Origin of the sequence: Ideonella sp. A 288, from assembly GCF_002198735.1 — a bacterium.
Lineage (GTDB): Bacteria > Pseudomonadota > Gammaproteobacteria > Burkholderiales > Burkholderiaceae_C > Pseudaquabacterium.
The window spans coordinates 1-53,505 of record NZ_MWLO01000156.1 but is presented as its reverse complement, the minus strand read 5'-3'; the positions used below and the strand labels follow the sequence as shown (position 1 = coordinate 53,505).

At 68.1% G+C, this 53,505-nt stretch carries 64 protein-coding genes and 1 tRNA gene (1 of these 65 only partly in view); 16 read left to right on the top strand and 49 right to left on the bottom strand.

All coding sequences use genetic code 11. From position 1 onward, the window contains the following. From EOINJALH_RS28350 to EOINJALH_RS28285, 14 genes are all read right to left on the bottom strand, one after another. On the bottom strand, positions 1-314 hold the 5' portion of the coding sequence (locus tag EOINJALH_RS28350) for a hypothetical protein (RefSeq protein WP_144290208.1). The gene continues 112 nt to the left of window position 1, outside the view; 314 of the gene's 426 nt are visible here — the first part of the coding sequence; the start codon lies at positions 312-314; its stop codon lies beyond the left edge, outside the window. 17 nt (positions 315-331) lie between these two features. After that, a complete protein-coding gene (locus EOINJALH_RS28345; RefSeq protein ID WP_088286562.1) occupies positions 332-1,510 on the bottom strand; it encodes an acetyl-CoA C-acyltransferase in 1,179 nt (392 codons plus the stop codon). Between the two features lie 37 nt (positions 1,511-1,547). Next, entirely contained in the window at positions 1,548-3,347 is a 1,800-nt protein-coding gene (gene aceK, locus EOINJALH_RS28340) for a bifunctional isocitrate dehydrogenase kinase/phosphatase (protein WP_088286559.1), read from the bottom strand. A gap of 28 nt (positions 3,348-3,375) precedes the next feature. Further along, the gene (can, locus tag EOINJALH_RS28335; RefSeq protein ID WP_088286557.1) at positions 3,376-4,053 is read right to left on the bottom strand and encodes a carbonate dehydratase; all 678 of its coding nucleotides are present in this window, start codon (positions 4,051-4,053) and stop codon (positions 3,376-3,378) included. 91 nt (positions 4,054-4,144) lie between these two features. Then, positions 4,145-5,326 (bottom strand): isovaleryl-CoA dehydrogenase, encoded by a 1,182-nt coding sequence (locus tag EOINJALH_RS28330; RefSeq protein WP_088286556.1) that lies wholly within the window; start codon positions 5,324-5,326, stop codon positions 4,145-4,147. A gap of 35 nt (positions 5,327-5,361) precedes the next feature. Further along, positions 5,362-5,826: a PaaI family thioesterase gene (locus tag EOINJALH_RS28325; protein ID WP_088286554.1), complete on the bottom strand. Its 465-nt coding sequence runs from the start codon at positions 5,824-5,826 to the stop codon at positions 5,362-5,364. A gap of 174 nt (positions 5,827-6,000) precedes the next feature. Continuing rightward, positions 6,001-6,420 carry a MerR family DNA-binding transcriptional regulator gene (locus tag EOINJALH_RS28320; RefSeq protein WP_088286553.1) on the bottom strand — a complete coding sequence of 140 codons (420 nt, stop codon included), beginning with the start codon at positions 6,418-6,420 and terminating at the stop codon, positions 6,001-6,003. A gap of 211 nt (positions 6,421-6,631) precedes the next feature. Then, a complete protein-coding gene (locus EOINJALH_RS28315) occupies positions 6,632-7,606 on the bottom strand; it encodes a M48 family metallopeptidase (protein WP_088286646.1) in 975 nt (324 codons plus the stop codon). A gap of 241 nt (positions 7,607-7,847) precedes the next feature. Next, positions 7,848-8,597, bottom strand: coding sequence for a 1-acyl-sn-glycerol-3-phosphate acyltransferase (locus tag EOINJALH_RS28310; RefSeq protein ID WP_088286552.1), 750 nt, complete (start codon positions 8,595-8,597; stop codon positions 7,848-7,850). Further along, on the bottom strand, positions 8,594-9,193 hold the full coding sequence (gene gmhB / locus EOINJALH_RS28305) for a D-glycero-beta-D-manno-heptose 1,7-bisphosphate 7-phosphatase (protein ID WP_088286551.1): 600 nt from the start codon (positions 9,191-9,193) through the stop codon (positions 8,594-8,596). The genes EOINJALH_RS28310 and gmhB overlap by 4 nt, the downstream gene beginning before the upstream one ends. A 16-nt stretch (positions 9,194-9,209) precedes the next feature. Beyond that, positions 9,210-11,312 carry a glycine--tRNA ligase subunit beta gene (glyS, locus tag EOINJALH_RS28300; RefSeq protein ID WP_088286550.1) on the bottom strand — a complete coding sequence of 701 codons (2,103 nt, stop codon included), beginning with the start codon at positions 11,310-11,312 and terminating at the stop codon, positions 9,210-9,212. Next, positions 11,309-12,277 (bottom strand): glycine--tRNA ligase subunit alpha, encoded by a 969-nt coding sequence (glyQ, locus tag EOINJALH_RS28295; RefSeq protein WP_088286549.1) that lies wholly within the window; start codon positions 12,275-12,277, stop codon positions 11,309-11,311. Before glyQ ends, glyS begins: the two co-directional genes overlap by 4 nt. A 55-nt stretch (positions 12,278-12,332) precedes the next feature. After that, complete coding sequence (gene lnt / locus EOINJALH_RS28290) at positions 12,333-13,871, bottom strand: apolipoprotein N-acyltransferase (protein WP_234414089.1); 1,539 nt, start codon at positions 13,869-13,871, stop codon at positions 12,333-12,335. A 5-nt stretch (positions 13,872-13,876) separates the two neighbouring features. Further along, positions 13,877-14,728, bottom strand: a complete 852-nt coding sequence (locus EOINJALH_RS28285) for an HlyC/CorC family transporter (protein WP_088286547.1) — start codon at positions 14,726-14,728, stop codon at positions 13,877-13,879. Between the two features lie 177 nt (positions 14,729-14,905). Here EOINJALH_RS28285 and EOINJALH_RS28280 point away from each other — a divergent pair, with 177 nt between their 5' ends. From EOINJALH_RS28280 to hslU, 5 genes are all read left to right on the top strand, one after another. Further along, positions 14,906-15,967 (top strand): GTP-binding protein, encoded by a 1,062-nt coding sequence (locus EOINJALH_RS28280; RefSeq protein WP_088286546.1) that lies wholly within the window; start codon positions 14,906-14,908, stop codon positions 15,965-15,967. A 516-nt stretch (positions 15,968-16,483) separates the two neighbouring features. After that, entirely contained in the window at positions 16,484-16,954 is a 471-nt protein-coding gene (gene dksA, locus EOINJALH_RS33405; RefSeq protein WP_404872803.1) for an RNA polymerase-binding protein DksA, read from the top strand. A 40-nt stretch (positions 16,955-16,994) separates the two neighbouring features. Then, positions 16,995-18,770, top strand: coding sequence for an STAS domain-containing protein (locus EOINJALH_RS28270; RefSeq protein WP_088286542.1), 1,776 nt, complete (start codon positions 16,995-16,997; stop codon positions 18,768-18,770). A gap of 50 nt (positions 18,771-18,820) precedes the next feature. After that, positions 18,821-19,369, top strand: coding sequence for an ATP-dependent protease subunit HslV (hslV, locus tag EOINJALH_RS28265; RefSeq protein WP_088286540.1), 549 nt, complete (start codon positions 18,821-18,823; stop codon positions 19,367-19,369). Between the two features lie 49 nt (positions 19,370-19,418). After that, complete coding sequence (gene hslU / locus EOINJALH_RS28260) at positions 19,419-20,759, top strand: ATP-dependent protease ATPase subunit HslU (protein WP_199873494.1); 1,341 nt, start codon at positions 19,419-19,421, stop codon at positions 20,757-20,759. Between the two features lie 28 nt (positions 20,760-20,787). Here the strand turns inward: hslU and EOINJALH_RS28255 are convergent, their stop codons facing one another. Then, positions 20,788-21,555, bottom strand: a complete 768-nt coding sequence (locus tag EOINJALH_RS28255; protein ID WP_088286538.1) for a type III pantothenate kinase — start codon at positions 21,553-21,555, stop codon at positions 20,788-20,790. Between the two features lie 68 nt (positions 21,556-21,623). Between EOINJALH_RS28255 and EOINJALH_RS28250 the strand changes: the two genes are divergently transcribed. After that, positions 21,624-23,150, top strand: a complete 1,527-nt coding sequence (locus EOINJALH_RS28250; protein WP_088286536.1) for an AMP nucleosidase — start codon at positions 21,624-21,626, stop codon at positions 23,148-23,150. 3 nt (positions 23,151-23,153) lie between these two features. Here EOINJALH_RS28250 and EOINJALH_RS28245 read toward each other — a convergent pair whose 3' ends face one another. Next, entirely contained in the window at positions 23,154-24,353 is a 1,200-nt protein-coding gene (locus EOINJALH_RS28245; RefSeq protein ID WP_088286534.1) for a nitrate/nitrite transporter, read from the bottom strand. A gap of 204 nt (positions 24,354-24,557) precedes the next feature. On the opposite strand from EOINJALH_RS28245, the gene EOINJALH_RS28240 reads away from it, so the two are divergent. The 9 genes from EOINJALH_RS28240 (at position 24,558) to EOINJALH_RS28200 (ending at position 34,067) form a co-directional block, all read left to right on the top strand. Beyond that, positions 24,558-26,030, top strand: a complete 1,473-nt coding sequence (locus tag EOINJALH_RS28240) for an efflux transporter outer membrane subunit (RefSeq protein ID WP_088286532.1) — start codon at positions 24,558-24,560, stop codon at positions 26,028-26,030. 172 nt (positions 26,031-26,202) lie between these two features. Next, on the top strand, positions 26,203-27,402 hold the full coding sequence (locus EOINJALH_RS28235) for an efflux RND transporter periplasmic adaptor subunit (protein WP_310732358.1): 1,200 nt from the start codon (positions 26,203-26,205) through the stop codon (positions 27,400-27,402). Continuing rightward, a complete protein-coding gene (locus EOINJALH_RS28230; protein ID WP_088286528.1) occupies positions 27,399-28,166 on the top strand; it encodes an ABC transporter ATP-binding protein in 768 nt (255 codons plus the stop codon). The genes EOINJALH_RS28235 and EOINJALH_RS28230 overlap by 4 nt, the downstream gene beginning before the upstream one ends. Further along, the gene (locus tag EOINJALH_RS28225) at positions 28,166-29,377 is read left to right on the top strand and encodes an ABC transporter permease (RefSeq protein WP_088286642.1); all 1,212 of its coding nucleotides are present in this window, start codon (positions 28,166-28,168) and stop codon (positions 29,375-29,377) included. The genes EOINJALH_RS28230 and EOINJALH_RS28225 overlap by 1 nt, the downstream gene beginning before the upstream one ends. Positions 29,378-29,499: 122 nt before the next feature. Then, positions 29,500-31,560, top strand: coding sequence for an elongation factor G (gene fusA / locus EOINJALH_RS28220; protein ID WP_088286526.1), 2,061 nt, complete (start codon positions 29,500-29,502; stop codon positions 31,558-31,560). A 104-nt stretch (positions 31,561-31,664) separates the two neighbouring features. Continuing rightward, positions 31,665-32,207, top strand: a complete 543-nt coding sequence (locus EOINJALH_RS28215; protein WP_234414084.1) for a hypothetical protein — start codon at positions 31,665-31,667, stop codon at positions 32,205-32,207. A gap of 432 nt (positions 32,208-32,639) precedes the next feature. Continuing rightward, a complete protein-coding gene (locus EOINJALH_RS32435) occupies positions 32,640-32,813 on the top strand; it encodes a hypothetical protein (protein ID WP_199873493.1) in 174 nt (57 codons plus the stop codon). A 54-nt stretch (positions 32,814-32,867) separates the two neighbouring features. After that, positions 32,868-33,134, top strand: a complete 267-nt coding sequence (locus tag EOINJALH_RS28205; RefSeq protein WP_088286523.1) for a hypothetical protein — start codon at positions 32,868-32,870, stop codon at positions 33,132-33,134. A gap of 87 nt (positions 33,135-33,221) precedes the next feature. Beyond that, the gene (locus tag EOINJALH_RS28200; RefSeq protein ID WP_088286521.1) at positions 33,222-34,067 is read left to right on the top strand and encodes an HDOD domain-containing protein; all 846 of its coding nucleotides are present in this window, start codon (positions 33,222-33,224) and stop codon (positions 34,065-34,067) included. On the opposite strand, the gene EOINJALH_RS28195 is transcribed toward EOINJALH_RS28200, so the two are convergent. Then, positions 34,048-34,872 carry an alpha/beta fold hydrolase gene (locus EOINJALH_RS28195; RefSeq protein WP_234414088.1) on the bottom strand — a complete coding sequence of 275 codons (825 nt, stop codon included), beginning with the start codon at positions 34,870-34,872 and terminating at the stop codon, positions 34,048-34,050. The genes EOINJALH_RS28200 and EOINJALH_RS28195 overlap by 20 nt on opposite strands. Before the next feature lie 244 nt (positions 34,873-35,116). On the opposite strand from EOINJALH_RS28195, the gene EOINJALH_RS28190 reads away from it, so the two are divergent. Beyond that, positions 35,117-35,839 (top strand): FFLEELY motif protein, encoded by a 723-nt coding sequence (locus EOINJALH_RS28190; RefSeq protein ID WP_088286517.1) that lies wholly within the window; start codon positions 35,117-35,119, stop codon positions 35,837-35,839. Between the two features lie 130 nt (positions 35,840-35,969). Here the strand turns inward: EOINJALH_RS28190 and EOINJALH_RS28185 are convergent. The 32 genes from EOINJALH_RS28185 to rpsJ all read right to left on the bottom strand — a co-directional run bounded on the left by EOINJALH_RS28185 (position 35,970) and on the right by rpsJ (position 53,379). Next, a tRNA-Met gene (locus EOINJALH_RS28185) sits at positions 35,970-36,046 on the bottom strand. A gap of 45 nt (positions 36,047-36,091) precedes the next feature. Further along, complete coding sequence (gene dsbD, locus EOINJALH_RS28180) at positions 36,092-37,924, bottom strand: protein-disulfide reductase DsbD (protein WP_234414083.1); 1,833 nt, start codon at positions 37,922-37,924, stop codon at positions 36,092-36,094. 108 nt (positions 37,925-38,032) lie between these two features. Further along, a complete protein-coding gene (gene rplQ, locus EOINJALH_RS28175; RefSeq protein WP_088286515.1) occupies positions 38,033-38,431 on the bottom strand; it encodes a 50S ribosomal protein L17 in 399 nt (132 codons plus the stop codon). 91 nt (positions 38,432-38,522) lie between these two features. After that, a complete protein-coding gene (locus EOINJALH_RS28170; protein WP_088286513.1) occupies positions 38,523-39,518 on the bottom strand; it encodes a DNA-directed RNA polymerase subunit alpha in 996 nt (331 codons plus the stop codon). Positions 39,519-39,669: 151 nt separating this feature from the next. After that, the gene (gene rpsD / locus EOINJALH_RS28165) at positions 39,670-40,293 is read right to left on the bottom strand and encodes a 30S ribosomal protein S4 (RefSeq protein ID WP_088286511.1); all 624 of its coding nucleotides are present in this window, start codon (positions 40,291-40,293) and stop codon (positions 39,670-39,672) included. Positions 40,294-40,480: 187 nt separating this feature from the next. After that, the gene (gene rpsK / locus EOINJALH_RS28160) at positions 40,481-40,885 is read right to left on the bottom strand and encodes a 30S ribosomal protein S11 (protein ID WP_088286509.1); all 405 of its coding nucleotides are present in this window, start codon (positions 40,883-40,885) and stop codon (positions 40,481-40,483) included. A gap of 30 nt (positions 40,886-40,915) precedes the next feature. Continuing rightward, positions 40,916-41,281 (bottom strand): 30S ribosomal protein S13, encoded by a 366-nt coding sequence (rpsM, locus tag EOINJALH_RS28155; protein WP_088286507.1) that lies wholly within the window; start codon positions 41,279-41,281, stop codon positions 40,916-40,918. Between the two features lie 33 nt (positions 41,282-41,314). Next, a complete protein-coding gene (gene rpmJ / locus EOINJALH_RS28150; RefSeq protein ID WP_035036301.1) occupies positions 41,315-41,428 on the bottom strand; it encodes a 50S ribosomal protein L36 in 114 nt (37 codons plus the stop codon). A gap of 19 nt (positions 41,429-41,447) precedes the next feature. Continuing rightward, positions 41,448-41,666 carry a translation initiation factor IF-1 gene (gene infA / locus EOINJALH_RS28145; RefSeq protein WP_011830996.1) on the bottom strand — a complete coding sequence of 73 codons (219 nt, stop codon included), beginning with the start codon at positions 41,664-41,666 and terminating at the stop codon, positions 41,448-41,450. Between the two features lie 21 nt (positions 41,667-41,687). After that, positions 41,688-43,010, bottom strand: coding sequence for a preprotein translocase subunit SecY (gene secY / locus EOINJALH_RS28140; RefSeq protein WP_088286505.1), 1,323 nt, complete (start codon positions 43,008-43,010; stop codon positions 41,688-41,690). Positions 43,011-43,029: 19 nt separating this feature from the next. Further along, a complete protein-coding gene (rplO, locus tag EOINJALH_RS28135) occupies positions 43,030-43,461 on the bottom strand; it encodes a 50S ribosomal protein L15 (RefSeq protein ID WP_088286503.1) in 432 nt (143 codons plus the stop codon). Positions 43,462-43,492: 31 nt separating this feature from the next. Beyond that, positions 43,493-43,675: a 50S ribosomal protein L30 gene (rpmD, locus tag EOINJALH_RS28130; RefSeq protein ID WP_088286502.1), complete on the bottom strand. Its 183-nt coding sequence runs from the start codon at positions 43,673-43,675 to the stop codon at positions 43,493-43,495. A gap of 22 nt (positions 43,676-43,697) precedes the next feature. Continuing rightward, the gene (gene rpsE / locus EOINJALH_RS28125) at positions 43,698-44,216 is read right to left on the bottom strand and encodes a 30S ribosomal protein S5 (RefSeq protein WP_088286501.1); all 519 of its coding nucleotides are present in this window, start codon (positions 44,214-44,216) and stop codon (positions 43,698-43,700) included. A gap of 20 nt (positions 44,217-44,236) precedes the next feature. Next, the gene (gene rplR / locus EOINJALH_RS28120; protein WP_088286499.1) at positions 44,237-44,602 is read right to left on the bottom strand and encodes a 50S ribosomal protein L18; all 366 of its coding nucleotides are present in this window, start codon (positions 44,600-44,602) and stop codon (positions 44,237-44,239) included. Between the two features lie 10 nt (positions 44,603-44,612). Next, on the bottom strand, positions 44,613-45,146 hold the full coding sequence (gene rplF / locus EOINJALH_RS28115; protein WP_088286497.1) for a 50S ribosomal protein L6: 534 nt from the start codon (positions 45,144-45,146) through the stop codon (positions 44,613-44,615). A gap of 20 nt (positions 45,147-45,166) precedes the next feature. Next, positions 45,167-45,562 (bottom strand): 30S ribosomal protein S8, encoded by a 396-nt coding sequence (gene rpsH, locus EOINJALH_RS28110; RefSeq protein ID WP_088286495.1) that lies wholly within the window; start codon positions 45,560-45,562, stop codon positions 45,167-45,169. Positions 45,563-45,586: 24 nt separating this feature from the next. Continuing rightward, the gene (gene rpsN / locus EOINJALH_RS28105; protein WP_088286493.1) at positions 45,587-45,892 is read right to left on the bottom strand and encodes a 30S ribosomal protein S14; all 306 of its coding nucleotides are present in this window, start codon (positions 45,890-45,892) and stop codon (positions 45,587-45,589) included. Between the two features lie 13 nt (positions 45,893-45,905). Continuing rightward, positions 45,906-46,445, bottom strand: coding sequence for a 50S ribosomal protein L5 (gene rplE, locus EOINJALH_RS28100; RefSeq protein WP_088286491.1), 540 nt, complete (start codon positions 46,443-46,445; stop codon positions 45,906-45,908). Between the two features lie 10 nt (positions 46,446-46,455). After that, on the bottom strand, positions 46,456-46,773 hold the full coding sequence (rplX, locus tag EOINJALH_RS28095) for a 50S ribosomal protein L24 (RefSeq protein ID WP_088286489.1): 318 nt from the start codon (positions 46,771-46,773) through the stop codon (positions 46,456-46,458). 29 nt (positions 46,774-46,802) lie between these two features. After that, on the bottom strand, positions 46,803-47,171 hold the full coding sequence (gene rplN, locus EOINJALH_RS28090) for a 50S ribosomal protein L14 (RefSeq protein WP_088286487.1): 369 nt from the start codon (positions 47,169-47,171) through the stop codon (positions 46,803-46,805). Positions 47,172-47,376: 205 nt separating this feature from the next. Further along, complete coding sequence (locus EOINJALH_RS28085) at positions 47,377-47,892, bottom strand: peroxiredoxin (RefSeq protein WP_088286485.1); 516 nt, start codon at positions 47,890-47,892, stop codon at positions 47,377-47,379. A 95-nt stretch (positions 47,893-47,987) separates the two neighbouring features. Continuing rightward, positions 47,988-48,272, bottom strand: a complete 285-nt coding sequence (gene rpsQ / locus EOINJALH_RS28080) for a 30S ribosomal protein S17 (RefSeq protein WP_088286483.1) — start codon at positions 48,270-48,272, stop codon at positions 47,988-47,990. Beyond that, positions 48,269-48,472 (bottom strand): 50S ribosomal protein L29, encoded by a 204-nt coding sequence (rpmC, locus tag EOINJALH_RS28075; protein WP_088286481.1) that lies wholly within the window; start codon positions 48,470-48,472, stop codon positions 48,269-48,271. Before rpmC ends, rpsQ begins: the two co-directional genes overlap by 4 nt. A 14-nt stretch (positions 48,473-48,486) precedes the next feature. Continuing rightward, positions 48,487-48,903, bottom strand: a complete 417-nt coding sequence (gene rplP, locus EOINJALH_RS28070; RefSeq protein WP_088286479.1) for a 50S ribosomal protein L16 — start codon at positions 48,901-48,903, stop codon at positions 48,487-48,489. Positions 48,904-48,915: 12 nt separating this feature from the next. Beyond that, positions 48,916-49,785, bottom strand: coding sequence for a 30S ribosomal protein S3 (gene rpsC, locus EOINJALH_RS28065; RefSeq protein ID WP_088286477.1), 870 nt, complete (start codon positions 49,783-49,785; stop codon positions 48,916-48,918). A gap of 17 nt (positions 49,786-49,802) precedes the next feature. Next, positions 49,803-50,132 (bottom strand): 50S ribosomal protein L22, encoded by a 330-nt coding sequence (gene rplV / locus EOINJALH_RS28060; RefSeq protein ID WP_088286475.1) that lies wholly within the window; start codon positions 50,130-50,132, stop codon positions 49,803-49,805. Positions 50,133-50,142: 10 nt separating this feature from the next. Further along, positions 50,143-50,418, bottom strand: a complete 276-nt coding sequence (gene rpsS / locus EOINJALH_RS28055; RefSeq protein ID WP_088286473.1) for a 30S ribosomal protein S19 — start codon at positions 50,416-50,418, stop codon at positions 50,143-50,145. A gap of 10 nt (positions 50,419-50,428) precedes the next feature. Further along, on the bottom strand, positions 50,429-51,253 hold the full coding sequence (rplB, locus tag EOINJALH_RS28050) for a 50S ribosomal protein L2 (protein WP_088286471.1): 825 nt from the start codon (positions 51,251-51,253) through the stop codon (positions 50,429-50,431). Next, on the bottom strand, positions 51,253-51,579 hold the full coding sequence (gene rplW, locus EOINJALH_RS28045) for a 50S ribosomal protein L23 (RefSeq protein WP_088286469.1): 327 nt from the start codon (positions 51,577-51,579) through the stop codon (positions 51,253-51,255). The genes rplB and rplW overlap by 1 nt, the downstream gene beginning before the upstream one ends. Beyond that, positions 51,576-52,196, bottom strand: a complete 621-nt coding sequence (gene rplD / locus EOINJALH_RS28040; RefSeq protein WP_088286467.1) for a 50S ribosomal protein L4 — start codon at positions 52,194-52,196, stop codon at positions 51,576-51,578. The genes rplW and rplD overlap by 4 nt, the downstream gene beginning before the upstream one ends. Then, positions 52,196-52,876: a 50S ribosomal protein L3 gene (gene rplC, locus EOINJALH_RS28035; protein ID WP_088286465.1), complete on the bottom strand. Its 681-nt coding sequence runs from the start codon at positions 52,874-52,876 to the stop codon at positions 52,196-52,198. Before rplC ends, rplD begins: the two co-directional genes overlap by 1 nt. 191 nt (positions 52,877-53,067) lie before the next feature. Then, positions 53,068-53,379 carry a 30S ribosomal protein S10 gene (rpsJ, locus tag EOINJALH_RS28030; RefSeq protein WP_019561663.1) on the bottom strand — a complete coding sequence of 104 codons (312 nt, stop codon included), beginning with the start codon at positions 53,377-53,379 and terminating at the stop codon, positions 53,068-53,070. Positions 53,380-53,505: the final 126 nt, after the last annotated feature.

Genomic DNA, 53,505 nt, shown 5'->3' with positions numbered 1-53,505 from the left:
TGCAGCACGCTGCCGTCGGCGCGCGACAGCGTCCACAGCAGGTGGGCGAAGGCGTGGTGCCGACCCATCGGCACCAGGTCGGCGATCTCGAAATCGGCCCGGTCGTAGCCCTTGCTGCGGTACAGCGCGCACAGCGCGCGGTGGTTGTCGCGCATCGGGGCATCTTCGGCCCACCAGGTGAGCTGGCCACCCTGAAGGCCGTCGTGCGCGATGCCGCTGGCGTCGTGCCACAGATCGGCCACGGCGTCACCGTCGAGGCGGTTGAAGGCCTCGCGATAGCGCGCAAAGAACGCGTGGATGTCGTCCTGGTTCATGCTCGTCACGGGCCGCGTCAGCACATCTCGATCGCGAGCGCGGTGGCTTCGCCGCCACCGATGCACAGCGACGCCACACCGCGCTTCAGCCCGCGCTTGCGCAGCGCGCCCAGCAGCGTGACGACGATGCGCGCGCCCGACGCGCCGATGGGGTGGCCCAGCGCGCAGGCACCGCCGTGCACGTTGACGATCTCGTGCGGCAGCTTGAAGTCGGTCATCGCGGCCATGGTGACGGCGGCGAAGGCCTCGTTCACCTCCCAGAGGTTGACGCTCTTGGCATCCCAGCCGGCCTTCTTCAGCGCCTTCTCGATGGCGCCGGCCGGCGCGGTGGCGAACCACTCGGGCGCCTGCGCGTGCACCGCGTGCGAGACGATGCGGGCGATCGGCGTGGCGCCCAGCTGCCGGGCGGTGGATTCGCGCATCAGCACCAGCGCGGCGGCGCCGTCGGAGATGCTGCTGGCGTTGGCCGCGGTGATGGTGCCGTCCTTCTTGAAGGCCGGCTTCAGGCCCGGGATCTTGTCGAGCTTGGCCTTGAAGGGCTGCTCGTCGAACTTGACCACGGTGTCGCCGCCCTTGCCGGGCAGCGTGACGGGGGCCATCTCCCAGTCGAAGCTGCCGTCCTCGTTGGCCAGCTTGCTGCGGGTGGTGGAGGCGATGGCGAACTGGTCCTGCGCTTCGCGCGTGAACTGGTACTTCGCCACGCACTGTTCGGCGAACACGCCCATGGCCTTGCCGCGCTCGTAGGCGTCTTCCAGGCCGTCCATCGCCATGTGGTCGAACAGTTGCGCGGCACCGTACTTCACGCCCTTGCGCGCGAACATCAGGTGCGGCGCATTGGTCATGCTCTCCATGCCGCCGGCCACCATGACGCTGGCGGTGCCCGCGGCCAGCATGTCGTGGGCGAACATCATCGCGCGCATGCCCGAGCCGCACATCTTGCTCAGCGTGACGGCGCCGGCGCTGTCGGGCAGGCCGGCGCGGCGCATGGCCTGGCGGGCCGGGGCCTGGCCCTGGCCGGCCATCAGGCAGTTGCCCATCAGCACCTCGTCGACGGCATCGCCGGGCACGCCGGCGCGCTCAACGGCGGCCTTGATGGCCACGGCGCCCAGTTCCCAGGCCGCGAGGGACGAGAAATCGCCGAGCAGGCCGCCGATGGGCGTGCGGGCGGCAGAGACGATGACGATGGATTCACTCATGGGGTGCTCCTGGTGCGATGGGGTGGAGGGACGGTGTTCAGGCTGAAGCCGGCTGCCCTTGCGGGGAGGGCGCCGCGGCACGGATGGCGCGCTGGTGCGCGAAGCGCTTCTCGGGTTCGTACGGGAACACGTCGTGCACGTGTCCCGCCTTGATGCGGTCCTTGTGGCCTTGCCAGAAGGCCGCGTCCAGCAGGTCGGCATGGTGCGCCATGAACACGGCGCGCACGGCGGGGTTGCCGAGCAGGAAAGGTTCGAAGGTCTCGGGGAAGACGTCCTTCGGGCCGACCGAATACCAGATCTCGCCGGACATCTCTTCTTCCTCGTTGCGCGGCTGGGGCAAGCGGCGGAAGTTGCAGTCGGTGACGTACTCGATCTCGTCGTAGTCGTAGAACACCACCTTGCCGTGGCGGGTGACGCCGAAGTTCTTCCAGAGCATGTCGCCGGGGAAGATGTTGGCCGCCACCAGGTCCTTGATGGCATTGCCGTACTCGACCACGGCATGCTCCAGCTGCTGCGGCGACGCATCCTGCAGGTAGATGTTCAACGGCACCATGCGGCGCTCGATGTACACGTGCCGGATGACCAGCATGTCGCCGTCCTCCTCGATCTGGCTGGGGCAGAACGTCATCAGCTCGGCCACCAGCGCCTCGCTGATGCGCGCCCGCGGGAAGGCCACGCTGGTGTACTCCAGCGTGTCGGCCATGCGGCCGACGCGGTCGTGCGTCTTCACCAGCAGGTACTTGCCCTTGATCTGCTCGCGGCTGGTGTCCTTCTGCGGCGGGTAGTAGTCCTTGATGACCTTGAACACGTAGGGGAAGGACGGCAGGTCGAACACCAGCATCACCATGCCCTTGATGCCGGGCGAGATGTCGAACTTGTCGCTCGAGTGGCGCAGGTGGTACAGGAAATCGCGGTAGAAGCTGTTCTTGCCCTGCTTCTGCAGGCCCAGCGCGGCGTACAGCTCGGAGCGCGGCTTGCGCGGCATCATCGAGCGCAGGAACTGCACATAGGCGCTGGGGATCTCCATGTCCACCATGAAGTAGGCCCGCGCGAAGCTGAAGAGCATCAGCAGGTCGTCCTCGTCCAGCAGCACGGCGTCGATGACCAGCTTGCCCGAATCGCCGTGCAGGATGGGCAGCGCGAAGGGCGTGGCGGCGAAGCCGTTGACGATCTTGCCGATGAGGTACGCACCCTTGTTGCGGAAGAACAGCGAGCTGAGCACCTGGATCTGGAAGTTGGCGCGCAGCCGCACCGGTCCGGTGTGGCCCTGGAGGGCGGCCAGCACGTCGTCGATGTCGCGGCCCAGGTCCTCGAACTCGCACTGCAGCTGGAAGTTGTCGACGATGCGCAGCAGGGTCTCGCGCATGCCGTCGGCGGACGGGTAGTACGCGCGGTAGGTGGGCAGGGCCGCGGGTTCGTCGTTCTCGATGTACTCGGTGCTGACGGCCGGCCGCACGAAGATGAAGTCGTTGCGGAAGTAGCTGTGGTGCAGGATGCGCGTGGTGACCGAGTTGAAGAAGGTCTCGGCCAGTTCGGGCTGGTGGTGGTCGACCAGCAGGCCGATGTAGTGCAGCTTCGCCTGCTGCCAGGTGTCGCCCTCGAGCGAGTCGATGTCGAACTCGCGGCGCAGCCGGTCCACCGCCTCGTCGACGCGCTTGTCGTAGAACTCGATGCGCTCGCGCTGCGCCCGCTGCTGGCCGTGCCAGTCGGCCAGCTCGAAGCGCTGCTTGGCCGCGCGGCTGGTCTCGCTGAACAACCGGTAGTGGCGGTTGAAGCCGTCGAGCATGGCCTTCGCGATGTCGAAGGCGCGGCTGTCGGTGAGGCGGTGCGGGAACATCGGCTTGGTGTCGGGGCCGGTGCCCCAGTCAATCGTCGTCGGAACGGGCCACGCGCGGGTAGCGCTTGATCGCCGCGGCAAACACGCCGACCACGGTCTCGGAACTGTCCATGGTCACGTCCAGGTTCTTCAGCAGGCCGTCGCGCAGGCCGTAGACCCAACCGTGGACAGACACCTTCTGGCCGCGGGCCCAGGCGTCCTGGACCACGGTGGACAGGGCCACGTTGCCGACCTGCTCGATGACGTTCATCTCGCACAGGATGTCTTCCTGCTCGGCCTCGGGCAGGTGGTCTAGGCGGCCACGGTGGCGCAAGCGCACGTCCTGCACGTGGCGCAGCCAGTTGTCGGCCAGGCCCACGCGGGTGCCGCGCATCGCCGCGCGCACGCCGGCGCAGCCGTAGTGGCCCACCACCATGATGTGCTCGACCTTCAGGTGCTCCACCGCGAACTGGATGGTCGACAGCGCGTTCAGGTCGGAGTGCACCACCACGTTGGCGACGTTGCGGTGCACGAACACCTCGCCAGGGTCGAGACCGGTGATCTCGTTGGCCGGCACGCGACTGTCGGCGCAGCCGATCCACATGTACTTGGGACTTTGCTGCTGCGCCAGCCGCGTGAAGAAGCCCGGCTCGCGCGCCTTGGTGGCGGCGGCCCAGGCGCGGTTGCGCTGGAACAGGTCGTCGATGTTGTCGATGTCGTCGGTCATGGCGGGCCTCGGAACGGGGTTGGGGATTCGGGCGGACGCCAGTCTAGTGGCGTCACGCCATCGGGCCGGCGGGCCGCGAACCGCCCGTACGCTACATGGTTTCGGCGAAGAGCTCGCGGCCGATCAGCATGCGGCGGATCTCGGACGTGCCGGCGCCGATCTCGTACAGCTTGGCGTCGCGCCACAGGCGGCCCAGCGGGTACTCGTTGATGTAGCCGTTGCCGCCGAAGATCTGGATGCCCTCGCCGGCCATCCAGGTGGCCTTCTCGGCGCACCACAGGATGACCGAGGCGCAGTCCTTGCGCACCTGGCGCACGTGCTGGCTGCCGAGCATGTCGAGGTTCTTGCCGATGGTGTAGCAGAAGGCCCGGCCGGCCTGCAGCACGGTGTACATGTCGGCCACCTTGCCCTGGATGAGCTGGAACTCGCCGATGCTCTGGCCGAACTGCTTGCGGTCGTGGATGTAGGGCACCACGTTGTCCATCACGCTCTGCATGATGCCGATGGGGCCGGCGGCGAGCACCGCGCGCTCGTAGTCGAGGCCGCTCATCAGCACCTTGGCGCCGCCGTTCAGGCCGCCCAGGATCTGGCTGGCCGGCACCTCCACGTCGCGGAACACCAGTTCGCCGGTGTGGCTGCCGCGCATGCCCAGCTTGTCGAGCTTCTGCGCGATGGAGAAGCCCTTCATGCCCTTCTCGATGAGGAAGGCGGTGACGCCGCGCGCGCCCAGTTCGGGCTCGGTCTTGGCATAGACCACCAGGGTGTCGGCGTCGGGGCCGTTGGTGATCCACATCTTGGTGCCGTTGAGCAGGTAGAAGCCGCCCTTGTCCTCGGCCTTGAGCTTCATGCTGATGACGTCGGAGCCGGCGCCGGGCTCGCTCATCGCCAGCGCGCCGACATGCTCGCCGCTGATCAGCTTGGGCAGGTATTTGGCGCGCTGGGCGTCGGTGCCGTTGCGCTTGATCTGGTTGACGCACAGGTTGCTGTGCGCGCCGTAGGACAGGCCCACCGACGCGCTCGCGCGGCTGATCTCCTCCATCGCCACCATGTGCGCCAGGTAGCCCATGCCGGCGCCGCCGTACTCTTCGGGCACGGTGATGCCGAGCACGCCCAGGTCGCCCATCTTGCGCCACAGGTCCATCGGGAACTGGTCGCTGCGGTCGATCTCGGCGGCGCGCGGCGCGATCTCGGCGTCGGCGAAGGCACGAACGGCGTCGCGCAGGGCATCGACGTCTTCGCCGAGCTGGAAATCGAGTCCGGGCAGTTGGCTCATGGGGTGTCTCCTCGGGGGTGGCAAGGGGGTGGGGATCAGTGCCGCACGCCGTCGCGTCCGGTGATGGTCATGACGGTGGCGGTCATCGTGGCCACCAGCACGGGGGCCCCATCGGGGGCCTGCCCCCAGGCGCGGCCGTCGACCACGCTGATGGTACGGCCGGCCTTGGCGACCTGGCCTTCGCAGCGCAGGTGGGGGCCGCGGGCAGGGGCCAGCAGGTTGATCTTGAACTCGATGGTCAGCACGCCGGCATCGGCCGGCATCAGCGTGGAGGCGGCATAGCCGCAGGCGGTGTCCAGCGCCGCGGCCAGCATGCCGGCGTGCACGAAGCCGTGCTGCTGGCCGATGCGAGGCGAGTGCGGCAGGCCGACGACGACGTGGCCGGGCTCGACGAGATCGAGCGTGGCGCCGATGGTGGCCATCGCGCCCTGGCGGTCGAACGAGTCGCGGATACGGGCCTCGTAGGACGGATCGGCGGGCAGGTGGGTGCGTTCGGACATGGGCTCGGCTGAGGCGGCGTCGACAGACCACCGGATTTGATTGACGTTTACGTCAACGTCATTTTGCCCGAGAACCGATGCCCGACGGAAGCCCCGATGTGGCGGCAGGCGGTGCAGCGCATGCCCGGAGGCCCACCGGGGCGCCGCGTCCGGCGCCTGCGCGCCGCAGCGCGGTCAGGCCCGGCGCGGGCGCGCCGGCGCCTTGGCCAGCAGGCTGCGGCAGCGGGCCTCGTGCTGGGCGATCTCGGCCAGCGTGACCTCGATGTCCTCGCGCTGCTGCTCGAGCTGCTGTCGGTGCGAGGCCAGCACGCCCAGGAAGGCCTGCAACTGCGGCGCGGTGTCGGAATCGCTGTCGTACATCGTCACCAGCTGCTTGATGTCCTGCAGCGCGAAGCCCAGCCGCTTGCCGCGCAGCGTGAGCTTCAGCCGGGTGCGGTCGCGGTGCGTGTAGACCCGGTTGCGACCGGCGCGGGCGGGGGTGAGCAGGCCCACGTCCTCGTAGAAGCGGATGGCGCGCGGCGTGATGTCGAACTCATGGGCGAGTTCGGTGATCGTGTAGGTCTTGCCTTCTCGGCCAGCAGCGCTGTCGGGCATGGGCGGCTCGGTTGACGTTCGCGTCAATTTAACCACGGCCGGACGGGGCGGCGCCCGAAAGGACAACGGCGGGCTGTGGGCAGCCCGCCGTTCCTGGCCCGCGTGGTGCGTGGGTCCGATCTCCCTGCCTCGCCGGTATGACAGCAGTGCGGGCGAGTCTGTGCGAATGGCGTCGCCGGCGCATCCACTGCCGAGAGGACGGCGGCCGGCGTCAGTCGAAGCTGGGCAGCACCTCGGTGCGCAGCGCGCCGCGGCTGCGCTCGTAGTCGGGCAGCACCGAACGCACCACTTCCCAGAAGGCCGAGCTGTGGTTCATCTCGCGCAGATGGGCCAGTTCGTGGGTGACGACGTAGTCGATCACCGGCATCGCGAAGTGCACCAGGCGCCAGTTGAGCCGCACCGAGCCGTCGGCGCTGGCGCTGCCCCAGCGCGTGGCGGCGGAACTGATCGACAGCCGTCGCACGCGCACGCCCAGTTGCTGGGCGAAGTGCTCGCAGCGCGACTCGAAGATGCGCCGCGCCTGGCGCTGCAGCCAGCTCTGCACCGCCTCGCGGATCTGCGCCTGCGTGGCGGACTGGGGCAGGCCGACGTGCAGGGTCATGCGCGCCACGCCCGGCAGCCCGTCGCCGCCGGCATTGAGCACCGCGCCGGTGACGCGCGGGTCGAGCACCACGATGACGGTGTCGCCGAGGAAGGGCAGGCTGGTGCCGTCGCGCCATTCGATGCGCGCGGCCTGCAGCCGATCGGCCCGCTCGCGCTGCTCGTGCAGCTTGCGCAGGATCCAGCCGGCCTTGGCCTGCAGCGCCTGCTCGACCTCCTGCACCGCCACCCAGCGCGGGGCGCTGACGCTCAGGCCCTCGGCGCCGACGACGAAGCCGATGCTGCGCCGTTTGCCGCGGCGGAACTCGTAGCCGACGGTGTGGCCGTCGAGCGAGACGCGGCGCTGGGCGCGGGGGTGATCGAAGCGCAGCGGCGGCGCTGCAACAGCCGGGCCGGGCACCGCCGGCGGCTTGGCGCCCGCTCGCGGGCGCGCCGGCGAGGTGCCTGCGGCCGGGTCAGGTGCGGTGTCGGCTGCGGGCACGACCCCGCGGCCGGCCGGCGGCGCGGCAGGCGCGCCGGCCGGCGTCGGCGCCTCGTCGAACAGCGACAGCTGTCGTCGATCGGGGGCCAGGCTGGGTCGCGCCATGGGCGCGGATTCTACGAACACCGGGGCGGCCGTGACAGCAGTCACCGCGAAAGGCCACGGGTCGGGTGGCCGATTGGGCGCCTGGTTGGGCGGCCGGCCGGGCGATTCGCCGGGCCACGGGTCGGGCGCGCGGTCGGTCGACAGTCCGGACACCGGGCCGGACACCAGTCCACTCACCAGGCCGCGCACCCAGCGCAGCACGTCGGCGGCCGCCGTCCGCCCGCGGGCCCCCATGGGCCGCTCAGCGGTAGGCCTCGGGATCGATGCGACGCATCTCGGCCTCGATCCAGGCCTCGACCTCGCGCATCAGTTCGTCCGGCTCGCGGCCGACCGACGGGATCGGCGGGCCGATCGAGATGTCGACCACGCCCGGGCGCAGCAGGAAGCTCTTGCGCGGCCAGCAGCGCGCCGAGCTGGTGGCGATCGGCACGATCGGGTTGCCGGTGGCGATGGCCAGCCGGCTGGCGCCCGACTTGTAGACACCCTTCTGGCCCCGCGCGATGCGCGTGCCCTCGGGGAACATGATCACCCAGTGGCCCATGGCCATCAGCCGCTTGCCCTGCGCCTCGACCTTCTTCCAGGCCTCGGTGCGCTTGCTGCGGTCGATGTGGATCATGTCCATGCGGGCCATCGCCCAGCCGAAGAACGGGATGTAGAGCAGTTCGCGCTTGAAGACGTAGGCCAGCGGGTGGGTCATCAACGCCGGGTAGGCGAAGGTTTCCCAGGTGGACTGGTGCTTGGACGCCAGCAGCACCGCGGCGCGCTCGTCGGCCCGCGTGGGCAGGTGGTCCATCCCCTGGATGCGCCAGTGGATGCCGCAGATCCAGCGCGCCCCATAGACGGACAGCCGCAGCCAGCCTGCGCACATCCAGTAGATGCGGTTGCCGCGGATGAAGATCGACACCAGCACCACCGCCAGCGCCCACGGGATGACGGTGACGACCAGGAACAGCACGAACAGCAGCGAGCGCAGGGCGTGGAGCGCGGTCAACGCAGGTCTCCCAGGCTGGACACGCGAACGTGGTCGCGGCGCAGCATGTGCTCGGCGAAGGCGCCCAGGTCGGAATGCACCAGGGTGGCGGGCACCTGCTCGACGATGCGGGCGATCTGCCCGTCGTCCAGCGCGGCGGCGCGGCCGCTGCACACCAGGTGCGGCTCGCAGCCGGCAGCGTGCGCGGCCTGCAGGTCGCGCAGGGTGTCGGCCACCATCGGCACGTTGTGCAGGTCGATGCCGTAGCGGCGGCCGATCTCGACCATCAGCCCCGGCAGGGGCTTGCGGCAGTCGCAGTGGTCCTCGGGCGTGTGCGGGCAGAAGAACACCGCATCGAGTCGGCCCCCCACGGCTGCCAGGCACTGGTTCATGTGCGCATGCACGGCGTTGACCGAGGCCATGTCGATCATGCCCCGGCCGATGCCCGACTGGTTGGTGGCCACCACCGCATGCCAGCCGGCGTGGTTGAGCCGCGCCACCGCCTCCAGCGCCCCGGGCACCGGGTGCCACTCGTGCGGCGACTTGACGTGGTCGTCGCGGTAGGCGTTGAGGATGCCGTCGCGGCCCAGGATCAGGAGCTTGGGGATGGGCTGCATGGCGTGCCGCCGTCGGTCAGGCCGCAAGGCGGGAGAGGTCGGCCACGCGGTTCATCGCCGCATGCAGCGACGCCAGCAGGGCCAGGCGGTTGTGGCGCAGCGCAGCGTCGTCGGCGTTGACCATGACACCGTCGAAGAAGGCGTCGACCGGCGTCTTCAATGCCGCCAGCGCCTGCAGCGAGGCGCTGTAGTCGCCGCGGTCGAAGGCCGCATCGGCCACCGGCCGCACCGATTGCAGTGCCTGGTACAGCGCCGCCTCGGCGGCCTCCTTCAGCAGCGCCGGCCGCACGGGTTCGCCGGAACTGCCCTCGGACTTCTTCAGGATGTTGCCCACGCGCTTGTTGGCCGCGGCCAGCGAAGCGGCCTCGGGCAGTGCGGCGAAGCTGCGCACCGCCGCCAGGCGCCGGGGGATCTCGGCCCAGCGCTCGGGCCGGGCCTCGACGACGGCCTCGACCTCCTGCGACGAGTAGCCCAGTTCGCGCAGGTAGCCCGACAGGCGCTCGCGCAGGAAGAAGCCCACCTCGGCCTGCGACTGGCCATGGCCGGCCGGGAAGGCCTTGAAGGCTTCGCTGACGAGGTGGTGCACGTCCAGCGGCAGCCCGCCCTCGATGAGCATGCGGATCACGCCCAGCGCATGGCGGCGCAGCGCGAACGGGTCCTTGTCGCCGGTGGGCACCTGGCCGATGCCGAACAGGCCGGCCAGGGTCTCGAGCTTGTCGGCCAGCGCCACCACCAGCCCGACCGGGTTGCGGGGCAGCGCGTCGCCGGCAAAGCGCGGGCGGTAGTGGTCTTCCACCGCGAAGGCGATGGCCTCGGGCTCGCCATCGTGCCGGGCGTAATAGCCACCCATGATGCCCTGCAGCTCGGGGAACTCGCCCACCATGTCGGTGAGCAGGTCGGCCTTGGACAGCATCGCGGCCACGTCGGCCGACGCTGCCAGCGCCGGCCCACCGACGGCCAGGCCGATGGCATGGGCGATGGTGCGCACGCGCTCCATGCGCTCGCCCTGCGTGCCGAGCTTGTTGTGGTAGACCACCTTGTGCAGCCCGGCGACGCGGTCGACCAGGCGCTTCCTGCGGTCCTGGTCGAAGAAGAACTTGGCGTCGGCCAGGCGCGGGCGCACCACGCGCTCGTTGCCGCCGATGACCTTGGACGGGTCGGCCGGCCGGATGTTGCTGACCACCAGGAACTTGTGTGTCAGCCGACCCTGCGCGTCGAGCAGCGGGAAGTACTTCTGGTTGGCCTTCATCGTCAGGATGAGGCATTCGGGCGGCACTTCGAGGAACTGCGGCTCGAACTGGCACAGCAGCACGTTGGGCCGCTCGACCAGCGCGGTGACCTCGTCGAGCAGCGCGTCGTCGTCGATCGGCTTCAGGCCCTCGGCCGTGGCCAGCGCGGCAAGCTGGCGCACAATCTCGGCGCGGCGCTCGGCGAAGCTGGCGATCACCGAGCCTTCGTCCAGCAACTGCTGGGCGTAGCTGTCGGCGTCGCGCAGCGTCACGGTGGGCTGCGCGGCCTCGAAACGATGGCCGGTGGTGCTGCGGCCGGACGAGAGGCCCAGCACCTGCAGCGGCACCACCTCATCGCCGTGCAGCGCGACCAGGCCATGTGCCGGGCGCACGAAGTTCACGCTGGTCCAGCCGTCGGCCAGCTGGTAGCTCATGACCTTCGGGATGGGCAATTTCGCCAGCGCCTCGTCGAGGGCCTTCTTCAGGCCGTCGGCCAGCGACGCGCCAGCCACCCGGCTGTCGAGGAACAGCGCCTCGGCCTTGCCGTCGGGGGCGCGCTTGAGGGCGGGCACGACGGAGGCGTCCTGGCCCAGTGCGGCCAGCTTCTTCAGCAGTGCCGGCGTGGGCGCACCCGCGGCATCCAGCGCCACGCTCACCGGCATCAGCTTCTGCTGCACCGACTTGTCGGCGGCCTTGGCGGACACGCCGGCCACGTGGGCGGCCAGGCGGCGGGGCGACGCAAAGGCGGTGACCGCGGCACCGGCCGCGGCCAGGCCCTGCGCCTGCAGCGACGCGGACAGGGTGGCAGCGAAGGACTCGCCCAGCTTCTTCAGTGCCTTGGGCGGCAGCTCTTCGACGAAGAGCTCGACCAGCAGGTTGCGGGTGCTCATGCTCGGACCTCGCTGGGCCGCGCCGTCGGCGCATGGGGGACCGGCTCTGCCGCCTTCTTCTGTTCGAGCTGGGCCAGCACTTCGGCGGCCCAGGCCTTGGGCGCCATCGGGAAGCCGAGCCGTGCGCGACTGTCGAGGTAGCTCTGCGCCACGGCGCGGGCCAGGTTGCGGATGCGGCCGATGTAGGCCGCGCGCTCGGTGACGCTGATGGCGCCGCGGGCGTCGAGCAGGTTGAAGGTGTGCGCGGCCTTGAGCACCTGCTCGTAGGCCGGCAGCGCCAGGGCCTGCGACATCAGGTGCTGGGCCTGCTTCTCGTGCGAGCCGAAGGCGCCGAACAGGAACTCGGCGTCGCTGTGTTCGAAGTTGTAGGTGCTCTGCTCGACCTCGTTCTGGTGGAACACGTCGCCGTAGCTCAGGCCCGGGGCGTAGACCAGGTCGTAGACGTTGTCCACGCCCTGCAGGTACATGGCCAGGCGCTCCAGGCCGTAGGTGATCTCGCCGGTGAGCGGCTTGCAGTCGATGCCGCCGACCTGCTGGAAGTAGGTGAACTGCGTCACCTCCATGCCGTTGAGCCAGACCTCCCAGCCCAGGCCCCAGGCGCCGAGCGTGGGGTTCTCCCAGTCGTCCTCGACGAAGCGGATGTCGTTGCTCTTCAGGTCGAAGCCCACCGCCTCGAGCGAGCCGAGGTACAGCTCCAGGATGTCGGCCGGGGCGGGCTTGAGCACCACCTGGTACTGGTAATAGTGCTGCAGGCGGTTCGGGTTCTGGCCATAGCGGCCGTCCTTGGGCCGGCGGCTGGGCTGCACGTAGGCCGCCTTCCAGGGCTCGGGGCCGAGCGCGCGCAGGAAGGTGGCGGTGTGGCTGGTACCGGCGCCGACCTCCATGTCGTAGGGCTGCAGCAGGGCGCAACCCTGGCGGTCCCAGTAGTCTTGCAGTCGAAGGATGAGTTGCTGGAAGGTGAGCATCGGTGGCCGCGCGGCTGCCTCGAAGGAACCGGGGAGTTTAACGGCCGCCCCTGGGTCATCCCCAGGGATCGCGGGCCGGCGGTCCGGCGCGCCAGGCCGCCCACAGCAGCAGCAACCAGGCCGCGGCCAGCAGCGGCCACAGCCCGATGGCGCCCGCCCAGGCAGCGTAAGGCGTGCGCCCCGTGCGGCCCTGCACCGTGCCGGTGAGCACGGCCCGGGTGAACACCGGCAGACGCGCCTGCACCTGGCCGCGGTGGTCGATCAGCGCGGTGGTGCCGGTGTTGGTGGCGCGCAGCATCGGCCGCTGCAGTTCGAGCGTGCGCATGCGCGAGATGTGCAGGTGCTGCTCGGCCGCCCCGCTGTCGCCGAACCAGCCGATGTTGCTGATGTTGACCAGCATGGTCGGTGCATGGGCGGCCTCGCGGAAACGGGTGGCGAGTTCCTCGCCGAACAGGTCTTCGTAGCAGATGTTGGGCAGCAGGCGCTCGGCGCCGAGCGCGAAGGCCGGCGCATCGGGGTCGCCCCGGCGGAAGTCGCCGAGCGGGATGTCCATCATGTCGGTGAACCAGCGGAACATCGGCGGGATGAACTCGCCGAAGGGCACCAGGTGGCCCTTGTCGTAGCGATATCCCGCGGCGCCGGCGGCCATCCCGACCACCGAGTTGGTGTAGCCGTCGGCGGGGTCGCCGAGCGGCACGCCGATCAGCGCCGCGGGCCGGCCGGGCGCCGCGAAATGCGACTGCAGCGCGGCCCAGTAGCCCGGCGCCAGGTCCTGCAACTGGTCGGGCAGCAGCGGCACGGCGGTTTCGGGGGCCACGACCAGGTCGCCGCCCGCCTGGCGCAGCGAGGTGGCCACCCAGGCCAGGGTGGCGGGCAGGTGCTGGGGCACGAACTTCTCGTCCTGCGCCACGTTGGGCTGCAGCAAGCTCACCTTCAGCGTGCCGCTGGGCTGGGTGAACTCGGCCGGGCCCAGCAGCGCGCCGGCACCGACGGCGGCCGTGGCCAGCACCATGGCGGCCACCGCGCCCCGGGTGCGCCGTTGAAGAGCCTGCACCGCACCGGCGGCGAACGCCGCGCCGACGGCACCGAGGCCGTAGACGCCGATCCACGGCGCCAGCCAGGCCAGCGGGCCGTCGACCTGCGCGTAGCCGCTGGCGGCCCAGGGGAAGCCGGTGAGCAGCAGCCCGCGGGCCAGTTCGGCCGCCAGCCAGGCCGTGGCGAACAGCAGCGTGTCGTGCCAGGGCCGGCCGTCGCGGCCGCGCGCCACCGCCGCCATCGCCAGCGCCAGCACCGACGACAGCGCCAGCGCCAGCAGCGCCACCGCCGCCGCGGCCATCCAGGCCGGCAGGCCGCCGTAACGGTGCATGCTGATGAAGAGCCACCACACGGCGCCGCCCACCCAGGCCGTGCCATAGGCGGCGCCCAGCGCGGCCGCCTGCCATGGGGTGGCACGCGCCACCCGCCAGGCCAGAACCGCCATGCCCAGCGCCACCAGCGGCCAGGCGGCCGGGCGGGCATAGGCCAGCGATTGCGCGGCGCCCAGCAGCGCCAGCAGGAGCAGTTCGGCCCGGGGCCAGCGGCGCCCGCCCCGCACAGGGCTCAAGGCGTGCCGGCCTCGACTGCGCGCGTGACCTTGAACCAGCGCACCGCACCGCCCCGCGTCAGCATCACCTGGAAATCGAGCCCGCCGACGCCCACCGACTCGCCGCGCCGCGGCACCCGGCCCAGCGCATCGGCGACCAGACCGCCGATGGTGTCGAACTCGTCGTGCGGCAGGGACACCGCGAAGGCGTGGTTGACCGCCTCGATCTCGGTGTCGCCGGCCACTCGGTGCGAGCCGTCGGCCAGGGTGTAGATGCCGTTCTCGGCGTCGGCCTCGTCGAATTCGTCCTCGATCTCGCCGACGATTTCCTCGAGCACATCTTCGATGGTCAGCAGCCCGGCGGTGTTGCCGAACTCGTCGATGACGATGGCCAGGTGGTTGCGGTTGGAGCGGAAGTCGCGCAGCAGTTCGTTCAGGCCCTTGCTCTCGGGCACGAACACCGCCGGCCGCAGCAGCGTGCGCAGGTTCAGCTCGGGCGCGCGCTGCAGCTTGAGCAGGTCCTTGGCCATCAGGATGCCGATGACGTTCTCGCGCTGGCCCTCGAACACCGGGAAGCGCGAGTGGCCGGTCTCGATCACCAAGGCCAGCAGCTCGTCGTAGGGAGCGGTGATGTCGAGCAGGTCCATGTGCGGCTCGGCCACCATCACGTCGCCGGCCGTCATGTCGGCCATGCGGATCACGCCCTCGAGCATGGCGCGCGACTCGGGCGGGATCAGCTCGCGATGCTCGGCATCCGCCAGCGTCTCGATCAGCTCTTCCCGCGAATCGGGCCCCGGCGACACCAGCTCGATCAGGCGGTCGAACAGGCTGCGGCGCTCGGTGGTGGCCGGCAACAGGCCACGGTGCATGGATCGACTGGGAGGGGGTTCTGACACAGCAGGTGTCGGTTGTGACAACGCAGCGGAGAATACCCGATCGGCCTTGACAGCCTGCCGCCCTTGCAACACAGTGCGCAGCCCTCGAGGCCGGCCGCCCTTGATTTCGCCGCAATCGCCGGCATCTGTCGACGCCCCTCGGAGCCACCCATGTCCACCGGACTCATCCCCGCCACCATCCTCACCGGCTTTCTCGGCAGCGGCAAGACCACGCTGCTCAAGCGTGTGCTCACCGAGAGCCATGGCCAGAAGATCGCCGTCATCGAGAACGAGTTCGGCGAGGAGAACATCGACAACGAGATCCTGGTGGCCGACACCAACGAGCAGATCATCCAGATGAACAACGGCTGCGTCTGCTGCTCGATCCGCGAAGACCTGCGCACCACGCTGTCCGACCTGGCCGACAAGCGCCGCAAGGGCGAGCTCGACTTCGACCGCATCGTGATCGAGACCACCGGCCTGGCCGACCCCGGCCCGGTGGCCCAGACCTTCTTCATGGACGACGAGATCGCCGAGAGCTACCTGCTCGACTCGATCCTCACCCTGGTCGACGCCAAGCACGCCGACACCCAGCTCGACACCCGCCAGGAGGCGCGCCGCCAGATCGGCTTTGCCGACCGCATCTTCCTGAGCAAGACCGACCTGGTCGACGACGCCTCGGTGCAGGCGCTGATCCACCGCATCAAGCACATGAACCCGCGGGCACCGCAGGAGAAGGTGCACTTCGGCGAGGTGCCGATCGCCAGCGTGTTCGACCTGCGGGGCTTCAACCTGAACGCCAAGCTCGAGATCGACCCGGAGTTCCTGGCCGCCGACGACCATGACCATGGGCACGATCATGGGCACGATCACGACCATGGTCACGACCACGAGCATGGCGAACACTGCGACCACCCGCACCACCATGCGCACGACGACGACGTGAAATCCTTCGTCTTCCGCGCCGAACGGGCCTTCCACCCGGCCAAGCTGGAGGATTTCCTGGGCTCCGTGGTGCAGGTCTACGGCCCCAAGATGCTGCGCTACAAGGGAGTGCTGTTCATGAAGGGCAGCGACCGCAAGGTGGTCTTCCAGGGCGTGCACCAGTTGATGGGCAGCGACCTGGGCCCCAAGTGGCTCCCCGGGGAGCGCCGGATGAGCAAGATGGTGTTCATCGGCGTCGATCTGCCGAAGGACATCCTGCTTCAAGGCCTGGAGGGATGCCTAATCTGAACGCTGGGCAGGTCAAATCGGGCCGCCGCCGGCCCGTGGGCGGTCGCATACTTCACGTGGCTACAATCCGCGCGCCCGAACGATGCTGACCGCAGACCGCTCGGGGCGGAACCCAGGTCAGCCGCCCATGCGAGGAGTCCAGTCGTGAGCAAGCCCACGGTGAAAAGCCCGCCCGCCGCCAAGGCGCCGACCGCCGCCAAACCGGCGACGGCCGCCGCCGCGCCCAAGTCCCCCGCCAAGAAGGGCACTCCCGTGACCGCCGAGACCAAGAAACCCGCCTCCAAGGCCGCCCCGACCAAGACGGCCGCGGCCCCGGCCAGCCCCAAGGCCGCTGCGCCTGCTGCCAAGACTGCACCGCCCAAGGGCCCCGCCGAGGCCAAACCCTCTTCAGCGGCTTCTGCAGCGCGCCCGACCGCCATTCCTGCTGCGGCGCCCTTGCCGCCAGTCAATCGATTCTCCGAGCGCTTCTCCCCGCCGAAGCCTCCTGCCCGTGGATACCCTGAACCAATGGAAACCGTGAAGACCGCCCACAAGGCGGACCCCAAACTGGCCAACGCCTGGAAGACCAAGGCCGGTCGCGACCTGACCGAGCCCGAGCTGATGGCCATGCCGGAAGCCGAGTACATGAACGAGAAGCAGCTCGAGTTCTTCCGCGCCCGGCTGCAGGCCCTGAAGGACGACCTGCTGTCCAATGCCGGCGAGACCACCGAGCACCTGCGCGAGGACACCTCCATCGTGCCCGATCCGGCCGACCGCGCCACCATCGAGGAAGAACACGCCCTCGAACTGCGCACCCGCGACCGCGAGCGCAAGCTGCTGAAGAAGATCTCGCAGTCGCTGACCCGCATCGAGGCCGGTGACTACGGTTTCTGCGACGAGACCGGCGAGCCGATCGGGCTGGGTCGGCTGCTGGCGCGGCCCACCGCCACGCTGTCCCTCGAGGCGCAGCAGCGCCGCGAGATGAAGCAGAAGATGTTCGGCGACTGATCGCCGCGCGGCCCCGAGCAGACAGCACACAGCAGACACCATGGCCGAACCCAAGGACGGCGAGAGCTTCTTCCGCAAGGTGGTCAAGTTCGTGGCCAATCCGGCCACGGAGTGGTCCGACGCCGGCACGAAGCAGGACGACCCCTCCGACGCCGAGCTCGAGAAGTCCGAGCTGAAGGCCATGGTCGAGCGCAAGCGGCGCAACGATTTCGTGCGCAAGCGTGAACTCGACATGCTGCGCCGCCTGCGCCGCGAGGGCCTGTCTCCCGAACAACTGGCCGCCCTGGGAGGCTCCTCGCGCATCGACGACACCGATGTGCGGGTGTCCGAAACCGGAATTCGGCAGGACATCCGCGTCAAGGCCAAGATCGACGAGATCGAACAGCAGATGGTCGGCGAGGGCTTCCGCAACACCGGCACCAAGCGATCGTCCACGTTCTTCAATGCGCCGACCGAGGCCTTGGCCTTTGACGCCGGCAACCGGGCCCCGGCGCCCGGTCCGGGCCGTTCAGCAGGCAACCCGGCGGTGGTGGCCCGCGAAGACCGGCTGCCGGCCCTGCCACCGCTGCCCAATTTCGACCAGATGCCTTCTGGAGTGCCCGCCCCGGTGACCATGGGCGCCGGCATGGCCCCATTGAAATCACCGGCCGCGGCGCCGGCCAAGGCCATCAAGCCGACCCAGCCGCCGATGCTGCTCGACAGCGCCGCAGAGGTGGCCATCGAGGTCAGCGAGGTCGTGCACGACCCCGAACTGGACGAGGCCGTCATCGCCTTCGCCAATGCCGACTTCAACCACTGCGAGCACGCGCTGACGCAACTGGTGGTGCCCGGGGCGCCGCGCTACGAGCATGGCGAAACCTGGCACGTGCTGTTCGACCTGTACCGGGCGATCGGCCAGCAGGTCAAGTTCGAGAGCCTGTCGCTCGAATACGCGCAACTGTTCGGCAGTTCGTCGCCGCAGTGGTTCTCATTGCCGCGCATGGTGGCCGATGCCGCCGCGGCCGAGGAACCGTCCTCCGCGCCGCGCCCCATCGGCAACGTCGGCTGGGTGAGCCCCGCGGCGCTCGACACCGACGCCGTCGCCCGGCTGCGCTCCACCGCGCTGCAGCTGCCGCTGCCCTGGGTGCTGGACTGGTCGGCGCTGCAGCAGGTGGACGTGGAGGCCGCGTCGCAGTTGACGGTGCTCTTCCAGCAGTGGTCGCGCCAGCGTGTCGAGATGCGCTGGCTCAGCGGCGACCTGCTGTTCTCGGCCCTGCACGAGGCCGCGCCCACCGGCACGCGCGACGCCGACCCGGCCTACTGGATGGCCCGGCTCGAGGCCCTGCGCCTGGCCAACCGGCCCGACCAGTTCGACGAGGCGGCCATCGACTACTGCATGACTTACGAGGTCTCGCCGCCATCCTGGGAGCGTGCCGAGTGCGTGGTGCGCGTCAGCGGCGCCTCGACGTCGACGGCTTCGCCGCCGATGTCGATCGTCAGCGAGGTGTCCACGGGCTTCCTCGAATCGTCGTTGCTCGACGACCCGAACGGCACCCAGGTGGCCACGGTCGAGCTCTCCGGCCAGTTGGTGGGCGACATCAGCGCCACGCTGACCAAGCTGGACCAGCGCCTGGGCAGTGCCTCGCTGGTGTCGGTGTCCTGTGCTCGGCTCATCCGCGTCGATTTCATCGCCGCCGGCGACCTGCTGAACTGGGTGCTCGCCAAGCGCGGCCAGGAACGTGCCGTCACCTTCACCGAGGCGCACCGCCTGGTGGCGCTGTTCTTCGGCGCGATGGGCATCAACGAGCACGCCCGCGTGCAGGTTCGGCGCGACTGACCCACCCGCCCCGCGCCGCCAGACGGCCGCGGGGGCAGCAGAGTCTTTGCATGGAACCCTTCCACGGCACCACCATCCTCAGCGTGCGGCGGCCCACCCCGCAGGGCTGGCAGGTCGCGCTCGGCGGCGACGGCCAGGTCACGCTCGGCAACATCATCGTCAAGGCCAGTGCGCGCAAGGTGCGCAAGCTGCACCGCGACCAGGTGCTGGCCGGGTTTGCCGGGGCCACGGCCGATGCGTTCACGCTGTTCGAGCGCTTCGAGGCCAAGCTCGAGAAGCACCAGGGCCAGCTGGTGCGGGCGGCCATCGAGCTGACCAAGGACTGGCGCACCGACCGCGTGCTGCGCCGCCTGGAGGCCATGCTGGCCGTGGCCGACCGCGAGGCCAGCCTGATCATCACCGGCAACGGCGACGTGCTCGAGCCCGAGCAGGGCATCGTGGCCATCGGTTCCGGCGGCGCCTACGCGCAGGCGGCCGCCCGGGCCCTGCTGGCCCACACCGAGCTGAGCGCTGCCGACATCGTCAAGCAGAGCCTGGTGATCGCCGGCGACCTGTGCATCTACACCAACCAGAACCACACCATCGAGGTGCTGGAATGACGTCGTTTGCGCCGGGCCCGTGCAGGGCCGACCACCCGGGGGGCCGGACATGAGCATGACCCCGCAAGAGATCGTCAGCGAGCTCGACCGCCACATCGTCGGCCAGGCGGCGGCCAAGCGCGCGGTGGCCATCGCGCTGCGCAACCGCTGGCGGCGCCAGCAGGTCGACGAGAAGCTGCGTGGCGAGATCACCCCCAAGAACATCCTGATGATCGGCCCCACCGGCGTGGGCAAGACCGAGATCGCGCGCCGCCTGGCCCGCTTGGCCGACGCGCCCTTCATCAAGGTGGAAGCCACCAAGTTCACCGAGGTCGGCTATGTCGGCAAGGACGTGGACACCATCGTGCGCGACCTGGTCGACATCGCCGTCAAGCAGGCCCGCGAGACCGCGATGCGCCGCCAGCGCGCGCGTGCCGAGGACGCCGCCGAGGAGCGCATCCTCGACGCTCTGGTGCTGCCACCGCGCAGCGAGCTGGGTTTCGGCGGCGCCGCGGCATCGGCGCCCGCGCCCGACAGCACCGCCCGCCAGGTGATGCGCAAGCGCCTGCGCGAGGGCCTGCTCGACGACAAGGAGATCGAGATCGAGCTGGCCGAGGCCCGCCCCGGCATGGAGATCATGACCCCGCCGGGCATGGAGGACATGGCCGAGCAGCTGAAGGGCATGTTCTCGCAGCTGGGCACCGGCCGGCGCAAGGCGCGCAAGCTGCGCATCGGCGACGCGCGCAAGCAACTGGTCGACGAAGAGGCCGCCAAGCTGGTCAACGAGGACGACATCAAGGCCCAGGCGGTGGCCGATGCCGAGAACAACGGCATCGTCTTCATCGACGAGATCGACAAGGTGGCCTCGCGCTCCGACCACGGCGGTGCCGAGGTGTCGCGGCAGGGCGTGCAGCGCGACCTGCTGCCGCTGGTCGAGGGCACCACGGTGACCACCAAGCACGGCATGGTGCGCACCGACCACATCCTGTTCATCGCCTCGGGGGCCTTCCACCTGGCCAAGCCCAGCGACCTGATCCCCGAGCTGCAGGGCCGTTTCCCGATCCGGGTCGAGCTTGGGCCGCTGTCGGTGGACGACTTCGAGGCCATCCTCACCAGCACCCACGCCAGCCTGATCAAGCAGTACCAGGCGCTGCTGGCCACCGAGGGCGTGACGCTGGAGATCGCGCCGGCGGGCATCCGCCGGCTGGCGCAGATCGCCTACGACGTGAACGAACGCACCGAGAACATCGGCGCCCGACGCCTGGCCACGGTGATGGAACGGCTGCTCGACGAGGTGAGCTTCGACGCGCCGAACCGCAGCGGCCAGACCATCCGCATCGAGGCCGCCGACGTCGACGCCAAGCTCGGCGAGCTGTCGCGCGACGAGGACCTGTCCCGCTACATCCTCTGACGCCGAGGGCCGGCGGCGCCGGCCCAGGTCACAGCGCCAGGCGGTGCGACTGCAACGCCAGCAGGCCGTCGAAGATCAGTGTCTCGATCAGCTCGTGCTCGATGGTGAGCGCAGGGCCGACCTTCCAGCCGGCACCGCCCGTCATCATCGTCAGCGGCGCCTCGCCGCAGCGCTGCGCCAGGTGGCGGTGCATGCGCTCGATGGCGCCGGTGATGGCGTAGGTGCCGCCGCTGGTGAGCGCGTCGCTGGTGTTGGTTGGGAAATCCACCACCTCGCCGGTGGGCACGCGCAGGCCCGCCGTGCCGCCCTCGAGCGCGCGCAGCATGATGCCGTGGCCGGGCAGGATGATGCCGCCCAGGAAGCGACCCTCGGCGTCCTGCGCGTCGACCGTGACCGCGGTGCCGATCATCACCACCAGGCAGGGCCGGGCCGGGCCACGGGCCAACACGTGGTGGCGCGCGCCGATCTGGGCGACGAAGCGGTCAGTGCCGAGACGGCTGGGGTGGTCGTAGCCGTTGTGCACACCACAGGCATGGGCACTGCTGACGACCCAGCGCGGCTCGACGTCCCACAGCTCGAGCTGCTCCTCGACGCGGCGGCGCACGGCATCGCCGGCCACGTTGCAGCCCAGCATGCTGTGCGGCGCACTCTGGCCCTTCCACTCCGCTTCGGCCAGGCTGTCGATGTGCTCGATGAACACCGCCCCATGGGCCAGCAGCACGGCGCCGGGTTGCGGCGACGCGTAGCGGGCCCACTTCAGGCGGGTGTTGCCGATGTCGATGGCGAGAAAGCTCATGCAATGTCCTGGCGCGCGAGGCCCCGAGCGTAGCAGGCGGCGGCCGGCGGGGCAGGCGACAATCGGCCATGACGACCCCGACGCTGATCACCACCCAGGCCTTCACCGACGCCGACGCCGCACTGGCCCACGTGGCCACCATCTATTCCAGCGGCATCGCCCACCTGCGGCAGTGCCTGCAGGACTTCGTCGCCGGCCGGCCCACCAATGGCCGCATGCGCGCCTTCTACCCCTTCGTGCGGGTGCGCACCGACACCGTGGCGCGGGCCGATTCGCGGCTGGCCTACGGCTTCGTCGCCGGACCGGGCACCTACGAGACCTCGCTGACGCGGCCCGACCTGTTCGCCAACTACTACCGCGAACAGTTCGACCTGCTGTTGCGCAACCACGGCGGCCCCATCGAGGTGGGCATGTCGCGCCAGCCGATCCCGATCCACTTCTCGTTCGCGCAGCACGACCACATCGAGGGCACCCTGTCGCCCGAGCGGCGCATGCTGATGCGCGACGTCTTCGACCTGCCCGACCTGGCGGCGATGGACGACGGCATCGCCAACGGCACCTACGAACCCGGCCCGCGCGACCCGCACCCGCTGGCGCTGTTCACCGCGCCGCGGGTGGACTACTCGCTGCACCGGCTGCGCCACTACACCGGCACCACGCCCGAGCACTTCCAGAACTTCGTGCTGTTCACGAACTACCAGTTCTACATCGACGAGTTCGTGCGCCTGGGGCACGAGATGATGGCCAAGCCGACGGGCCACGGCGGCCTGCTCGGCGACTGGCCCGAGCACGCGCTGGACAGCGATGCCTATGTGGCCTTCGTCGAACCCGGCAACGTGGTCACGCGGCGGGTCGGCCAGCCGGCCGAGGCCGACGACAGCCACGGCGCGCCGCCGCCGCGGCTGCCGCAGATGCCGGCCTACCACCTGGTGCGCAAGGATGGCAGCGGCATCACGATGGTCAACATCGGCGTCGGCCCGGCCAATGCCAAGAACATCTCCGACCACATCGCCGTGTTGCGGCCGCACGCCTGGCTGATGCTGGGCCACTGCGCCGGCCTGCGCAACACGCAGAACCTGGGCGACTACGTGCTGGCCCACGGCTACGTGCGCGAGGACCACGTGCTCGACGAGGAACTGCCGCTGTGGGTGCCGATCCCGCCGCTGGCCGAGGTGCAGCGCGCACTGGAACAGGCGGTGGCCGATGTCACGCAGCTCAAGGGCTTCCAGCTCAAGGGCATCCTGCGCACCGGCACCGTGGCCTCCACCGACAACCGCAACTGGGAACTGCTGCCGCACCCGGGCCCCGAACGCCGCTTCAGCCAGAGCCGGGCGGTGGCGCTCGACATGGAAAGTGCCACCATCGCCGCCAACGGCTTTCGCTTCCGGGTGCCCTACGGCACGCTGCTGTGCGTGAGCGACAAGCCGCTGCACGGCGAGATCAAGCTGCCGGGCATGGCCAACCACTTCTACCGCGAGCGGGTCGACCAGCACCTGCGCATCGGCATGCGCGCGATCGAGCTGCTGCGCAAGCAGCGCCTCGACCAGCTGCACAGCCGCAAGCTGCGCAGCTTTGCCGAGGTGGCGTTCCAGTAGCGATCAAACCGCGCGCACGGGCGCCGGCCGCCACAGCGGCGCCAGCGCCACCAGGCCGAACAGCGGCCCGAGCGCCAGCCACGGCAGCAGGCTGGCCAGCGGCACCTGCTGCGACAGGCGCACGAACAGCTCGATGCTGACGATCGAGATCGCGAAGCCGAGGCTGTTGGTCAGCGTCAGCACGCTGCCCACCGCTTGGCGCGGCGCGTTCTGCGCCGTCAGCGCCGAGTACTGCGGCGAGTCGCCCACCACGGTGATACCCCACAGCAGCAGCCAGCCGTAGAACACCACCGCCGGCGCCTGCAGGGCCCAGGGGGCCGCCAGGCAGCACAGGCCGCTGGCCGCCAGCTGGGCGGCGGCGACGCGCGCGCTGCCGAAGCGACGCACCTGCAGCCCGCCGGCCACGCAACCGGCCACGCCGGCGCCCAGCACCGCAAAGGCCACCCACGACAGCGCGGCGCCGCCCAGCCGGGTGGCCAGGATCGCGGGCACCAGCACCCACATCGTGTACAGCTCGACCATGTGGCCGAAGTAGCCCAGCACCGACGCCCGCACCCGCGCGTCGCGCCACAGGCTGGCCAGTGCATCGAACTGCAGGCCCACGGCCCGCGCCGGCGCATGCGGGGGCTCGGGCACCCACCAGTACAGCAGCAGGCCGGCCAGCGCGGCCACGGCGGCCACCACCAGGAAGACCTGCGTCCACGGCCAGTGCATGCCCAGTGCCCGCAGCGCGTGCGGGCTGGCGCTGCCCAGCACCAGCGCGCCGACCAGCCAACCCAGCGCGGACCCCAGGCCGCCCGGGAACCACAACGATGCGATCTTCATGCCCACCGGGTAGATGCCGGCCAGGAAGAAGCCGGTGGCGGCGCGCCAGGCCAGCATCGCGGGCATCGAGCCGGCGCTCCAGGCCGCGCCCACGGTGCAGGCCGCGCCGGCCAGCGAGCACAGCAGGAACAGCCCGCGGGGCGAATGCCGGTCCGCCAGCGCCAGCACCGCGAACACCAGCGAACCGGCAATGAAGCCGAGTTGCACCGCCGACGTCAAGGTGCCCACCGATTGCGCCGGCCAGCCGAAGGCCTGCTGGAGGTCGGGCATCACGGCGTTGACGGCAAACCAGGGCGAACTGCCCGCACACTGGGCCAGCACGATCACCGGCAGCAGGTGGGCCGGGGCCCGGGGGCTGGCATCGACGGAACGGGTCACCCGCGCAGCATAGGCGGCCGCGACGGAGCCGCCGGTGAGGACATGCCCGCGGGCCCGCAGCGCAGCGACCGGCCGTGTCGCTGGCCGGTCGCGGCAGCCGTCCGCGGGGTCGCTCACGGCCGCCCACGGCCGTCTTGGCCGTCCGCCAGCGCAATGAATCTTTACCGCGCTGTCTCAAAGAGCGTCGGCGACGCTTGATACAACATGGGCACTGCCATGCGTTCCGACGAGCCCATGTCCTCGACATCCCAAGCCCCCTGCGTGCTGCGTTGGGTCTTGGGGGTCTTGTCGGTGGCGATGCTGGGCGCCTGCGCGTCGCCGGCGCCGCCCGCGTCGACCGCCGTCCCCGCGCCCGACCTGCCCCCCGCCTGGAGCCGCGCTCCTTCGGCAGACCACAGCCCAGTGACCCCAGCGGCCCAGGGTCGCGCCGAGCCGTCGGCCGACTGGTGGCGGCTGCACCAGGACCCGCTGCTGTCGGCCCTGGTCGACGAGGCCCTGGCCGCCAACGCCGACCTGCGCCGCGCCCGCGCCGCCCTCGCCCAGGCCCGGGCCTTGCGCGACGTGGCCGCGGCCGGCCAGTCGCTCCAATTGGGCGGCAGCGCCAGCGCGTCGCGCAACCGCAGCGCAGGCAGCAGCGCCAACAGCCTGCGCGCCGGGCTGGATGCCAGCTGGGAGGCCGATCTCTTCGGCGCCAACGCATCGGCCACGGCGGCGGCGCAGGCGCAGGCCGACGCCAGCGCGGCCAGCCTGGCGGCCGTGCGCCAGTCGGTGGCGGCCGAGGTGGGCCTGGCCTACCTGCAGTGGATGGGCACGCGCCAGCAACTGGCCATCGCCGAGGCCGGCCTGGCCAGCCAGGCCGAGACCCGCCAGCTCGCGCAGTGGCGCCTGCAGGCCGGGCTGGCCACGGTGCTCGACACCGCGCAGGCCGACAGCACGGTCGAGCAGACCCGCGCCCGGCTGGCCGCCCTGCGCACGACGCAGGCGCAGACCGGCCACCGCCTGTCGGTGCTGCTGGGCCAGGCGCCCGGTGCGTTGTCGGCGCGGCTGGCCGCCGCGGCCCAGTCCCCCACGCTGCCGCCGCTGCCGTCCGTGGGCCTGCCGGCCGACCTGCTGCGCCGGCGCCCCGACCTGGTGGCGGCCGAGTGGCGCGTGCAGGCCGCCGCCGCCACGCTGGCCCAGCGCGAGGCCGAACGGCTGCCGCGCGTCGACCTCGGAGGCACGCTGGCGCTGGCCGCGCGCACGCTGTCGGGCCTGACCACTGGCGGTGCCGTCGCGGCCAGCCTGGCGGCCAGCGTGAACTGGCCCTTGCTCGATGGCGGCGCGGCCCGCGCCCGCGCCGGCGCGCAGGCGGCGGCGCTCGACGGTGCCCGCGCCGACTACGAGGCCGCCGTGCTCGTCGCCCTGCAGGACGTGGAGGACGCGCTGGCCGCGCTCGACCATGGCCGCGCCCAGGAAGCCAGCCTCGTCGCCGCCGCCGCGGCCGCCCGCGAGGTGCAGGCGCTCGACACGCTGCGCCACCGCGCGGGATTGGTCGACGTGGCAACCTTGCTCGAGGCGCAGCGCACGGCGCTGTCGGCCGACGAAGCGCTGGCCTCGGCACGCAACAGCCTGGCCCAGCAGCAGATCCGCCTGTACAAGGCGCTCGGCGGCGGCTGGCCAGCCGAGCCGGCGCCATGACCGGCACCACCACCGGTGCCACCCCGACACACGACATGACCGATCCCGCCCCTTCCCCCCCCGCCTCCGTCGACGAANCCCTTCCCCGCCCGCCTCCGTCGACGAACTGCTCGGCACCCGCGCCGCACGGCCCTGGTGGCGCCGTCCGTCGCCGTGGATCGCCCTCGCCGGCGTGGCCGCGGTCGCCGCAGCACTCTGGGCCTGGCAAGGCCAGCGGCAGGACGCTCAGCTGCCGCGCTACACGACCACGCCGCTCTCGCGCGGCACGCTGGCCATCACCGTCACCGCCAACGGCACGCTGCAGCCGACGCGGCAGGTGGCGCTGGGCAGCGAGCTGTCGGGCACAGTGTCACGGGTGCTGGTGGACGTGAACGACACCGTGCGCAAGGGCCAGCTGCTGATCGAACTGGACACGGCCAAGCTGCGCGACGCCGTGGTCTCGTCGCGCGCCGAGGCCGCGGCCGCCGCGGCCCGGCTGCGCCAGAGCAGTGCCACCGTGGCCGAGACCCGTGCCGCACTGGCGCGGCAGGAAGAACTGGCGCGCCTGTCGGGCGGCAAGCTGCCTTCGGCCGCCGAAATGGCCAGCGTGCGCGCCAGCGCCGAGCGCGCAGTGGCCGACGAGGCCGCGGCGCGCGCCAGCCTGGCCCAGGCGCAGGCCGCGCTGTCGACCCAGGAGACCAACCTCGGAAAAGCGGCGATCCGCTCGCCGATCGATGGCGTGGTGCTGGCGCGCTCGGTCGAGCCCGGCAACGCGGTGGCCGCCTCGCTGCAGGCGGTGACGCTGCTGACGCTGGCCGAGGACCTGTCGAAGATGAAGCTCTCGGTCAACATCGACGAGGCCGACGTGGCGCAGGTGCGCACCGGTCAGTCGGCGCGCTTCTCGGTGTCGGCGCAGCCTGGGCGGCCCTACCCGGCCACGGTCACCCGCGTGGCCTATGGCTCGACGACGACCGACAACGTCGTCACCTACACCACGCAGCTCGACGTGGCCAACCCCGACCTGTCGCTGCGCCCGGGCATGACGGCCACCGCCACCATCGCCGCGGCCGAGCGCAGCAACGTGCTGCTGGTGCCCAACAGCGCGCTGCGATACGCACCGGCCTCGGCCGCGTCGGCGGCCGGCGGCGGCAGCCTGGTCTCCAAGCTGCTGCCCGGCCCACCGGGCGGCGCGCGGCGGCCCACGGGCGGCGGCGCCGGTGGCAATGCCGGCCGCAGTGGCGCGCAGGGCAACATCTGGGTGCTGGAGAACGGCCAGCCGGTGGCGCTGAAGGTGACCAAGGGCCTGAGCGACGGCCGCCAGACCGAGGTCAGCGGCGAGGGCGTGCGCGAGGGCCTGGCCGTGATCACCGACCAGAGCAGCGGCGCGCGATGACCGACCCGGGCGCGGCCGCGCCGGCCCTGATCCGGCTGCAGGCCATCACCAAGACCTACGGCCAGGGCACGGCCGCCTTCCAGGCCCTGCGTGGCGTGGACCTGACGGTCGGTGCCGGCGAATTCACCGCGGTGATGGGCCCCAGCGGCTCGGGCAAGAGCACGGTGATGAACCTGATCGGCTGCCTGGACACGCCCAGTTCGGGCCACTATGCCTTCCGCGGCGTGGCGGTGGAGGGGCTGAGCCGCGACCAGCGCGCGCTGCTGCGGCGCCGCCACCTGGGCTTCGTGTTCCAGGGCTTCCACCTGCTGGCGCGCACCAGCGCGCAGGAGAACGTCGAGCTGCCGCTGATCTACCGCGGCGCCAGCGCGGCCGAGCGGCACCGCGCGGCCCGGCAGGCCCTCGACCAGGTGGGCCTGACCGGCTGGGAGCACCACACCCCGGCCGAACTGTCGGGCGGGCAGCAGCAGCGCGTGGCCATCGCCCGGGCCATCGTCACCCAGCCCACGGTGCTGCTGGCCGACGAACCCACCGGCAACCTGGACAGCGCCCGCGGCCGCGAGATCATGGACCTGCTGGTGGCACTGAACCGCGGGCACGGCATCACCGTGCTGATGGTGACGCACGAGCCCGACATGGCCGCGTACGCCCACCGCATCGTGCACTTCCGCGACGGGGTGATCTCGCGCGACGAGTGGCGGGCGGCGCCGGCCACCGCACCCACCACCGAGTCCGCCGCGGTCACGGGCACCGGAGCGGCCTGATGTTCTGGAACACGCTGCTGCTGGCGCTGCGGGCCATCCGCCGCAACCTGATGCGCTCGGTGCTCACCACCCTGGGCATCGTCATCGGCGTGTCGGCGGTGGTGACCATGGTGACGGTGGGCAACGGCGCCACAGCGGCCGTCAAGTCGCAGATCGAGAGCCTGGGCAGCAACCTGCTGATGGTGCGGCCGGGCCAGCGCCAGACCTTCGGCGGCGGGGGCGGCGGCGGCGCGCCGCCCTTCAAGCTGGCCGACGCGCAGGCCATCGCCGCGCAGGTGGGCGGCATCGCCGCGGTGGCGCCCGAGGTGCGCTCGGGCACCACGGTGGTGGCCGAGGGCCGCAACTGGGCCACCACCGTGATCGGCAGCACCAACAGCTACTTCCAGACCAACAACTGGACGCTCGCCGCCGGGCGCCTCTTCGAGCCCGCCGAACTGGAGGCGGGCGCGCCGGTGTGCGTGATCGGCGCCACCGTGCGGCGCGAACTGTTCGGCAGCGCCGACCCGATCGACCGCGCGGTGCGCGTCAAGCAGTTCTCGTGTCAGGTGATCGGCCTGCTGGCCAGCAAGGGCCAGGCGGCGATGGGCATGGACCAGGACGACACCGTGATCCTGCCGGCGGCCACGGTGCAGCGCCGCGTCACCGGCAGCACGCGCGTGAACACCCTGCTGGTGTCGATGAACGCCGACAGCGACACCGAGCGCGTCAAGGCCCGGCTCACCGAACTGCTGCGCGAGCGCCGCAAGCTGGCCGCCGGCGAGGACAGCAACTTCAACATCCTGGACACGCGACAGGTGGCCGAGACGCTGTCGGGCACCACCGCGCTGCTCACCTCGCTGCTCGGTGCGGTGGCCGCGGTGAGCCTGCTGGTGGGCGGCATCGGCATCATGAACATCATGCTGGTGAGCGTGACCGAGCGCACCCGCGAAATCGGCCTGCGCCTGGCCATCGGCGCGCTCGAGCGCGAGGTGCTGGCGCAGTTCCTGATCGAGGCGGTGGTGCTGGCGGCGCTGGGCGGGCTGGTCGGCCTGGTGCTGGCCACCGGGGCGTCGTACGGCCTGGCGATGCTGCTGCAGGTGCCCTACCTCTTCAACCCGGGCATCAACCTGCTGGCCTTCGCCTTCTCGGCGGCCATCGGCGTGGTGTTCGGCTATGTACCCGCCCGGCGCGCGGCCCGCCTGGACCCGATCGAGGCGCTGCGCCATGAGTGACGCCGGCTTGACGCAAGGCCTTGCGTCCATCGCCAGACAGGCATAGGCTGAATCCACGACATCTGGCGCCCGGGCTGCGCGGCAATCGTGCCGTCGGACGGTGCGCTGCAGGAGGCCCCCCAATGCCAAGCCCACAAATCGCCGGCGCCGTGCAGGTGACCGACATCCGCACCCTGGCCCTCGTCGGGCCCGCCGCCGCCGGCAAGACCAGCCTCGCCGAGGCCCTGCTGCTCAAATCCGGCGCCATCGGCGCCGCCGGCAGCCTGGAACGCGGCACCACGGTGAGCGACTTCGACCCGCTCGAGCGCCGCATGCAGCACTCGCTGAACGCCGCGGTGATGCACACCCACCACGCCGGCACCCGCATCCACCTGATCGACACGCCCGGAGCGGCCGACTTCGTCGGCCAGAGCCTGCCGGCGCTGGAGGCCGTCGAGACCGCCGCGATCGTCATCAACGCCGCGGCCGGCATCGAGCCGATGGCCGTGCGCATGATGGCTTATGCCGCCTCGCGACAGCTCGACCGGCTGATCATCGTCAACAAGATCGACGCCCCCGGGGTCGACTTGGCCGCGCTCCTGGGCGAGATCCAGGCCACCTTCGGCAAGGAATGCCTGCCACTGAACCTGCCCGATGGCAACGGCACCCGCGTCGTCGACTGTTTCTACAACCGCGAGGGCCACAGCGATTTCGGCTCGGTGGACAGCGCCCACCGGGCGCTGGTGGAACAGGTCGTCGAGGTCGATGCGGCCTTCGTGGACCGCTACCTGAACGACGGCGACGTCGACCCGGCCGAGTTGCACGCGCCGCTCGAGCAGGCGTTGCGCGAAGGCCACCTGATCCCCGTGTGCTTCGTCTCGACGCGCAGCGGTGCCGGCGTGGCCGAACTGCTGGACGTGATCGCCAAGCTGCTGCCCAACCCCACCGAGGGCAACCCACCGGATTTCCTCAACGGCGAGGGCCCCGACGCCGTGCTGATGCATGCCCAGCCCGACCCCTCGGCCCACGTGCTGGCCCATGTGTTCAAGGTGACGGTCGACCCCTACGTCGGCAAGATGGGCCTGTTGCGGGTGCACCAGGGCACCATCACCAAGGACAGCCTGCTCTACGTCGGGGATGCTCGCAAGCCCTTCAAGGTGGGCCACCTGTTCATGCTGCAGGGCAAGGACCACGTCGAGGTGGCGCGGGCCATCCCGGGCGACCTGTGCGCGGTGGCCAAGGTCGACGAACTGCACTTCGACGCCGTGCTGCACGACGCCCCCGACGACGACCACATCCACCTCAAGGCGCTGGAGTTCCCGGTGCCGGTGCACGGCCTGGCCATCGCGCCCAAGCGCCGCGGTGACGAACAGCGCATGTGGGAGATCATGAGCAAACTCATCGCCGAGGACCCCTGCCTGCGCATCGAGCACGTGGCCACCACCAACGAGACCATCGTGTTCGGGTTGGGCGAGTTGCACCTGCGCATGCTGCTCGACCGGCTGCGCGAGGTGCACAAGTTCGAGGTCGACACGCGCCCGCCGCGCATCGCCTACCGCGAGACGATCACCGCCCCGGCCGAAGGCCACCACCGCCACAAGAAGCAGACCGGCGGCGCCGGCCAGTTCGGCGAAGTGTTCCTGCGCATCGAACCCCTGCCGCGGGGCACCGGCTTCGAGTTCCTCGACCAGGTCAAGGGCGGCACCATCCCGGGCCAGTTCATCCCGGCCGTCGAAAAGGGCGTGCGAGAGGTACTGGCCACCGGGGCGATCGCCGGCTACCCGGTGGTGGACGTGCGGGTGGTGGTCTACGACGGCAAGCACCACAGCGTGGACAGCAAGGAAATCGCCTTTGCCACCGCGGGGCGCAAGGCCTTCCTGGCAGCCATCCGCGAAGCGCGCCCCATCGTGCTCGAACCCATCGTCGACGTGGAGATCACCGCCCCCGACAGCGCCATGGGCGATATCACCGGCGATCTATCGGCCAAGCGCGGCGTCGTCAGTGGGACGCACAACGGCGCTGTGGGCACCATGGTCATCCAGGGCCGGGCACCGATGTCCGAGCTCACCGGCTACCAGACCCGCCTCAACGCGATGACCAGCGGCCAGGGTCGCTACACGCTTGAGCTGTCGCACTACGAGGCCGTGCCGCCCGCGGTGCAACAGCAACTCACCAGCGGCTACCAGGTGCACGAGGAAGAGTGATGCCGACAGGGCTGGCAGAGGGCGGCGCTCGTTCGCCCTCCTGCCGGCCCGTGTCTGCGCAATGCAGCGCATTCACCGGGTGAAGGCCGATTTATCATCGGGGCATGCTCTTGCCGATCGATACCGCCCGCATCCGCCTCGACAACGCGATGCTGCTGTTCGACGAATTCGTGCGCGCCGCGGCGGCGAACCCCGATGCCGCCACGCTGCGCGGCCTGGAGCGCCGCTTCGCGGAACGACTGCAAATCCAGCCCAGCTACTGGAGCCAGTTGAAGGGCCGCTCGCGCCAGATCGGCGAGCGACTGGCGCGCCAGTTCGAGCAACTCAGCCACAAGCCCGCCGGCTGGATGGACGTGCCGCATCCACCCGGCAGCGCGGCGATGCGGCCCTCGGGCAATGACGCCGCCACGCCGCCGTCGCAACCGCAGGACGACGACGAGCGCTTCATCGTCGGGTTGGTGCTCACCTACTACCGCCGACACCCGCAGCGCGCGCGCACGCGCCTGCTCGACCTGCTGGGCGAGGTGCTGACGCCGCCCCCGCCCGAGCCACCGTCGCCGCCGAAGCCGGCGCCCGCCACCGTCGACGAGCGAGCGCTGTGGGAACGGTCCGCCGCGGGCGTGGCCCCGTTGAAACACAAGCGCTGACATTGCCGCGGGCTGGCGTCAACGCCCGTTGGTTGCAATCCATCGTCATCAGGACAAACCCTAGTTCTGCAGCAGAACCCTTGCGCAAGATAAAATTTTGTTTATCATCTGCGCAAGCGTTTCGATCCAGCCCCCAGGCCCGAAGCGCGACGCCCCACCTTCAACCCACACCGAGTCGCCCCCTGTCCATGTTCGTGCCACTGTCCTCTCGCCAACTGTCCGGCGCACCGCGTGTGCGGCCGGCCGGGCATGAGGGTTCGGTGTCCGCGCACGCGATGGTCAATGCGACCGCTGGCGCCCCGCCGGGTGCCGCGACCGGCTGAGCGCGCTACGCGCCCACCCCGTCCAAGGCCCGGCACGCGACAGCGTCCGGGCCTTTGTCATTGCCGGCCGCCCTGGGCACCGGCCCGATTTCACCGAATGGAGCAGACCATGAAGTTCAGCATCAACACCCCGAAGCCTCGCAACCGCATGGCCGTGGCCGCGCGCCAACGCCACGCCGGCGCGCACCGCCCGTCCGGCCAGGCGCTGCGCCAACGTGCCAAGCACGAGTTGCGATCGACGCTGCAGCGCGAACTGCGGCACGAACGCCCCCCCAGTCCCTGAAAGAAGGCGCGGCGGCCCCCGTGTGAGGGCTCGGCGCGCGAAGGAGTCCCCATCATGAGCAAGAGCCTTCAGGATGTCCGCCTCGGCGGCGTCACCCACCCCGACAGCGCCTGGCGGCAACTGGCCGTCGCCCTGTTGCGCACGGCCAGTGCGATGCTGGCGCGCCTGGCCCGGCGTGTCGATGCGGCGCGGGCCGCACGCCAGCGTCGTTCGCCACCGTGGTCCGAGTTGGAGTTCCACGCCGAGGCCGGTGCGCCGGAAGGCGCGTTGTACGTGAACGGCGAGTTCATCGGCCACCTGCCGGGCGTCACGCGGCTGTGATCCGGCCAGTTCACCCAGGGGCCGCCGCAGGCCGCCGCTCAAGCCGGTTCTGCGGCGGCCGATAACGGGGCAACAAGCCCTGCTGCCATGAGTGCCGTCGCCACCCATCCCTTCATCACCACCGCCCCGCGCGATCTGGGCGGCTGGATGTCGATCCTGCAGCAGCGCGACCTGCCGGTGCCGTGGACCACGGCGCTGGCGATCGAGGAACTCTGCGACCACGAGGATGCCGTCGACGCCCACCTGCTGGCCGAGGTGTTGGCAGACGACCCGCTGATGACGCTGAAGGTCTTGCGCCATGTGGCAGCCCTGCGCGCGCGGCGATCGGGCACCGACGCCGAGACCGTGACGGCCGCCTTGCTGCTGATGGGCATCCCGCCGTTCTTCCGGGCGTTCCAGAACCAGCCCACCATCGAGGATCGCCTGGCCGACCACCCTCGTGCCCTGGAAGGCCTGACCGCCGTGCTGCACCGGGCGCACCGCGCAGCCCGGTTCGCCCTGGGCTTTGCCGTGCACCGCATGGACCACGACGCCGAGGTCATCCACGAGGCGGCATTGCTGCACGACTTCGCGGAGATGTTGGTGTGGGTGCACGCGCCTGCCCTGGCGCTGCAGATCGCCGACATCCAGCTGGCAGACCCGACGCTGCGCTCTGCCGATGTCCAGCGACAGGTGCTGAATGTCACGCTGTCCGACCTGCAGCAGGCGCTGATGCGCGCCTGGCACCTGCCCGAACTGCTGGTGCAGATCAGCGACGACCACGTCAGCATGTCACCGCAGGTGCGCAATGTGCAGTTGGCGATCCGCATCGCCCGTCACTCGACGCTGGGCTGGGACAACCCCGCGCTGCCCGACGATTTCACCGACCTGTCGAACCTCTTGAATCTGGCCGTGACCCACGTCCAGCAACTGCTCACCGAACTGGACGCGTGAGGCCGCGTTGGGCCGATTCGTCGTCGGCGCGCGACAGCCAGACCTCCAGCGCCTCGTAGGCCTGCGACTGGTGGACCATGTCGACATGGGCCACCCCGGGCAGGTGCCGATTGTCCGCATAGGGCAACGTGGCGGTGGCTGCAGGATGCACGATGTTGTCGCAATGGCTGTAGAAGCAAAGGTGCTGCGCTGGCGGCCGCACCAGTTCGTGTGCCGCGAGTGCGGTCAGCCATTGACTGCCTCGGCGCATCTGTCGCCCGTTGGGCGAAAACGCAAACCGAGCGAGCCAGGTGCCTTGGTGCGGTGAGCCAAGGGTCATCATGGCGCGCAGGCGTGTGTCGCCTTCACAAGACCTGGACCAGGCGCGTATCGCCAACCCGCCCATGCTGTGGGCCACCAGCACCGGCGGTACGCCAGTGGCCTGTTCCAACCGCTGCACCGCCGCTTCGATGAGCGGCACGTAGCCATCGATGGCACCGAACACCGGCTCGAGATTGACCGCCACGAACGGCGTGCCGCGCCGCCGCAGCCGCGCCAGCCATGGCGTCCAAAGCCCGCGATTGCAGACGAAACCATGCACCAGCACGACACCGCATCGGCCCGCATGCCGGTGCGCATCGACGTCGTCGGGCTCACGCTGCGAGTGGAACGGTTGCCGCCACGCGAACACCGCCACGCTGGCCCGCACCTCGCGCCACCAGGCCCGCGCCAACTGGATCACGTTCGGACGCGGCGCGGGGGTCGGGTCGCTCACACCGGCCAGCAGCACGAACTCCAGCGCCAGGACGGCTGAATGCGCCAGCATCGGCACCAGCAGGCCAACCAGGGCCCAGGCGGGTGGCCAGCCCATGGCCCAGACCACCCCGCACCACGCCACCGACAGCAGCAGGGCGCCGAGGATCAGGGATTGCTGTAGTCGTGCGAGCATCGGATGGCGTCGGTCCCGTTCAGTCTCGCACCGCCCGAGCCATCCGGCCTAGAGCCGACGCACTACCTCGGATGGTGGCGCAGCGCTCGGGGAGCGGTACGCTGCAGGAATGTCTCAACCCATGACACGCATCCTGGCCGATCTGGCCGAAGTCGACCGGGTGCGGACGATGCAGGGCCAGGAGCCCGTCCTGGCGGACGCGGTTCGCGCCGTCAAGGCCTTCCAGGCCAGGCGCTTCGAAGCCACCTATGCCGATCTGTTGGCCGACACCCGGTACCGATCGGCCGCTCGCTTCTTCCTCGACGAACTCTACGGCCCGCACGAGTTCGCACAGCGCGACGCCCAGTTCGCACGCATCGTGCCATCGGTGGTCCGCCTGTTCCCCGATCACGTGGTGGACACGGTCGTGACGCTGGCCGAACTGCACGCGCTGTCTGAAACACTGGATCTGGCGATGGCACGAGCCTTGGGCCCCGGGACGGTGGACCCCGCCCGCTATGTGGCAGCCTGGCAGACCTGCGGCACCCCGGACGACCGCCGGCACCAGATCGACCTGACGCTCAAGATCGGCCACGCGTTGGATCGGCACACGCGCAGCGCGCTGGTGCAGAACAGCCTGCGGCTGATGCGAATGCCCGCGCGGCGCGCTGGCCTGGGTGACCTGCACCGCTTCCTGGAAAGTGGCTTCCAGGCTTTCAGGGACATGAAGGGTGCCGCCCACTTCCTGGCCACCATCGGAGGCCGCGAGACTGTGCTGAGCGACGCACTGTTCGATACGGCGCGGTGGACCGTCGACGCTGGCGCGCGCTTCTGGCGGCTCGTGAATGCACAACCCACAAAGTGAGCAGGTCAACCGCCCCAACCGGCGAGCGGCCACAAAAGACGCGGCGCAAAGGTGTCGCCACAAAGCAAAACGCCGACCACTGGGTCGGCGTCTGCCAATTCGTTAGTTGTTGTTTTTGTTAGTGAATTCTTGGTTGCGGGGGCAAGATTTGAACTTGCGACCTTTGGGTTATGAGCCCAACGAGCTACCAGGCTGCTCCACCCCGCGACTGGAAGACGGACTATAGCATGAAAGCGCTGTGCAGCTTCGACCTCACAGGCCCGCAGCGCCGAGTGTTTCGCCGAACCGCTGCGCCGACTGAAAGCCGATCACGCGGGCAGCCACCAGTTCCTGACCATCCGGCCCGAAGAACAGGGTGCCCGGCGGGCCGAAAAGCTTGAAGCGTTTCAGGAGTTCGCGATCCTGTTCGTTGTTGGCGGTGACGTCAGCCTTGAGCAGGACAGCCCGCGACATGCGCGACGCGATCTCGGGCTGGCTGAAGGTGAAGCGTTCCATCTCCTTGCAGGACACACACCAATCCGCATAGAAGTCCAGCAACACCGGTTGCTTGGCGGTCGCCAACACCTGATCGAGTTCAGCCACGCTGCGAATGACCTTGAAACTGGGCCCATGCGGGGCGGCGGCCTGCGCTGCGCCGCCGAGATGGGCCAGCGGCTGCAAGGGGTCACGCCCCCCAGAAGCTGCTCCGACGATCTGCATCACACCCAGGCTCAGTGCGGCCACGCCCAGCGATCGTTGCAGCCAGGTCCGCGGGGCATGCAGATGATGGGCCTGTGCAGTGAATGGCTTGAGCATGAAACCGAGCATCAACAGCAGCAGACCCCACAACCCCAACGCGATCGCAGAAGGCAACACGGGTTGAACGATCCAGATGGCCACACCGAGCATGAGCACACCGAAGAATCGCTTGACCGCATGCATCCACGGCCCAGACTTGGGCAACCAGCGACCGGACGACACGCCCAGCAGCAGCAGCGGCACGCTCATGCCGCAAGCCATCGCGAAGAGCGCCGCCCCCCCAAGCACGACATCGCGGCTCTGACTGATGTACAGCAGCGCGCCGGCCAACGGCGCGCTGACGCATGGGCTGACGATCAAGGCCGACAACGCGCCCATCGCAAAGACACCCGCCAAGCGCCCAGCGGGCAGTCGATTGCTGTGCTCCGACATGCGCGAGGTGAAGCGTGCTGGCAACTTGAGTTCGTACACGTCGAACATCGACAGTGAAAATAACACCAGCATGGCCGCAAAAGCCCCCAGGACCCACGGCGTTTGCAGGGCACCTGCCAGTCCCTCGCCGGCCAACCCGGCTGCAACGCCCAGCGCCGTGTAGACCAAGGCCATGCCAAGGGAATAGCTGCCAGCGAGCGCCAGTCCACGAAGGCGCGTAGGGCGCTCCTGGCCACCGGCGATGATGGACGACAGGATGGGCAACATCGGCAGCACGCAGGGGGTGAGCGACAGCAGGACTCCCATCGCCACGAACACGCCCACGACCTGCCAGAAGCCACCCGCGCGCAACGCGGCATCGACCATGGAGCCGTCCGTCCAGCGCGCACCCGCCGCCGGATCCGTCCCGCGGCCGCCGCCCTGCCCCGGCGCGGCAGCAAAGCCCCCAGACAACACCTTCGGATCCAGTGTCGCGGTGCTGGTCATGGGCGGATAGCACAGGCCTGCGTCTGCGCAGCCCTGGGACACCACACGCAATGCAAACGGCGCCGCCGCCCCACTCGCAGGCACGACGATGCGGATCTGGTCACGGTAGGTCTCGACGTTCTTGTTGAAGTTCTCGTCGAACTTCACCTTGCCGGGCGGAATATCCGGCACGCCCAGCGCGACACCATCTGCCGAGAACGAAAACCGCTCACGGTAGAGGTAGTAGCCCTTGGCGATCGCAAAGCTGATCTCGATGCGGTCAGAAGCCACCATTCGGGCCGAGAACTGAAAGGCCTTCTCGGGTTCGAGAAAGTCGTCGGCCGCGCGGGCCGCTCCGCCCAGGCCCAGCCAGAGCGCGGCAACGAACCACAGCGCGCCCAGCACGGCGCGCCAACCCTTCTTGACAGAAACGGCATCCATCGTCTTCATGATCCCGGTCGCGGACGTTTGTTCCAGCGACTTTACGCCAATCCAAAAGTGCAAAGGCCAGCGCGGTGGCTGGCCTCTTCAGGGTAGCGCAGAAGGCTGCCTAGGCGGTTACTCTGCCTTGGGCTCTTCGACGGCGGGCGCGGCAGGCTCCACTCGATCGACCAGTTCGACGAAGGCCATCGGCGCGTTGTCACCGACGCGGAAACCCATCTTCAAGATGCGGGTGTAACCACCCGGACGGGCCTGGTAGCGCGGGCCGAGTTCGTTGAAGAGCTTGGTGACCACGTCGCGGTCGCGCAGGCGCGAGAAGGCCAAGCGGCGATTGGCCACGCTCGACACCTTGGCCAGCGTGATCAGCGGCTCGACGACACGCCGCAGTTCCTTGGCCTTGGGCAGCGTGGTCTTGATGGCCTCGTGAGCCAGCAGCGAGACGCACATGTTGCGCAGCATCGCCTGGCGATGTTCGCTGGTGCGATTGAGTTTTCGAAGTCCGTGGCGGTGACGCATGGTGCTTACCTTTCTTTATTGAACCCCGGCCGGATCAGGTACCGGGGGTTGCACACATCGGCCCGAGGACGGTGGGCCGACGGCGGGGATCTCAACGCTTGTCGAGTCCTTGAGGGGGCCAGTTCTCGAGCCGTGCACCGAGCGTCAAGCCGCGCGATGCCAGCACTTCCTTGATCTCGTTCAGCGACTTGCGACCCAGGTTCGGGGTCTTGAGCAACTCGGTCTCGGTGCGCTGGATCAGATCACCGATGTAGTAGATGTTCTCGGCCTTCAGGCAATTGGCCGAGCGGACCGTGAGTTCGAGTTCGTCCACCGGACGCAGCAAGATCGGATCGAATGTTTCCTTGCCACGCGTCGCAGCCTCGGGGCCGGGGTAGCCATGTCCCTCGCTGCTCTCGAGGCCGGTGAAGATCACCAACTGGTCGACAAGAATCTTGGCCGAAGCGCGGATCGCCTCCTCGGGAGAGATGGCGCCGTTCGTCTCGATCTCCATCACCAGCTTGTCCAGGTCGGTGCGCTGCTCGACCCGGGCGTTCTCGACGGCGTAGCTGACTCGCCGAACGGGGGAGAAGGACGCGTCGAGCACGATGCGGCCGATCGACTTGGTCGGCTCGTCGCCATAACGACGCAAGTTGCCAGGCACGTAGCCACGGCCCTTCTCGACCTTGATCTGCATGTCGAGCTTGCCGCCCTGGGCCAGGTGAGCGATCACATGGTCAGGGTTGATCACCTCGACATCATGGGGAACCTGGATGTCGGCCGCAGTGACAGGACCTTCGCCGTCCTTCCGAACAACCAGGGTCACCTCGTCACGGTTGTGCAGCCGGAACACCACGCCCTTCAAATTGAGCATGATGTGCACCACGTCTTCGGCCACGCCGTCGACCGTGGAGTACTCATGCAGCACGCCCGCGATGGTGACTTCGGTTGGTGCGTAACCCACCATCGACGACAGAAGCACGCGCCGCAGCGCATTGCCGAGCGTGTGGCCATAACCGCGCTCGAACGGCTCGAGCGTGACCTTGGCACGGTGGCCGCCCAGCGGCTCAACATGGATGGCTTTGGGTTTCAGCAGATTGGTTTGCATCGAGTCCTGTTCCTCTCAATACCCTCGGCTCGTTACACCGATAAGGCTGACGGACCATGCCGGGCGAGGAAGCTTTCCGCTTCGTGCCCGGCACGCGAAGCGAGCGTCGAAGAGGTCTGCGACCGAGCGGCCGCACCCCTTCGGCATGGTGTTATCGCGAGTACAACTCGACGATCAGAGATTCGTTGATGTCAGAGCCGAATTCATCGCGGTCCGGCACCTTCTTGAACACGCCCTCGAGCTTGGTCGCATCGACCTGCACCCAGGCGGGCATGCCCACTGACTCGGCCAGCTTGACCGCGTCGGTGACGCGCAGCTGCTTCTTGGCCTTCTCGCGCAGCGAGATCGTGTCGCCAGCCTTGACCAGGTAAGAAGCAATGTTGACGGTCTTGCCGTTGACCATCACCGCTTGATGCGACACGAGCTGGCGTGCTTCCGCGCGCGTGGAACCGAAACCCATGCGATACACGACGTTGTCCAGGCGCGACTCGAGGATCGACAGCAGGTTGGCACCAGTGTTGCCCTTGCGGCGCTCGGCCTCGGCAAAGTAGCGGCGGAACTGGCGCTCGAGCACGCCGTACATGCGCTTGACCTTCTGCTTTTCACGCAGCTGGATGCCAAAGTCGGACGTGCGCTGGCCGGACGTGCGACCATGCTGACCCGGCTTGGTCTCGAACTTCGACTTGTCGCTGATCGCGCGGCGGGCGCTCTTCAGGAAGAGATCGGTGCCTTCACGGCGGGACAGCTTGGCCTTGGGGCCGAGATAACGTGCCACGTTGATTCCTCTGTAAATATCTGACGCGAGGCTGTGTCGCGCGAGTCTGGCGGATGTTGTCGGGACGGACGCTCAGACGGTGGGCTTGGTTCGTTGAAGGAATTCCTCAACGAAATTGCCGGCAGACGCCAAGGCGCCCGCCGGCCAACGGAAAACTCTTCATTATAGCGGCCGGGGCCGCCACACCTCAGATGCGACGGCGCTTCTGCGGCCGGCAACCGTTGTGCGGCACCGGCGTCACATCGCTGATCGAGTTGATTCGAATGCCGAGCGCGGCCAACGCGCGAACCGACGATTCGCGACCCGGGCCTGGGCCCTTGATCCGCACGTCTAGATTCTTGATGCCCTGCTCCTGGGCAGCACGGCCAGCCACCTCAGCGGCCACCTGGGCAGCGAAGGGGGTCGACTTGCGCGAGCCCTTGAAGCCCTGGCCACCCGACGATGCCCAGGCGAGCGAAGCGCCCTGGCGGTCGGTGATGGTGATGATGGTGTTGTTGAATGACGCATGCACGTGAGCGATGCCGTCCGCAATGTTCTTGCGGATCTTCTTGCTCACGCGGCGCGCTGCGGTACTGGCAGGTGCTTTGGCCATGTCGTGTCTCGATCTGGGGGCTTCGGGGGCTTACTTCTTCAGCGCCTGTGCGCCCTTGCGCGGACCCTTGCGGGTGCGTGCATTGGTGCGGGTGCGCTGGCCACGCATCGGCAGGCCGCGACGATGGCGGATGCCGCGGTAGCAGCCGAGATCCATCAAACGCTTGATGTTCATCGACAGCTCGCGGCGCAAGTCGCCTTCGATCGTCAGTTTGTTGACCTCGTCGCGGATCTTTTCGAGATCCCCGTCGGTCAAGTCCTTGATCTTCTTGGAATACGCGATGCCCACGGACTCGCAAATCTTCTGCGCAGTGGTCCGGCCGACGCCGTAGATCGCGGTCAGGCCGATCTCGGCGTGCTTGTGCGGTGGAATGTTGATGCCAGCAATACGTGCCATGTTGATCCTCTATCAGCTGTTCTCGCGCACGGCTCAACCCTGGCGCTGCTTGTGCCGCGGGTCGGTGCAAATCACGCGAACCACACCCTTACGGCGGATGATCTTGCAGTTGCGGCACATCTTCTTGACCGATGCAGAGACTTTCATCGTCTTCTCCTTCAAGCACTCACTTCGCGCGGAACACGATGCGAGCGCGACTCAAATCGTACGGCGTCAGTTCGACCGTCACCTTGTCCCCCGGAAGGATTCGGATGTAGTGCATCCGCATCTTTCCGGAGATGTGGCCGAGCACCACATGTCCGTTTTCCAGCTTCACCCGGAACGTCGCGTTGGGCAGATTCTCAAGAATCTCACCCTGCATCTGGATGACGTCGTCCTTCGACATTTGGTCCTGCGGGCGACCCCACTAGCTCGCCTTGAAATTGGCCTTCTTCAACAGGGACTCATACTGCTGGCTCATCACGTAGCTCTGGACTTGCGCCCAGAAGTCCATCGTCACGACGACGATGATCAACAGCGAGGTGCCGCCAAAATAGAACGGCACGTTGTACTTCAGAACCAGAAACTCAGGCAGCAGACAGACCATCGTGATGTACACGGCACCGGCCAGCGTCAGGCGCGAAAGGATCTTGTCGATGTGCTTCGCAGTCTGGTCGCCCGGACGAATGCCCGGAATGAACGCACCGCTCTTCTTCAGGTTGTCTGCCGTCTCTCGGCTGTTGAACACCAGCGCGGTGTAGAAGAAGCAGAAGAACACGATCATTGCCGCATACAGCAGAACATAGATCGGCTGTCCAGGCGAGAGGGCTGCTGAGGCGTCCTTCAGTACTCGCATGAAGACACTTTCGCTCTGCCCGGTCGCAATCCATCCCACCACCGTGGCCGGCAGCAGAATGATCGATGACGCAAAGATGGGCGGGATCACGCCCGACATGTTCAGCTTGAGTGGCAGATGCGACGACTGCCCGCCATAGACCTTGTTGCCGACCTGCCGCTTGGCATAGTTGACCAGTATCTTGCGTTGCCCCCGCTCAACGAACACGACGGCAAAGGTGACCAGAACGACCAATGCGCTGATGAACAGAGAGGCCACCGGACTCATTGCGCCGGTGCGCACGAGCTCGAAGAGCCCACCAATGGCACCGGGCAGCCCTGCGGCGATTCCGGCGAAGATCAGAATCGAAATTCCATTACCCAAGCCACGTTCGGTGATCTGCTCTCCCAGCCACATCAGGAACATCGTTCCTGCCGTGAGGCTCACGACGGTGGTCATACGGAAACCGAAGCCTGGCGACAGCACCAACCCGGGTGAACCTTCGAGCGCGAGCGCGATGCCCAGCGACTGGAACAGCGCCAGCCCGAGCGTGCCATAACGCGTGTACTGCGTGATCTTGCGTCGTCCCGATTCGCCTTCCTTCTTCAGCGACTCCAGCGTCGGAATCACGTAGGTCATCAACTGCATGATGATCGACGCCGAGATATACGGCATGATGCCGAGCGCGAATACGGTGAACCGCGACAGCGCGCCACCCGAGAACATGTTGAACAGGCTCAGGATGCCGCCCTGCTGGCCCTTGAAGAGCTGCTGCAGCTGATTCGGGTCGATGCCAGGCACGGGTATGTGCGCACCGAGCCGATAGACGACCAGCGCGAGCAACAAGAAGACCAGCCGGCGACGCAGGTCGCCGAACTTGCCACTCTTGGCCAGCTGGTTTGTCGAAGTTGCCAAGGTCTTTGCCTTAGAAGTCTCAGGCCACCGAGCCGCCGGCCGCCTCGATGGCAGCCTTTGCACCCGCGGTCGCACCCAGTCCCTTGAGCGACACCTTCAGTGTCAACTCACCGGTCTTGACCACCTTCACGCTGCGAATCAGCTCGCCCACCAGGCCAGCCGTCTTCAACGTCAGCAGGTCCACCTCGCCCAGACCCAGTCGCTGCAGATCGGTCAGAGTGACCTGACCGACGAAACGCAGGGTGCGCGACTTGAAACCGCGCTTGGGCAAACGGCGCTGCAGGGGCATCTGACCGCCCTCGAAGCCAACCTTGTGATAGCCGCCCGCGCGGGAATGCTGGCCCTTGTGGCCACGACCTGCGGTCTTGCCGAAGCCGGAACCGATGCCCCGACCGACGCGCCGGCGCTCTTGCTTGGAGCCCACTGCGGGCTTGATGGTATTGAGTTGCATGATGGACAGTCCTTGCGTACGGGGAGGCGCTTCAGAGCACCAGGACCATGTACGCGATCTTGTTGATCATTCCGCGCACGGCAGGGGTGTCTTCGAGCACGCGCTCACTGTTGACGCGGCGCAGGCCGAGCCCACGCACGGTGTCACGGTGCGACTGCTTGCAGCCGATGGGGCTCTTGACGAGCCTGACCTTGAGGGTCTTCTTGTCCGACATGGGGTTCTCCTTGGTCGAGAGATCAGTTGAAGATCTCTTCGACCGTCTTGCCGCGCTTGGCGGCCACTTCGGCGGCCGTGGTCGAGCGCTTCAGCGCATCGAGCGTGGCACGCACCATGTTGTACGGGTTGCTGGAGCCCAGGCTCTTCGCGACGATATCGGTCACGCCCATGACCTCGAACACCGCGCGCATCGGGCCGCCGGCAATGATGCCGGTACCGGCCGGCGCGGGCGCCAGCAGCACCTTGGCTGCACCATGTTCGCCACGCACGTTGTGGTGGACGGTGCCATTGCGCAACTGCACCTTGAACATGTTGCGACGAGCGCCCTCCATGGCCTTCTGCACCGACACCGGCACTTCCTTGGCCTTGCCCTTGCCCATGCCGACACGTCCGTCGCCGTCACCTACCACGGTGAGCGCTGCAAAGCTGAGCGTGCGACCGCCCTTGACGACCTTGGTGACGCGGTTGACCGCGATCATCTTTTCCTTCAGACCGTCGTCGTTGCCTTCGGTCTGAGCGCGGGGTTGAAACTTTGCCATATTGCTATTCCTAGTTGCGCTCAGAACTGAAGGCCGGCTTCGCGAGCCGCTTCAGCCAATGCCTTGACACGACCATGGTAGGCGAAGCCGGAACGGTCGAAAGCGACCTTCTCGACCCCGGCCGCCTTGGCCTTCTCGGCGATGCGCTTGCCCACCAGCACAGCGGCAGCGGCGTTTCCGCCTTTGCCGTTGCCACCGAGTTGCTCACGCACTTCCTTCTCCGCCGTGGACGCGGAGGCGAGGACGCGCTCTCCGTCACCAGAGATGACGCTGGCGTAGATGTGCAGATTGGACCGGAAGACCGCAAGCCGGACAGCGCCTTGTTGGGCGATGCGGGCACGCGTCTGGCGGGAGCGACGCAGGCGCTGTTCTTTCTTCGTCAGCATGTTCGGCTCCTTACTTCTTCTTGGTTTCCTTCAGCACCACGCGCTCATCGGCGTAGCGGATCCCCTTGCCCTTGTAGGGCTCCGGGGGACGAATGGCGCGGACCTCAGCGGCAATCTGGCCGACGACCTGCCGGTCGGCGCCCTTGATCACGATCTCGGTCTGCGTCGGACACTGCACCGAGACGCCAGCGGGCATCTCCTTGGCCACAGGGTGCGAGAAACCGATCTGCAGGTTCAGCTTGCTGCCGGCAGCCTGGGCGCGATAGCCCACGCCAACCAGGTTGAGCTTCTTTTCGAAGCCCTTGCTGACACCGTTGACCATGTTGTTGACGAGCGCACGCATCGTGCCGCTCATCGCATTGGCCTCGACACTGTCATTCGCCGGCACCAGCTTGAGCTCAGCGCCTTCTTTCCAAACGTCAACCAGGGCGTTCGTCGCGCGAACCAGCGTGCCATTGGCACCCTTGACCGTGATCTGATCGGCCGTGATCTGCACGTCCACACCTTGCGGGACGGTGATCGGCATCTTTCCAACGCGGGACATTCTTGTCTCTCCTTCGCCGATCAGGCCACGTAGCAAAGCACTTCGCCACCGACACCGGTGAGACGAGCCTTGCGGTCGGTCATCACACCCTTCGGCGTGGTGACGATGGCCACACCCAGGCCGTTCATGACCTGGGGAATGGCATCGCGGCCCTTGTAGACGCGCAGGCCAGGCCGACTGACCCGTTCGATGCGCTCGATGACCGGCTTGCCGGCGTAATACTTCAAGGCGATCTCGAGTTCGCTCTTGGCACCATCGGTCTTGACGACGTAACCGTCGATATAGCCCTCATCCTTCAGGACTTGGGCAATCGCCACCTTGACCTTGGACGACGGCATCACCACAACCGCCTTTTGCACCAACTGCGCATTGCGAATGCGAGTCAGCATGTCGGCGATAGGATCACTCATGCTCATGGGGTATCTCCTGCTCGTGCCGCTTTACCAGCTGGCCTTGACCACGCCGGGAATGTCGCCCTTGAAGGCGAGCTCGCGGATCTTGCTGCGGCCGAGGCCGAACGTACGGAACGTGCCACGCGGACGACCGGTCAACCCGCAGCGATTGCGCAGGCGGGTCGGGTTGGCGTTGCGCGGGAGCTTCTGAAGCTCCAGCCTGGCAAGGTACCGCTCTTCGTCGGACTTCTTGGCGTCATTGGCGACCGCCTTGAGTTCGGCATGCTTCTTCGCGAACTTGGCGACCAGCTTCTCGCGCTTGTCTTCGCGCTGGATCAGGGACATCTTGGCCATGTGTTTCTCGCCTTCAGTTCTTGAACGGGAAGCGGAAGGCTGCCAGCAGCGCCTTGCACTCGTCGTCGGACTTGGCCGTCGTGGTGAAGCTGATGTTCAGCCCGCGGATCGCGTCGATCTTGTCGTACTCGATCTCCGGGAAAATGATCTGCTCCTTGACGCCGACGTTGTAGTTGCCACGGCCGTCGAATGAACGACCGGAGATACCACGGAAGTCGCGCACCCGCGGCAACGCGATGGTGACAAAGCGGTCCAGGAATTCATACATCTGCACGCCACGCAAGGTCACCATGCAGCCGATGGCCAGACCCTCGCGGATCTTGAAGCCGGCGATCGGTTTGCGGGACTTGGTGACCACAGGCCTCTGGCCAGCGATCTTGGTGAGGTCACCAACCGCGTGGTCCATCACCTTCTTGTCCGCCACCGCTTCGCTCACACCCATGTTCAGGGTGATCTTGGTCAGCCGGGGCACCTGCATCACGGACTTGTAGCCGAACTTCGTGACGAGGTCCGGAACAACTTTCTCGCGGTAAAACTGTTGGAGACGAGCCATGGGAACCTCGTTACGCCTTGATCTCTTCGCCGCTGGACTTGTAGACGCGCACCTTCTTGCCATCGGCAAGAAGCTTCACACCCACCCTGTCGGCCTTGCCAGTCGCGGCATTGAAGATCGCGACATTGGATTGGTGAATCGGCATCGTCTTGTCGACCACACCGCCCGTCGTGCCCTTCATGGGGTTGGGCTTGACGTGCTTCTTCACCACGTTCACGCCGTCGACGATGATCTTGTCGTCGTTCACGCGCAGCGACACGGTGCCGCGCTTGCCCTTGTCACGACCGGTCAACACGATGACCTGGTCGCCCTTGCGAATCTTGTTCATGGCTTGGTGTCCTTTGCGTCTCGAGCCGGTCAGAGCACCTCAGGTGCCAGCGACACGATCTTCATGAAGCGCTCGGTGCGCAGCTCGCGGGTGACCGGGCCGAAGATGCGCGTGCCGATCGGCTCGAGCTTGGCATTGAGCAGCACGGCGGCGTTGCCGTCGAACTTGACGAGCGAGCCATCCTGCCGACGCACGCCCTTGGCGGTGCGCACCACCACGGCGCTGTAGACCTCGCCCTTCTTGACGCGACCACGCGGCGCGGCCTCCTTGATCGACACCTTGATGATGTCGCCAATGCCGGCATAGCGACGCTTGGAACCACCAAGCACCTTGATGCACATGACGGACTTCGCGCCCGTGTTGTCAGCGACGTCGAGTCGCGATTGCATTTGGATCATTTGTGTCCCCAACTTGTCCCGTTGCGCCAGCACAGCCAGCGCATCGGTCAGTCTTGGGCCCGTCAATTCCCCGCTTGCGTAGCGCTCGCGAGGCTTGTTTGGGCGGATCCGAAAGGTGACCTGAGATCGAGCGATCTGGCCGCCTTTCGGCGAAGCTGCGGATTATGAATGCCTTTTGTGGTTGCTGTCAACCACAAGGCGACTCTCAAGCCTTCAGTTCCTTGGCTTGGCGAAGCAGGGTGTCGGCATCGCTGACCTCGAACTTGCCCGGACCCTCGACATTGAGCGCCTTGACCACACCGTCGACCACCAACATCGAGTAGCGGTTGCTGCGCAGGCCCATGCCGCGCGTGGTGAGGTCGAGCGTCAGTCCGGTGGCCTTGGCAAAGTCGGCACTGCCGTCGGCCATCATGCGAACCTTGCCACCCGTGTTCTGGTCACGGCCCCAGGCACCCATCACGAACGCGTCATTGACGGACACACACCAGATTTCGTCGACGCCAGCAGCCTTGAGTTCGTCGTGGCGTGCCACATACCCCGGCACATGCTTGGCCGAACACGTGGGCGTGTAGGCCCCGGGCAGCGCAAATAACGCGATCGTCTTGCCGGCAGTCGACTTCTCGATATCGAAGCCGTTGGGGCCGAGCGAGCAGCCATTGCCCTCGACTTCGACGAATTCGCTCAGCGTGCCCGCGGGCAACTTGTCTCCAACCTTGATCATGCGGATCTCCTCGTGAAAAACGGTCGGGCGCCAGTATTCCAGCGTTCCGACCGTTGTGCGGTGCCCAGGGCCGATGGCCCCGTGCGTCCTGCGGCTTACACCAGGGCAGCTTTCTGGACCAGGCGGGTCACGACCCAGGACTTGGTCTTGCTGATGGGGCGGCCTTCTGCGATTTCGACGACATCACCGAGGTGGTACTCGCCCCTCTCGTCGTGCGCGTGATACTTGCGCGAGCGTCCGACGATCTTGCCGTACAACTCGTGCGTCACGCGGCGCTCGACGAGCACGGTGATGGTCTTGCTGCGCTTGTCGCTGACGACCTTGCCCACCAGCGTACGGGTGTTCTTGGCCGGTGCTTGTGCGGCTTGGGCTTCGCTCATTTGGCGGCTCCCTTCTTCTTCTCGGCCAGGATGGTCTTGGCGCGGGCGATGTCACGGCGGGTCTGCCCCAGCGTGGCATGATTGCCGAGCTGTTGCGTGCCCTTCTGCATGCGCAGGCCGAAGTGGGCTCGGAGCAGGTCGGTGACCTCCTTCTCGAGGCCGGCCACGTCCTTGGCGCGCAGGTCGGATGCTTTGGTCATGGTGTTGCTCCGGTTCAGGCGCCAACTTGGCGCGTGACGAACGTGCAGCGCAGCGGCAGCTTGGCGGCCGCGAGCGTGAACGCCTCGCGAGCCAGCGCCTCCGGCACGCCGTTCAGTTCGTAGAGCACCTTGCCCGGCGTGATCTCGGCCACGTAGTACTCGGGGTTGCCCTTGCCGTTGCCCATGCGGACTTCGGCCGGTTTTTGCGAGATCGGCTTGTCGGGAAAGATGCGGATGAAGATGCGACCACCGCGCTTGATGTGGCGCGAGATGGCGCGGCGAGCGGCTTCGATTTGGCGGGCCGTGATGCGGCCGCGCTCGGTGGCCTTGAGGCCGAAGTCGCCGAACGACACGTTGGCGCCGCGGGTGGCGACACCCGTGTTGCGGCCCTTCTGTTCCTTGCGGTACTTGCGGCGTGCTGGTTGCAGCATGTTCTTGACTCCTTAGGCCGCGCCGGTGCCCGGCGCGGGCACCTTGCGCACGCGCTTGGCTGCCGGCTTGCCGTCGGCGGCGCCGTCGGCAGGCTTCTGTTCGACAGGCGCCGCATCGCTGCGGGGACCACGGTCGCCGCCCGGACGTGGGCCGCGACGGTCGGGAGCTCCCGGACCACCGGGACGCGGGCCGCGACGAGGACGACGCTCTTCGTCCTGCCCATCCGGCTTGGCCGCGCCAGGCGCATCACCACGACCGAGGTTGTCGCCGCGGTAGACCCACACCTTGACGCCGATGACGCCGTAGGTGGTCTTCGCTTCGGAGAAGCCGTAGTCGATGTCGGCACGCAGGGTGTGAAGCGGCACGCGGCCTTCGCGGTACCACTCGCAACGGGCGATTTCGATGCCGTTCAGTCGGCCCGACGACATGATCTTGATGCCCAGCGCCCCGAGGCGCATGGCGTTCTGCATCGCGCGCTTCATAGCGCGGCGGAACATGATGCGCTTTTCGAGCTGCTGGGTGATCGAATCGGCGATGAGCTGAGCATCGATCTCGGGCTTGCGCACCTCTTCGATGTTCACGGCCACGGGCACGCCGAGTCGGCGGGTCAGTTCGGCCTTCAGGTTCTCGATGTCCTCGCCCTTCTTGCCGATCACCACGCCCGGACGCGCCGAAAAGATGGTGATGCGCGCGTTCTTGGCCGGACGCTCGATCAGGATGCGGGAGACGGCGGCGTTCTTCAGCTTCTTCTTGAGGTACTCGCGCACCTGAAGATCTTCAGCCAGCATGCCGGCGAAGTTGCGGCTCGACGCGTACCAACGCGACGCCCAGGCGCGGGTCACCGCCAGGCGGAAGCCGGTCGGATGGATCTTTTGTCCCATGTTCTTCCCTCAGCCTTTCAGTTGCCGACCGTCACGAAGATGTGACATGTGGGCTTGCTGATCCGATTGCCGCGGCCCTTGGCTCGCGCGGAGAACCGCTTCAGCGTCGCACCCTGCTCGACGTAGATCGACGTGATCTTCAGTTCGTCGATGTCGGCGCCGTCGTTGTGCTCGGCGTTCGCGATCGCGGACTCCAGGGCCTTCTTGACGATGCCGGCGGCCTTCTTCTGGGTGAAGTTCAGGATGTTCAGGGCCTGGTCCACCTTCTTGCCGCGGACCAGATCAGCCACCAGTCGACCCTTGTCGACCGACAGACGAACCCCACGGACGATTGCTTTGGTTTCCATCGTCGGCCCCTTACTTCTTCGCCTTCTTGTCCGCAGGGTGACCCTTGAACGTGCGGGTCATCGCGAACTCGCCGAGCTTGTGGCCGACCATCTGGTCGGTCACATACACGGGAATGTGTTGTTTGCCGTTGTGCACGGCAATGGTCAGGCCGATGAAGTCGGGCAGGATCGTCGAGCGACGGGACCAGGTCTTGATCGGCTTCTTGTCCTTCGTCGCCGTTGCCTTGTCGGCCTTGGCTTGAAGGTGGTGGTCCACGAAGGGACCCTTTTTGAGTGAGCGTGCCATGGTGGGACCCTTACTTCTTGCGGCGCGACACGATCATGCTCTGCGTGCGCTTGTTGCTGCGAGTGCGGTAGCCCTTGGTCAGCGTGTTCCACGGCGACACCTGCGCCTGGCCCTCGCCTGTGCGGCCTTCGCCACCGCCGTGCGGGTGATCCACCGGGTTCATGGCGACACCGCGGACGGTCGGGCGGATGCCCTTCCAGCGGATGGCGCCAGCCTTGCCGTACTGACGGAGGTTGTGCTCTTCGTTCGACACTTCACCGATGGTGGCGCGGCAGTCGATGTGGATCTTGCGAACCTCACCGGAGCGCAACCGGACCTGGGCGTAGGTGCCTTCGCGGGCCATCAGCGTGACCGAGGTGCCGGCGGAGCGCGCGATCTGCGCGCCCTTGCCAGGCAGCATCTCGACACAGTGGATCGTGGAACCCACTGGGATGTTGCGGATAGGCAGCGTGTTGCCCGCCTTGATCGGGGCCTCGGCCCCGGACAGCAGCGTGGCACCGACCTCGATACCGCGCGGAGCAATCACATACCGGCGCTCGCCATCGGCATAGCAGACCAGCGCGATGTGGGCTGTGCGGTTCGGGTCGTACTCGATGCGCTCGACCTTCGCCGGGATGCCGTCCTTGCTGCGCACGAAGTCGACCACTCGGTAGTGGTGCTTGTGACCACCGCCCTTGTGGCGCATCGTGATGTGGCCGTTGTTGTTGCGGCCGGACTTCTGCTTCTGCGGCTCGAGCAGCGAGGCCTCGGGCGCACCCTTGTGCAGGTGCTTGTGCACCACCTTGACCACGGCGCGGCGGCCAGGCGAAGTCGGTTTGACTTTGACGACGGCCATTACACGGCCTCCCCGGAGAAGTTGAGCTCCTGGCCCGGCTTCAACGCGACATACGCCTTCTTGACGTGATCGCGACGACCGATGCGGCCACCGAAGCGCTTGGACTTGCCCTTCTGGTTGGCGACGCGCACGTCCTTGACCTCGACCTTGAACAGCAGTTCGACCGCCGCCTTGATCTCGGGCTTGGTGGCATCGCGCAACACCTTGAACAGCACCTGGTTGTGCTTCTCGGCAACGCTCGTAGCCTTTTCGGACACGATCGGGGCGATCAGCACCTGGGCCAGACGGCCCTCGGTGAACTTGAGGTTGTTGGCACCGTGGCTCATGCGAACATCTCCTTGAGCTGCTCGATCGCGGCCTTCGTGACCAGGACCTTCTTGTAGAAGACCAGCGACAGCGGATCGGCATAACGCGGCTCGACGACCAGCACGTTGGCGAGGTTGCGCGAGGCCAGCGCCAGGTTCTCGTCGACAGCGTCGGAGATCACCAGCACCGAATCGAGGCCCATGGCCTTGAACTTGGCCGCCAAGAGCTTGGTCTTCGGCGACTCAACGGACAGCGAGTCGACCACCGCCAAGCGACCGTCGCGGGCAAGCTGCGACAGGATGGCGGCCATGCCGGCGCGGTACATCTTCTTGTTGACCTTGTGCGAGAAGTTCTCGTCAGGGCTGTTCGGGAAGGTTCGACCACCCCCACGCCACAGCGGCGACGAGGTCATGCCGGCGCGGGCACGGCCGGTGCCCTTCTGGCGCCACGGCTTCTTCGTGCTGTGCTTGACGGTCTCGCGGTTCTTCTGGGCGCGGGTGCCTTGGCGTGCGTTGGCCTGGTAGGCCACGACCACCTGGTGCACCAGGGCCTCGTTGTAGTCGCGCGCGAACACGGTGTCCGGCGCGTCGAACTTGGCAGTGGCCTGGCCTTGATCGTTCAGGAGCTCGAGTTGCATCACTGGGCTCCCTTCTTGGCCTTGGCCTTGATGGCCGGCCGCACGGTCACGAAGCCAGCCTTCGAACCCGGCACGGCACCGCGGACGAGCAGCAACTGGCGCGCTTCGTCGACACGGATGACATCGAGGTTCTGGGTCGTGACAGTATCGTCACCGAGGTGACCCGACATGCGCTTGCCTGGGAACACGCGGCCCGGATCCTGCGCCATCGAGATCGAACCAGGCACGTTGTGCGAACGGCTGTTGCCGTGCGACGCGCGCTGCGAGCTGAAGTGATGTCGCTTGATGGTGCCCGTAAAGCCCTTGCCGATGGACGTGCCCTGCACGTCGACCTTCTGGCCCACGGCGAACAACGTCACCGGGACAGTGGCGCCAGGCGCGTACTGACCCACCACTTCGGCGGGGACGCGGAATTCCTGGAGGATTTCACCGGCTTCGACACCCGCCTTCGCGAGGTGTCCGGCTTCCGGCTTGGTCACGCGCGATGCTTTGCGCGAACCGAACGCCACCTGTAGGGCGTTGTAGCCGTCGGTCTGCTCGGTCTTGACCTGGGTGACGCGGTTGTTCGACACATCGAGCACCGTCACGGGCACGGCATCGCCGTCGTCCGTGAAGATGCGCATCATGCCCACCTTGCGACCCAGCAAACCGAGGCGATAGCTTGCAGCAGCTGTCGTCATGGCTTTTCTCCAGCCCCTCACCAGCAACGGTTCCGGGGCCTTTGTTTCGAACCCCCGACATCGATTGGCCGGGGTGACTTGGTCGTTGCGGGCCGTGGAAGGCCCTGCAACGGTGTCGCAGACGCCATGGGCGCAGCGACAAAAGAGCGCGAGTATAGCTCGCCAACCGTCAGGTCGGCAAGCCTATGCGGCTATTGCAGCTTGATCTCGACGTCGACGCCGGCCGGCAGGTCGAGCTTCATCAGCGCGTCCACGGTCTTGTCGGTCGGATCGACGATGTCCATCAAGCGCTGGTGCGTCCGGATCTCGAACTGGTCACGGCTCGTCTTGTTGACGTGCGGCGAGCGCAGGATGTCGAAGCGCTGCATGCGCGTCGGCAGGGGCACCGGGCCCTTGACGATGGCGCCGGTGCGCTTGGCGGTGTCGACGATCTCGAGGGCCGACTGGTCGATCAGCTTGTAGTCGAAGGCCTTCAGGCGGATGCGGATCTTTTGCTTTTGCATGACGTGTCCTTGGTAAAGAGCAATGAAGCCGGCAGGCGCATCGGTGCGCCCGCCGGCATGTCATGCAAGAGTTACTCGATGATCTTGGCCACGACGCCGGCGCCGACGGTGCGGCCGCCTTCGCGG

Coding starts and splice junctions, on each gene's coding strand:
- EOINJALH_RS28345 (WP_088286562.1), bottom strand. CDS start 1,510: ATGAGTGAATCCATCGTCATCGTCTCTGCCGCCCGCACGCCCATCGGC.
- aceK (WP_088286559.1), bottom strand. CDS start 3,347: ATGTTCCCGCACCGCCTCACCGACAGCCGCGCCTTCGACATCGCGAAG.
- can (WP_088286557.1), bottom strand. CDS start 4,053: ATGACCGACGACATCGACAACATCGACGACCTGTTCCAGCGCAACCGC.
- EOINJALH_RS28330 (WP_088286556.1), bottom strand. CDS start 5,326: ATGAGCCAACTGCCCGGACTCGATTTCCAGCTCGGCGAAGACGTCGAT.
- EOINJALH_RS28325 (WP_088286554.1), bottom strand. CDS start 5,826: ATGTCCGAACGCACCCACCTGCCCGCCGATCCGTCCTACGAGGCCCGT.
- EOINJALH_RS28320 (WP_088286553.1), bottom strand. CDS start 6,420: ATGCCCGACAGCGCTGCTGGCCGAGAAGGCAAGACCTACACGATCACC.
- EOINJALH_RS28315 (WP_088286646.1), bottom strand. CDS start 7,606: ATGGCGCGACCCAGCCTGGCCCCCGATCGACGACAGCTGTCGCTGTTC.
- gmhB (WP_088286551.1), bottom strand. CDS start 9,193: ATGCAGCCCATCCCCAAGCTCCTGATCCTGGGCCGCGACGGCATCCTC.
- glyS (WP_088286550.1), bottom strand. CDS start 11,312: ATGAGCACCCGCAACCTGCTGGTCGAGCTCTTCGTCGAAGAGCTGCCG.
- glyQ (WP_088286549.1), bottom strand. CDS start 12,277: ATGCTCACCTTCCAGCAACTCATCCTTCGACTGCAAGACTACTGGGAC.
- EOINJALH_RS28285 (WP_088286547.1), bottom strand. CDS start 14,728: ATGCACCGTGGCCTGTTGCCGGCCACCACCGAGCGCCGCAGCCTGTTC.
- EOINJALH_RS28280 (WP_088286546.1), top strand. CDS start 14,906: ATGTCCACCGGACTCATCCCCGCCACCATCCTCACCGGCTTTCTCGGC.
- EOINJALH_RS28270 (WP_088286542.1), top strand. CDS start 16,995: ATGGCCGAACCCAAGGACGGCGAGAGCTTCTTCCGCAAGGTGGTCAAG.
- hslV (WP_088286540.1), top strand. CDS start 18,821: ATGGAACCCTTCCACGGCACCACCATCCTCAGCGTGCGGCGGCCCACC.
- hslU (WP_199873494.1), top strand. CDS start 19,419: ATGAGCATGACCCCGCAAGAGATCGTCAGCGAGCTCGACCGCCACATC.
- EOINJALH_RS28255 (WP_088286538.1), bottom strand. CDS start 21,555: ATGAGCTTTCTCGCCATCGACATCGGCAACACCCGCCTGAAGTGGGCC.
- EOINJALH_RS28250 (WP_088286536.1), top strand. CDS start 21,624: ATGACGACCCCGACGCTGATCACCACCCAGGCCTTCACCGACGCCGAC.
- EOINJALH_RS28240 (WP_088286532.1), top strand. CDS start 24,558: ATGGGCACTGCCATGCGTTCCGACGAGCCCATGTCCTCGACATCCCAA.
- EOINJALH_RS28230 (WP_088286528.1), top strand. CDS start 27,399: ATGACCGACCCGGGCGCGGCCGCGCCGGCCCTGATCCGGCTGCAGGCC.
- EOINJALH_RS28225 (WP_088286642.1), top strand. CDS start 28,166: ATGTTCTGGAACACGCTGCTGCTGGCGCTGCGGGCCATCCGCCGCAAC.
- fusA (WP_088286526.1), top strand. CDS start 29,500: ATGCCAAGCCCACAAATCGCCGGCGCCGTGCAGGTGACCGACATCCGC.
- EOINJALH_RS28215 (WP_234414084.1), top strand. CDS start 31,665: ATGCTCTTGCCGATCGATACCGCCCGCATCCGCCTCGACAACGCGATG.
- EOINJALH_RS32435 (WP_199873493.1), top strand. CDS start 32,640: ATGAAGTTCAGCATCAACACCCCGAAGCCTCGCAACCGCATGGCCGTG.
- EOINJALH_RS28205 (WP_088286523.1), top strand. CDS start 32,868: ATGAGCAAGAGCCTTCAGGATGTCCGCCTCGGCGGCGTCACCCACCCC.
- EOINJALH_RS28200 (WP_088286521.1), top strand. CDS start 33,222: ATGAGTGCCGTCGCCACCCATCCCTTCATCACCACCGCCCCGCGCGAT.
- EOINJALH_RS28195 (WP_234414088.1), bottom strand. CDS start 34,872: ATGCTGGCGCATTCAGCCGTCCTGGCGCTGGAGTTCGTGCTGCTGGCC.
- EOINJALH_RS28190 (WP_088286517.1), top strand. CDS start 35,117: ATGACACGCATCCTGGCCGATCTGGCCGAAGTCGACCGGGTGCGGACG.
- dsbD (WP_234414083.1), bottom strand. CDS start 37,924: ATGAAGACGATGGATGCCGTTTCTGTCAAGAAGGGTTGGCGCGCCGTG.
- rplQ (WP_088286515.1), bottom strand. CDS start 38,431: ATGCGTCACCGCCACGGACTTCGAAAACTCAATCGCACCAGCGAACAT.
- EOINJALH_RS28170 (WP_088286513.1), bottom strand. CDS start 39,518: ATGCAAACCAATCTGCTGAAACCCAAAGCCATCCATGTTGAGCCGCTG.
- rpsK (WP_088286509.1), bottom strand. CDS start 40,885: ATGGCCAAAGCACCTGCCAGTACCGCAGCGCGCCGCGTGAGCAAGAAG.
- rpsM (WP_088286507.1), bottom strand. CDS start 41,281: ATGGCACGTATTGCTGGCATCAACATTCCACCGCACAAGCACGCCGAG.
- rpmJ (WP_035036301.1), bottom strand. CDS start 41,428: ATGAAAGTCTCTGCATCGGTCAAGAAGATGTGCCGCAACTGCAAGATC.
- infA (WP_011830996.1), bottom strand. CDS start 41,666: ATGTCGAAGGACGACGTCATCCAGATGCAGGGTGAGATTCTTGAGAAT.
- rplO (WP_088286503.1), bottom strand. CDS start 43,461: ATGCAACTCAATACCATCAAGCCCGCAGTGGGCTCCAAGCAAGAGCGC.
- rpmD (WP_088286502.1), bottom strand. CDS start 43,675: ATGTCGGACAAGAAGACCCTCAAGGTCAGGCTCGTCAAGAGCCCCATC.
- rpsE (WP_088286501.1), bottom strand. CDS start 44,216: ATGGCAAAGTTTCAACCCCGCGCTCAGACCGAAGGCAACGACGACGGT.
- rplR (WP_088286499.1), bottom strand. CDS start 44,602: ATGCTGACGAAGAAAGAACAGCGCCTGCGTCGCTCCCGCCAGACGCGT.
- rplF (WP_088286497.1), bottom strand. CDS start 45,146: ATGTCCCGCGTTGGAAAGATGCCGATCACCGTCCCGCAAGGTGTGGAC.
- rpsH (WP_088286495.1), bottom strand. CDS start 45,562: ATGAGCATGAGTGATCCTATCGCCGACATGCTGACTCGCATTCGCAAT.
- rpsN (WP_088286493.1), bottom strand. CDS start 45,892: ATGGCCAAGATGTCCCTGATCCAGCGCGAAGACAAGCGCGAGAAGCTG.
- rplE (WP_088286491.1), bottom strand. CDS start 46,445: ATGGCTCGTCTCCAACAGTTTTACCGCGAGAAAGTTGTTCCGGACCTC.
- rplX (WP_088286489.1), bottom strand. CDS start 46,773: ATGAACAAGATTCGCAAGGGCGACCAGGTCATCGTGTTGACCGGTCGT.
- rplN (WP_088286487.1), bottom strand. CDS start 47,171: ATGATCCAAATGCAATCGCGACTCGACGTCGCTGACAACACGGGCGCG.
- EOINJALH_RS28085 (WP_088286485.1), bottom strand. CDS start 47,892: ATGATCAAGGTTGGAGACAAGTTGCCCGCGGGCACGCTGAGCGAATTC.
- rpsQ (WP_088286483.1), bottom strand. CDS start 48,272: ATGAGCGAAGCCCAAGCCGCACAAGCACCGGCCAAGAACACCCGTACG.
- rpmC (WP_088286481.1), bottom strand. CDS start 48,472: ATGACCAAAGCATCCGACCTGCGCGCCAAGGACGTGGCCGGCCTCGAG.
- rplP (WP_088286479.1), bottom strand. CDS start 48,903: ATGCTGCAACCAGCACGCCGCAAGTACCGCAAGGAACAGAAGGGCCGC.
- rpsC (WP_088286477.1), bottom strand. CDS start 49,785: ATGGGACAAAAGATCCATCCGACCGGCTTCCGCCTGGCGGTGACCCGC.
- rplV (WP_088286475.1), bottom strand. CDS start 50,132: ATGGAAACCAAAGCAATCGTCCGTGGGGTTCGTCTGTCGGTCGACAAG.
- rpsS (WP_088286473.1), bottom strand. CDS start 50,418: ATGGCACGCTCACTCAAAAAGGGTCCCTTCGTGGACCACCACCTTCAA.
- rplB (WP_088286471.1), bottom strand. CDS start 51,253: ATGGCCGTCGTCAAAGTCAAACCGACTTCGCCTGGCCGCCGCGCCGTG.
- rplW (WP_088286469.1), bottom strand. CDS start 51,579: ATGAGCCACGGTGCCAACAACCTCAAGTTCACCGAGGGCCGTCTGGCC.
- rplD (WP_088286467.1), bottom strand. CDS start 52,196: ATGCAACTCGAGCTCCTGAACGATCAAGGCCAGGCCACTGCCAAGTTC.
- rplC (WP_088286465.1), bottom strand. CDS start 52,876: ATGACGACAGCTGCTGCAAGCTATCGCCTCGGTTTGCTGGGTCGCAAG.
- rpsJ (WP_019561663.1), bottom strand. CDS start 53,379: ATGCAAAAGCAAAAGATCCGCATCCGCCTGAAGGCCTTCGACTACAAG.